General features: G+C 64.3%; 51 protein-coding genes (2 of these 51 running past the window's edge). 18 read left to right on the plus strand and 33 right to left on the minus strand.

Annotation, left to right across the window (positions count from 1 at the left end; translation table 11 throughout):
• From IVB24_RS29315 to IVB24_RS29340, 6 genes are all read right to left on the minus strand, one after another.
• Positions 1-782, minus strand: partial view of an outer membrane protein gene (locus IVB24_RS29315; protein ID WP_247769983.1) — the 5' portion only. The gene continues 85 nt to the left of window position 1, outside the view; the window shows 782 of its 867 coding nt (coding positions 1-782); its start codon is at positions 780-782; its stop codon lies beyond the left edge, outside the window.
• Between the two features lie 158 nt (positions 783-940).
• Positions 941-2,458, minus strand: coding sequence for a tripartite tricarboxylate transporter permease (locus IVB24_RS29320; RefSeq protein ID WP_094972565.1), 1,518 nt, complete (start codon positions 2,456-2,458; stop codon positions 941-943).
• 11 nt (positions 2,459-2,469) lie between these two features.
• A complete protein-coding gene (locus tag IVB24_RS29325; protein ID WP_094972566.1) occupies positions 2,470-3,012 on the minus strand; it encodes a tripartite tricarboxylate transporter TctB family protein in 543 nt (180 codons plus the stop codon).
• Between the two features lie 132 nt (positions 3,013-3,144).
• A complete protein-coding gene (locus IVB24_RS29330; RefSeq protein WP_162308655.1) occupies positions 3,145-4,119 on the minus strand; it encodes a tripartite tricarboxylate transporter substrate-binding protein in 975 nt (324 codons plus the stop codon).
• A gap of 155 nt (positions 4,120-4,274) precedes the next feature.
• Positions 4,275-5,072: an enoyl-CoA hydratase/isomerase family protein gene (locus IVB24_RS29335; RefSeq protein WP_094972568.1), complete on the minus strand. Its 798-nt coding sequence runs from the start codon at positions 5,070-5,072 to the stop codon at positions 4,275-4,277.
• A 60-nt stretch (positions 5,073-5,132) separates the two neighbouring features.
• Positions 5,133-6,332 carry an aminotransferase class V-fold PLP-dependent enzyme gene (locus IVB24_RS29340; protein ID WP_247769985.1) on the minus strand — a complete coding sequence of 400 codons (1,200 nt, stop codon included), beginning with the start codon at positions 6,330-6,332 and terminating at the stop codon, positions 5,133-5,135.
• 218 nt (positions 6,333-6,550) lie between these two features.
• Here IVB24_RS29340 and IVB24_RS29345 point away from each other — a divergent pair, with 218 nt between their 5' ends.
• Positions 6,551-9,559: an FAD-binding and (Fe-S)-binding domain-containing protein gene (locus IVB24_RS29345; protein WP_247769990.1), complete on the plus strand. Its 3,009-nt coding sequence runs from the start codon at positions 6,551-6,553 to the stop codon at positions 9,557-9,559.
• Positions 9,552-9,980 (plus strand): heme-binding protein, encoded by a 429-nt coding sequence (locus IVB24_RS29350; RefSeq protein WP_247769992.1) that lies wholly within the window; start codon positions 9,552-9,554, stop codon positions 9,978-9,980. Before IVB24_RS29345 ends, IVB24_RS29350 begins: the two co-directional genes overlap by 8 nt.
• A 176-nt stretch (positions 9,981-10,156) precedes the next feature.
• Here IVB24_RS29350 and IVB24_RS29355 read toward each other — a convergent pair whose 3' ends face one another.
• Entirely contained in the window at positions 10,157-10,939 is a 783-nt protein-coding gene (locus IVB24_RS29355; protein WP_247769994.1) for an enoyl-CoA hydratase/isomerase family protein, read from the minus strand.
• 168 nt (positions 10,940-11,107) lie between these two features.
• On the opposite strand from IVB24_RS29355, the gene IVB24_RS29360 reads away from it, so the two are divergent.
• On the plus strand, positions 11,108-12,478 hold the full coding sequence (locus IVB24_RS29360; RefSeq protein WP_247769996.1) for a caspase family protein: 1,371 nt from the start codon (positions 11,108-11,110) through the stop codon (positions 12,476-12,478).
• Here the strand turns inward: IVB24_RS29360 and IVB24_RS29365 are convergent.
• The 5 genes from IVB24_RS29365 to IVB24_RS29385 form a co-directional block, all read right to left on the minus strand.
• Complete coding sequence (locus tag IVB24_RS29365; protein ID WP_247769997.1) at positions 12,475-14,577, minus strand: molybdopterin oxidoreductase family protein; 2,103 nt, start codon at positions 14,575-14,577, stop codon at positions 12,475-12,477. The two genes, IVB24_RS29360 and IVB24_RS29365, sit on opposite strands and share 4 nt — an antisense overlap.
• 219 nt (positions 14,578-14,796) lie before the next feature.
• Positions 14,797-15,603: an SDR family oxidoreductase gene (locus IVB24_RS29370; RefSeq protein ID WP_247769999.1), complete on the minus strand. Its 807-nt coding sequence runs from the start codon at positions 15,601-15,603 to the stop codon at positions 14,797-14,799.
• 22 nt (positions 15,604-15,625) lie between these two features.
• Entirely contained in the window at positions 15,626-16,918 is a 1,293-nt protein-coding gene (locus IVB24_RS29375; RefSeq protein WP_140480588.1) for a TRAP transporter large permease, read from the minus strand.
• Positions 16,909-17,463, minus strand: coding sequence for a TRAP transporter small permease (locus IVB24_RS29380; RefSeq protein ID WP_247770001.1), 555 nt, complete (start codon positions 17,461-17,463; stop codon positions 16,909-16,911). Before IVB24_RS29380 ends, IVB24_RS29375 begins: the two co-directional genes overlap by 10 nt.
• A 65-nt stretch (positions 17,464-17,528) precedes the next feature.
• A complete protein-coding gene (locus IVB24_RS29385; RefSeq protein ID WP_140480589.1) occupies positions 17,529-18,500 on the minus strand; it encodes a TRAP transporter substrate-binding protein in 972 nt (323 codons plus the stop codon).
• A gap of 292 nt (positions 18,501-18,792) precedes the next feature.
• Between IVB24_RS29385 and IVB24_RS29390 the strand changes: the two genes are divergently transcribed.
• Positions 18,793-19,569, plus strand: a complete 777-nt coding sequence (locus IVB24_RS29390; protein ID WP_094972579.1) for a cyclase family protein — start codon at positions 18,793-18,795, stop codon at positions 19,567-19,569.
• Between the two features lie 10 nt (positions 19,570-19,579).
• On the opposite strand, the gene IVB24_RS29395 is transcribed toward IVB24_RS29390, so the two are convergent.
• The 3 genes from IVB24_RS29395 to IVB24_RS29400 all read right to left on the minus strand — a co-directional run bounded on the left by IVB24_RS29395 (position 19,580) and on the right by IVB24_RS29400 (position 21,506).
• Complete coding sequence (locus IVB24_RS29395) at positions 19,580-20,308, minus strand: Crp/Fnr family transcriptional regulator (RefSeq protein WP_094972580.1); 729 nt, start codon at positions 20,306-20,308, stop codon at positions 19,580-19,582.
• A 268-nt stretch (positions 20,309-20,576) separates the two neighbouring features.
• Complete coding sequence (locus IVB24_RS40090; protein WP_256471810.1) at positions 20,577-20,705, minus strand: hypothetical protein; 129 nt, start codon at positions 20,703-20,705, stop codon at positions 20,577-20,579.
• An 87-nt stretch (positions 20,706-20,792) separates the two neighbouring features.
• On the minus strand, positions 20,793-21,506 hold the full coding sequence (locus tag IVB24_RS29400; protein WP_094972581.1) for a helix-turn-helix domain-containing protein: 714 nt from the start codon (positions 21,504-21,506) through the stop codon (positions 20,793-20,795).
• Between the two features lie 154 nt (positions 21,507-21,660).
• Between IVB24_RS29400 and IVB24_RS29405 the strand changes: the two genes are divergently transcribed.
• On the plus strand, positions 21,661-21,978 hold the full coding sequence (locus IVB24_RS29405) for a cytochrome c (RefSeq protein WP_166475700.1): 318 nt from the start codon (positions 21,661-21,663) through the stop codon (positions 21,976-21,978).
• 6 nt (positions 21,979-21,984) lie between these two features.
• Here IVB24_RS29405 and IVB24_RS29410 read toward each other — a convergent pair whose 3' ends face one another.
• The 3 genes from IVB24_RS29410 to IVB24_RS29420 are packed head-to-tail and all read right to left on the minus strand — an operon-like array spanning position 21,985 to position 24,998.
• The gene (locus IVB24_RS29410; protein WP_094972583.1) at positions 21,985-23,088 is read right to left on the minus strand and encodes an MlaD family protein; all 1,104 of its coding nucleotides are present in this window, start codon (positions 23,086-23,088) and stop codon (positions 21,985-21,987) included.
• Between the two features lie 3 nt (positions 23,089-23,091).
• Positions 23,092-23,859 (minus strand): ABC transporter ATP-binding protein, encoded by a 768-nt coding sequence (locus tag IVB24_RS29415; protein ID WP_162308658.1) that lies wholly within the window; start codon positions 23,857-23,859, stop codon positions 23,092-23,094.
• A gap of 2 nt (positions 23,860-23,861) precedes the next feature.
• Positions 23,862-24,998 carry an ABC transporter permease gene (locus IVB24_RS29420; protein WP_247770004.1) on the minus strand — a complete coding sequence of 379 codons (1,137 nt, stop codon included), beginning with the start codon at positions 24,996-24,998 and terminating at the stop codon, positions 23,862-23,864.
• Positions 24,999-25,173: 175 nt separating this feature from the next.
• Here IVB24_RS29420 and IVB24_RS29425 point away from each other — a divergent pair, with 175 nt between their 5' ends.
• Together IVB24_RS29425 and IVB24_RS29430 are read left to right on the plus strand one after the other, a co-directional pair.
• A complete protein-coding gene (locus IVB24_RS29425) occupies positions 25,174-25,449 on the plus strand; it encodes a hypothetical protein (protein WP_094891398.1) in 276 nt (91 codons plus the stop codon).
• Complete coding sequence (locus IVB24_RS29430; protein WP_094972586.1) at positions 25,450-25,935, plus strand: hypothetical protein; 486 nt, start codon at positions 25,450-25,452, stop codon at positions 25,933-25,935.
• 12 nt (positions 25,936-25,947) lie between these two features.
• Here IVB24_RS29430 and IVB24_RS29435 read toward each other — a convergent pair whose 3' ends face one another.
• Positions 25,948-28,641, minus strand: a complete 2,694-nt coding sequence (locus tag IVB24_RS29435; RefSeq protein ID WP_247770007.1) for a bifunctional acetate--CoA ligase family protein/GNAT family N-acetyltransferase — start codon at positions 28,639-28,641, stop codon at positions 25,948-25,950.
• Between the two features lie 66 nt (positions 28,642-28,707).
• Positions 28,708-29,547 carry a universal stress protein gene (locus tag IVB24_RS29440; protein ID WP_140480595.1) on the minus strand — a complete coding sequence of 280 codons (840 nt, stop codon included), beginning with the start codon at positions 29,545-29,547 and terminating at the stop codon, positions 28,708-28,710.
• A 167-nt stretch (positions 29,548-29,714) separates the two neighbouring features.
• On the opposite strand from IVB24_RS29440, the gene IVB24_RS29445 reads away from it, so the two are divergent.
• Genes IVB24_RS29445 through IVB24_RS29455 form a run of 3 tightly spaced genes read left to right on the plus strand, consistent with a single transcriptional unit; the run spans position 29,715 to position 33,243 of the window.
• Positions 29,715-30,698 carry a zinc-dependent alcohol dehydrogenase family protein gene (locus IVB24_RS29445; protein ID WP_247770008.1) on the plus strand — a complete coding sequence of 328 codons (984 nt, stop codon included), beginning with the start codon at positions 29,715-29,717 and terminating at the stop codon, positions 30,696-30,698.
• Positions 30,699-30,722: 24 nt separating this feature from the next.
• A complete protein-coding gene (locus IVB24_RS29450; RefSeq protein ID WP_247770014.1) occupies positions 30,723-32,246 on the plus strand; it encodes a bifunctional aminoglycoside phosphotransferase/ATP-binding protein in 1,524 nt (507 codons plus the stop codon).
• 25 nt (positions 32,247-32,271) lie between these two features.
• Positions 32,272-33,243 carry a CHAD domain-containing protein gene (locus tag IVB24_RS29455; protein WP_247770016.1) on the plus strand — a complete coding sequence of 324 codons (972 nt, stop codon included), beginning with the start codon at positions 32,272-32,274 and terminating at the stop codon, positions 33,241-33,243.
• Here the strand turns inward: IVB24_RS29455 and IVB24_RS29460 are convergent.
• Positions 33,240-35,093, minus strand: coding sequence for an alpha/beta fold hydrolase (locus tag IVB24_RS29460; RefSeq protein ID WP_247770017.1), 1,854 nt, complete (start codon positions 35,091-35,093; stop codon positions 33,240-33,242). The two genes, IVB24_RS29455 and IVB24_RS29460, sit on opposite strands and share 4 nt — an antisense overlap.
• A gap of 203 nt (positions 35,094-35,296) precedes the next feature.
• On the opposite strand from IVB24_RS29460, the gene IVB24_RS29465 reads away from it, so the two are divergent.
• On the plus strand, positions 35,297-36,025 hold the full coding sequence (locus IVB24_RS29465) for a CBS domain-containing protein (RefSeq protein WP_094972593.1): 729 nt from the start codon (positions 35,297-35,299) through the stop codon (positions 36,023-36,025).
• Between the two features lie 25 nt (positions 36,026-36,050).
• Here IVB24_RS29465 and IVB24_RS29470 read toward each other — a convergent pair whose 3' ends face one another.
• The 3 genes from IVB24_RS29470 to IVB24_RS29480 all read right to left on the minus strand — a co-directional run bounded on the left by IVB24_RS29470 (position 36,051) and on the right by IVB24_RS29480 (position 38,878).
• On the minus strand, positions 36,051-36,515 hold the full coding sequence (locus IVB24_RS29470; RefSeq protein ID WP_247770019.1) for a RidA family protein: 465 nt from the start codon (positions 36,513-36,515) through the stop codon (positions 36,051-36,053).
• Between the two features lie 15 nt (positions 36,516-36,530).
• Positions 36,531-38,222 (minus strand): benzoate-CoA ligase family protein, encoded by a 1,692-nt coding sequence (locus IVB24_RS29475; protein WP_247770021.1) that lies wholly within the window; start codon positions 38,220-38,222, stop codon positions 36,531-36,533.
• Between the two features lie 137 nt (positions 38,223-38,359).
• On the minus strand, positions 38,360-38,878 hold the full coding sequence (locus IVB24_RS29480) for a MarR family transcriptional regulator (protein ID WP_162308659.1): 519 nt from the start codon (positions 38,876-38,878) through the stop codon (positions 38,360-38,362).
• A gap of 252 nt (positions 38,879-39,130) precedes the next feature.
• Between IVB24_RS29480 and IVB24_RS29485 the strand changes: the two genes are divergently transcribed.
• On the plus strand, positions 39,131-40,303 hold the full coding sequence (locus IVB24_RS29485) for an ABC transporter substrate-binding protein (RefSeq protein ID WP_247770023.1): 1,173 nt from the start codon (positions 39,131-39,133) through the stop codon (positions 40,301-40,303).
• 28 nt (positions 40,304-40,331) lie between these two features.
• Positions 40,332-40,787 carry a cupin domain-containing protein gene (locus tag IVB24_RS29490; protein ID WP_008555525.1) on the plus strand — a complete coding sequence of 152 codons (456 nt, stop codon included), beginning with the start codon at positions 40,332-40,334 and terminating at the stop codon, positions 40,785-40,787.
• A 7-nt stretch (positions 40,788-40,794) separates the two neighbouring features.
• On the opposite strand, the gene IVB24_RS29495 is transcribed toward IVB24_RS29490, so the two are convergent.
• From IVB24_RS29495 to IVB24_RS29510, 4 genes are all read right to left on the minus strand, one after another.
• Positions 40,795-42,045: a flavin-dependent oxidoreductase gene (locus tag IVB24_RS29495; protein WP_140480601.1), complete on the minus strand. Its 1,251-nt coding sequence runs from the start codon at positions 42,043-42,045 to the stop codon at positions 40,795-40,797.
• A gap of 55 nt (positions 42,046-42,100) precedes the next feature.
• Positions 42,101-44,452: a bifunctional salicylyl-CoA 5-hydroxylase/oxidoreductase gene (locus IVB24_RS29500; protein ID WP_247770030.1), complete on the minus strand. Its 2,352-nt coding sequence runs from the start codon at positions 44,450-44,452 to the stop codon at positions 42,101-42,103.
• A 100-nt stretch (positions 44,453-44,552) separates the two neighbouring features.
• The gene (locus IVB24_RS29505; protein ID WP_094972599.1) at positions 44,553-45,389 is read right to left on the minus strand and encodes an enoyl-CoA hydratase family protein; all 837 of its coding nucleotides are present in this window, start codon (positions 45,387-45,389) and stop codon (positions 44,553-44,555) included.
• A 43-nt stretch (positions 45,390-45,432) separates the two neighbouring features.
• Positions 45,433-46,194: an SDR family oxidoreductase gene (locus IVB24_RS29510; RefSeq protein WP_166475708.1), complete on the minus strand. Its 762-nt coding sequence runs from the start codon at positions 46,192-46,194 to the stop codon at positions 45,433-45,435.
• 193 nt (positions 46,195-46,387) lie between these two features.
• Between IVB24_RS29510 and IVB24_RS29515 the strand changes: the two genes are divergently transcribed.
• From IVB24_RS29515 to IVB24_RS29535, 5 genes are read left to right on the plus strand one after another with little or no spacing between them, the layout of a single operon-like run.
• On the plus strand, positions 46,388-47,203 hold the full coding sequence (locus IVB24_RS29515; protein ID WP_247770032.1) for an alpha/beta fold hydrolase: 816 nt from the start codon (positions 46,388-46,390) through the stop codon (positions 47,201-47,203).
• Between the two features lie 10 nt (positions 47,204-47,213).
• Positions 47,214-48,503, plus strand: a complete 1,290-nt coding sequence (locus IVB24_RS29520) for an acyl-CoA dehydrogenase (RefSeq protein ID WP_247770034.1) — start codon at positions 47,214-47,216, stop codon at positions 48,501-48,503.
• A gap of 2 nt (positions 48,504-48,505) precedes the next feature.
• Entirely contained in the window at positions 48,506-50,032 is a 1,527-nt protein-coding gene (locus tag IVB24_RS29525) for a long-chain fatty acid--CoA ligase (protein WP_247770036.1), read from the plus strand.
• Positions 50,029-51,117 carry an NAD/NADP-dependent octopine/nopaline dehydrogenase family protein gene (locus IVB24_RS29530; RefSeq protein ID WP_247770037.1) on the plus strand — a complete coding sequence of 363 codons (1,089 nt, stop codon included), beginning with the start codon at positions 50,029-50,031 and terminating at the stop codon, positions 51,115-51,117. The genes IVB24_RS29525 and IVB24_RS29530 overlap by 4 nt, the downstream gene beginning before the upstream one ends.
• 3 nt (positions 51,118-51,120) lie before the next feature.
• The gene (locus IVB24_RS29535; protein ID WP_247770039.1) at positions 51,121-52,113 is read left to right on the plus strand and encodes a 3-hydroxybutyryl-CoA dehydrogenase; all 993 of its coding nucleotides are present in this window, start codon (positions 51,121-51,123) and stop codon (positions 52,111-52,113) included.
• On the opposite strand, the gene IVB24_RS29540 is transcribed toward IVB24_RS29535, so the two are convergent.
• From IVB24_RS29540 to ilvD, 5 genes are all read right to left on the minus strand, one after another.
• Complete coding sequence (locus IVB24_RS29540) at positions 52,110-53,156, minus strand: peptidase M29 (protein WP_140480609.1); 1,047 nt, start codon at positions 53,154-53,156, stop codon at positions 52,110-52,112. The two genes, IVB24_RS29535 and IVB24_RS29540, sit on opposite strands and share 4 nt — an antisense overlap.
• 37 nt (positions 53,157-53,193) lie before the next feature.
• Positions 53,194-53,958: an ABC transporter permease subunit gene (locus tag IVB24_RS29545; RefSeq protein WP_247774189.1), complete on the minus strand. Its 765-nt coding sequence runs from the start codon at positions 53,956-53,958 to the stop codon at positions 53,194-53,196.
• A complete protein-coding gene (locus IVB24_RS29550) occupies positions 53,958-54,743 on the minus strand; it encodes an ABC transporter permease (protein ID WP_247770041.1) in 786 nt (261 codons plus the stop codon). The genes IVB24_RS29545 and IVB24_RS29550 overlap by 1 nt, the downstream gene beginning before the upstream one ends.
• Positions 54,740-55,585 (minus strand): ABC transporter ATP-binding protein, encoded by an 846-nt coding sequence (locus tag IVB24_RS29555; protein ID WP_166468644.1) that lies wholly within the window; start codon positions 55,583-55,585, stop codon positions 54,740-54,742. Before IVB24_RS29555 ends, IVB24_RS29550 begins: the two co-directional genes overlap by 4 nt.
• A 122-nt stretch (positions 55,586-55,707) precedes the next feature.
• A protein-coding gene (gene ilvD, locus IVB24_RS29560; RefSeq protein ID WP_247770044.1) for a dihydroxy-acid dehydratase crosses the window boundary here: on the minus strand, positions 55,708-57,261 show its 3' portion. Its footprint extends 141 nt past the window's final position; only the last 1,554 of its 1,695 coding nucleotides appear in the window; its start codon lies off the right edge, out of view; it ends in the stop codon at positions 55,708-55,710.

Here is a 57,261-nt window from a genome sequence, read left to right on the forward strand (position 1 = left end):
GCGTTGATCGTAGAGAGCGGCGCCAGCGTGAACGGACCGGAAGAGAAGCGACCGAGATCCATGTAGAGATATTCGAGCTTGGCGCTCCAGTTCTGGGTGATCTTGCCTTCGACACCAACACCGACGGTCCAGCCCGCACGCGTCGTCGAGTTCGTGCCGATCGAGGCAATCGCGACGCCAGCGGGGGTGAAGCCGGTCATGGTGCCGGTGGTCTTGATCTCACCGAAGGCCAGACCACCGGTGCCGTAGAACAGCACTTTAGGGGTCGCCAGGATGCCGACGCGACCACGAACCGTGCCGAACCACTGGAGGTGCTGATCGACCGTCAGGGTGGTGGAGGTTCCAAGGCCAGCCGGAGCGAACGTCAAACCGGGAAGGCAGGGGCCGCCAGCAATCGTGGTGATCAAGCAGGTCGATGTGGCGCTGCCGCGTTCGCCCGACCACTGCAAGTCGCCTTCGAGGCCATAGACCCAATTGGCGCTCTGCCAGTTATAGCCGGCCTGACCGCCGGCGACGCCGCCATTCATGTCAAACGATGCACCGGTGATGGAGCCGGCTGGAGGCGCAACCGGCACACCCGTTGCCGAATTGACGTAGGAGACGTCGGTCCGCGAGCGGCCCCAGCTGTAACCGGCATTGGCGCCGACGTACCAGCCGGTCCAGCTCCAGACCGGGTCCATCACCGGGGCTTTCACGTAAGGCCGCGCCGCGAGATCGGCAGCCAGTGCACCCGTCGCGAACAGCGACATCGCCGCTGCCATTCCAATCACGATCCGCTTCATGGACAACCCCTCCGCACGATTATGTGATTGGAAACATACGCTAGCTTTGGCCCAAAGGCTGTGCCGCGGCAGCAACATCCCGAAGCAATCGCGGCGTGTAGCAGCCCGGACTACAACGACATCGCCTGCGCATGTCATTGAAATAAAAATACTTATGCTTACGGCGACGTCGCCCTTGTCCGTTGCGTCCATCCGACGCGGGACAGCATGCCGTCGATCACCGGCCAGAACAGCAACACGATCGCCAGTGTCGTGATCGAGCCGACCAGACCGTTCGACCAGAACACCTTGAGGTCACCGCCGGAGCCGATCATCGAGAGGCGGAAGGCATCTTCGGCGCGATTGCCGAGCACGAGCGCGAGGGTGAACGGCGCCAGCGGAATGCCGATCTTCTTGAAGACGTAGCCGACGACGCCGAAACCGAGCATCAGCCAGATGTCGAACATCGCGTTCTGGATCGCATAGGCACCGATCGCGCAGGAGACCACGATCATCGGCGCCACTGCGGCGAACGGCACGCGCAGGATCGAGGCGAAGATCGGCACCGTCGTCAGCACCAGCACGAGGCCGACGACATTGCCGAGATACATCGAGGCGATCAGGCCCCAGACGAAGTCCTTGTGCTCGACGAACAGCAGCGGACCGGGATTGAGACCCCACACCATCAGGCCGCCGAGCAGGATCGCCGCGGTGCCGGAGCCGGGAATGCCGAGCGCCAGCATCGGCAGCAGCGCCGCGGTGCCGGAGGCATGCGCTGCGGTCTCGGGCGCAAACACGCCCTCGATGCGGCCCTTGCCGAAGCTCTCGGGATCCTTCGAGAAGCGCTTGGCGAGGTTGTAGCCCATGAAGGACGCCGCGATCGCGCCGCCCGGGGTGATGCCGAGCCAGCAGCCGATGAAGGAGGAGCGCAGCAGCGTCGCCCAGTATTTCGGCAGGTCCTTCCAGACGCCGAGCACGACGCGGAGCGAAATGCTTGCGGCGTGTCCGCGCAGCGCCAGCCGCTCCTCCATCGTCAGCAGGATCTCGCTGATGCCGAACAGGCCGATGACGGCGACCAGGAAGTTGATGCCGCGGAGCAGCTCGGCCGAGCCGAAGGTCATGCGCAGATTGCCCGACACCGTGTCCATGCCGATGCCGGCGAGCAGCAGCCCCAGCGACATCGAGATGACGGTCTTGTGCTTGGCCTCGCGGCCGAGGCCGACAAAGGAGCAGAAGGTGAGCAGATACACCGCGAAGAACTCGGGCGGGCCGAATTTAAGCGCAAAGGACGAGATCATCGGCGCGAGGAAGGTGATCAAGAGCACCGCGACCAGCGAGCCGATGAAGGACGACGTGAACGCCGCCGTCAGCGCCTCCGCCGCCCTGCCCTGCTGCGCCATCGGATAGCCGTCGAAAGTGGTCGCCACCGACCAGGCTTCGCCGGGAATGTTGAACAGGATCGAGGTGATCGCGCCACCGAACAGCGCGCCCCAATAGATGCAGGACAGCATCACGATCGCCGAGGTCGGATCCATCGTGAAGGTGAGCGGCAACAGGATCGCGACGCCGTTGGGACCGCCGAGGCCGGGCAGCACGCCGACGAAGATGCCGAGCACCAGCCCGACCATCATCAGCACCAGCGTCTTCCACGTCAGCAGGACGGCGAAGCCGTGAAGCAGGAGACCGAAAGCTTCCATCGCGAAACCGCCTAGCGGCCGAAGGCCGCTTCGAGCGGCCCTTTCGGCATGATGACGTCGAAGGCGACATCGAAGGTGACGAACATGATCGCAGTGAACAGGAAGGCGGTAAGCAGCGACTTCCACAGCGCGATCTTGCCGACGAGGCGCATGAAGCCTGAGATCAGCAGGAAGCTCGCGACATAAAGGCCGAGGAACTGCATCACCAGGCAGAACAGCAGCGTCGGCACGAACACCGCCAGCACGCGGCGGGCCTGTGCGCGCGTGACGAAGGTCTCGGACGCCGCACGCCGCGCCAGCAGCGCCACGATCAGGCCGTAGAGGCTGCCGCCGCCGAGGATGACCGAAAGATAGAACGGAAAATAACCGGGTTCGGGCCCGGTCGAATCCCAGGACGCACCGGTGCGCCAATTGTCGTAGCCGAGCGTGGCGGCCAGCGCGAGCAGCAGCAGACAGACGACAATCTCGACCGTGCCGGACGAGACGACGGAAGGCGAGTCGTCTTCAGGCGCGGTCGGATCGTCGACGACGATTTCCAGATCGGTTTGGGACATGCTCTGCCAAATCAAGTTGCGCCGTCATCATCCGCGGAAGCGGATGATCCAGTACGCCGTGCAGAAGCCGTATTCGAGTTCTGTGCAATACTGGATGCCCCGCCTCCGCGGGGCATGACGCGGAGGATGTGCTTACTTCGCGACGAAACCGGCCTCGGTCATCAGCGACTTGTTGACGGCATCATCCTCCTCGAGGAACTTCACCATGTCCTTGCCGGTGAGGAAGATCGGCTTCAGCGCCTGCTTTTCCATGTATTCCTTGTATTCCGCGGTCTGCGTCACCTTGTGGAACAGATCGACATAGAACGCCTGCTGCTCGGCTGTCACCTTGCCGGGCAGGAACATCGCGCGCAGCATCAGATATTGCACGTCAACGCCCTCCTCCTTGCAGGTCGGAATGTCGGCCCAGGACTGGGTGTCCGTCACCTTGGTGGTGTAGGAGATGCGCTCCTTGTCGAAAACGCAGAGTGGACGCACCTGGCCGGCGCGCCAGACTTCGAGGTTTTCGGATGGGTTGTTGACGTTGGCTTCGGTGTGGTTGCCGACCAGCTGGGTCGCGGCCTCGCCGCCGGATTTGTAGGGCAGATAGGAGAATTTTGCGCCGGTCTTCTGCTCGAGGAACACGGTCAGCACGTGATCCTCGCGCTTGGAGCCCGTGCCGCCCATCTTGAACGGCGAACTCGCCGCCTTCGCGGCCGCGACGAACTCCTTCACCGTCTTGGGGCCTGCGCTGTTGTCCCAGAGCACGAACTGGTCGAGCGCGACCACCGAAACCGGGGTCAGCTCACGCCAGTTGAACGGGATCTTGGCCGACAGCGGCAGCATGTAGATCAAGGAATAGGCGATCAACACCTTGTTCGGATCGCCCTCGCTGGATTTCATGTACATCAGCGCTTCCGCACCCGAGGCGCCGCCCTTGAGCGAGACGACGATCGGCTGCTTCATCAGATTGTTCTTCTGGATCGCGGCCTGCATCATCCGCGCCATCTGGTCGGAGGCGCCGCCCGCGCCCGCTGCCACCACGATCTCGACGGGCTTCGCCGGCTCCCAGCCGGCAAATGCCGGCGTGCTCAACAACAGCGCCGTCGCAGCGGCGACGGCTTTCACTGGAATTCGCACGAGTTTCGCCCCCTGATGTTTTTTGAGTTGTAGTGCGGAAGAATTCTATCCCTGCATTGTGCGGACTAAAGCTGACGAGTGCAAGCGGCCGGGCAATTGGGCGCATATGACTTTCGACGGACGACGTCGATAGCGCATGAGCCTCACTTGCCCTTCCAGACCGGCGTGCGCTTGTTGAGGAAGGCGTCCATGCCCTCGCGGAAATCTTCGCTCATATAGGCCTTCAGGATCAGGTCCTCGCCCTCTTCACGCGACAGCGTGCGGCGGATGCGGCGCACCGCTTCCTTGGTCGCTTCCAGCGTGAGCGGCGCGTGGCTGGCGACGAGCTTCGCCGTTTCGTCGGCGCGGCGCTGCAGCGTCTCGACGTCGGGCACGACCTCGTTGAGCAGGCCGAGCGCCAGCGCTTCCGGCGCCTCGACGAGGCGCGCCTTGAAGATCATGTCCTTGGTGCGGGCCGGTCCGACCAGCGCGACAACGCGGCTGATATTGGACATCGACAGGCAATTGCCGAGCGTGCGCGCGATCGGAAAGCCCATGCGTGTCGTCTCGGTGCCGATGCGCAGGTCGCAGCAGGCCGCGATGCCGGCGCCGCCGCCGGTGCAGGCGCCGGCGATGGCGGCGATCACGGGCACGCGGCACTGCTCGAGCGTGCCGAGCACGCGGTCGATGCGCGCCTCGTAGTCGAGTGCGTCCTGCGCGGTCTTGAAGGCGCGGAACTGCGAGATGTCGGTGCCGGAGGCGAACGCCTTGTCGCCGGCGCCGGTCAGGATCAGCGCCTTGATCGAGCGGTCTGCGTTGATCTCCTGGCAGATCTCCGCCATGCGATCATACATGGCGAAGGTCATGGCGTTGCGGGCCTGCGGGCGGTTGAAGGTGATCCGCGCGATGCCGTCCGTGACGGAGTAGAGCAGGTCTTCGTTGGCAGTCGTCGGTGCGTTCATCGCGCGCTCACTTCACTCTTGTTGATCTTGGGCCGGGCGGCCTTCACGCCACCGGAGCCTTTAAGCCACCTGGGCTTTGGTCATCGGCACCACGTCGCGCCCCTTCAGGACGTCCATGGCCGCCAATACGCCGCCGCTCCTGTGCGGGATCTTTGCAAGATCCAGGCCCATCTCGACGCCGGCGAGCGTGCCCATCAGCATCAGATCGTTGAAGTGGCCGATATGGCCGATGCGGAACACCTTGCCCTTGACCTTGTTCAGCCCGGTGCCGAGCGACATGTCGAAGTTTTCCAGTACGACCTTGCGGAAAGCGTCGGCGTCGTGGCCATCCGGCACGCGTATGCCGGTCAGCGCCGGCGAATGGGCGGCAGGATCGATGCACTGCGTCTCCAGGCCCCACACCTTGGCCGCCGCGCGCGTTGCCGCGCTGTGGCGCTTGTGGCGGGTCCAGACGTTCTCCAGCCCCTCCTCTTCCAGCATCTTGACCGCCTCGCGCAGGCCGTAGAGCAAATTGGTGGCGGGCGTATAGGGAAAGGTGCCGAGCTTGTTGAAGTTGATGACTTCCTGCCAGTCCCAGTAGGAGCGCATGCCGGGGTTGGCCTTGGCCACGGCCAGCGCCTTCTCCGAGACGGCGTTGAAGCCGAGGCCGGGCGGCAGCATCAGCCCCTTCTGCGAGCCGGCGACCGAGACGTCGATGCCCCAGGCGTCATGCTCGTATTCCATCGAGCCAAGGCCGGAGATGGTGTCGACCATCAGCAGCGCGGGATGCTTGACGCGGTCGAGCAGCTTGCGCACCTCCAGCGGCGGCGTCACGCAGCCGGTTGAGGTTTCGTTGTGCACGACACAGACCGCCTTGATCGCGTGCTGCTTGTCGGCGACGAGGCGCTTCTCGATCTCGGCGAGGTCGGCGCCGTGGCGCCAGTCGCTCGGGATGAAGTCGACGTCGAACCTGAACTTGTCGGCAATGCCGCGCCACAGCACGGCGAACTGGCCGGTCTCGCACATCAGGAGCTTGTCGCCCGGCGCGAACACGTTGACCATCGCCGCTTCCCAGGCGCCGGTGCCGGACGAGGGGAAGATGATCACGGGCTGCTTGGTACGGAACACCCGCTGCATCGAGGCCAGAACCGCAAAACCGAGCTCGGCGAACTCCGGACCGCGATGGTCCAGCGTCGGCATGTCCATCGCCCGCAGCACCCGGTCGGGCACGTTGGTCGGTCCTGGAATCTGTAGGAAATGCCTTCCACTGTGCACGGTCATCGGCGTCCTTCCCGGTCTTTGAGGCTTATCTTGGAAACGTGTCTTGGCTCGATCGTCGGTCGGCCCGAATTCAGGCTCCCGCGAGCCGCTCGCATATCATTATTCGCCGGGCTTGTCCCTCGCCCGGCGAGGTCCGTCAATGCACAGGAAGCAGGGCTCGCTTGCCAAGGGCCGTGACGGGAGGCAAGACGGTGCCGGCGAACAGGCGAAAGCGGACCATGGCGGCGGAAGTGGCTGGAAAATCACCGGAATCGGCTCAAAAGGACGGACTGGCGGCACGTCTGGCCCGGGAAATCACCGGCGACGTCCTGTTCGACCCCTTCAACCGCGGCCGCTACGCCACCGACGCCTCGTTCTACCAGATCGTGCCGGCAGGTGTGGTCGTCCCTAAGACCATGAACGAGGCCCTGCGGGCACTGGCGATTGCCCACGACGCAGGCCGCAAGGTCACTCCGCGCGGCGGCGGCACCTCGCAATGCGGCCAGACCGTCAATGACGGGATCGTGGTCGATCTGTCGAAGCACCTGAACCGCATCCTGTCGCTCGACGTCGAGGGCCGCACCTGCGTGGTCGAGCCCGGCATCGTGCTCGACGACCTCAACCGCCAGCTCAAGAAGCATGGCCTCTGGTTCCCGGTCGACGTCTCCACGGCTTCGCGCGCCACCATCGGCGGCATGGCCGGCAACAATTCCTGCGGCGGGCGCAGCCTGCGCTACGGCACGATGCGCGACAACACGCTGTCGATGGAGGCCGCGCTGGCGGACGGTACGCTGAGCCGTTACGGCGAGGTCGCACGCGATCTCTCCGGTCTCGACGCGAACGACAACGCACGCGCCCTGTTCCGCGACATGCTCGATCTCGGCGCTCGCGAAGCCGACGAGGTCGCCGCGCGATTTCCCAAGGTGCAGCGCCGCGTCGGCGGCTACAATCTCGATGCGCTGGTGCCGCGCAATGTGCGCAACAACATGGCGCATCTTCTGGTCGGCTCGGAGGGCACGCTGGCCTTCACCACCAAGGTCGAGCTGAAGCTGTGGCCTGTCATCCGCAACAAGGCGCTGGGCGTCTGCCATTTCGGCAGTTTCTACGAAGCCATGGACGCGGCCCAGCACCTCGTCAAGCTCAAGCCGATCGCCGTCGAGCTGGTCGACCGCACCATGCTCGCGCTCGGGCGCGACATCGCGATGTTCAAGCCGATCATCAATGCTGCCATCAGGGGCGATCCGGACGCCGTGCTGGTGGTCGAGTTCGCCGAAGAGGACCAGGCGGACAACCTCCTGCGCCTGAAGCAGCTCGGCGAATTGATGGGCGATCTCGGCTTCGGCTGGAATAACGACAAGCGCAAATGGGGTGGCGTGGTCGAGATCACCGAGCCTGCGCTGCAGGGCGGCATCGCAGATTTCCGCGCGGCCGGCCTCAACGTCATGATGTCGATGAAGCAGGAGGGCAAGCCGGTCTCCTTCGTCGAGGACTGCGCCGTGCCGCTGCCGCACCTCGCCGACTATACCCAGCGGCTGAACGAAGTCTTCGCCAAGCACGGCACCAGCGGCACGATGTACGCGCATGCCTCCGAGGGCTGCCTTCACGTGCGACCCGTGCTGAACCTCAAGCTGGACAAGGACGTCAAGGCGATGCGCGCCATCGCCGAAGAGGCCTTCGCGCTGGTGCGCGAATACAAGGGCTCGCATTCCGGCGAGCATGGCGACGGCCTGGTACGCTCCGAATTCCACGAGACCATGTTCGGCGAGCGTCTCGTTGCCGACTTCCGCGAGGTGAAGCAACGCTTCGATCCCGATGGCACGCTCAATCCCGGCAAGATCGTCGATGCGCCCAGGATGGACGACCGCTCGCTATTCCGCTTCAAGCCAGACTATCGCGTCGGCGAGCTCGAGACGAAGCTCGACTGGTCCGCCTGGCCCGGCGCCGGCGGCGGCTTCCAGGGCGCGGTCGAGATGTGCAACAACAACGGCGCCTGCCGCAAGCTCGAGGGCGGCGTGATGTGCCCGTCCTATCGCGCCACGCGCAACGAGAAGGACGTCACGCGAGGACGCGCGAATAGCTTGCGGCTCGCGATCTCCGGCCAGCTCGGCCCCGGCGCGCTGTCGTCCGACGAGATGATGGAGACGCTCAAGCTCTGCGTCTCCTGCAAGGCCTGCCGCCACGAGTGCCCTGTTGGCGTCGACATGGCGAAGATGAAGATCGAAGTGCTGGCCGCGCGCGCCGCCTCGCATGGCCTGACACTGCGCGACCGCCTCGTCGGTTATCTCCCGCGCTATGCTGGTCTCGCATCGCGGCTGGCGCCGCTCGCCAATCTGCGCAACCGCAGCCCGCTGTTGCGAAAGCTGCTCGAACGCTTTGCCGGCATTAGCGCGCGCCGCGCCCTGCCCGCCTTCCGCAGCGACGTGTTTGCGCCGGCGGCTGAGGTGGTTGGACCTGTTGATGGCCGCGAGGTCGTGCTCTTCGCCGACACCTTCAATCGCATCTATGAGCGCGAGAACCTCGAGGCCGCGCTGCGCGTACTCGCGGCCGGCGGCTATCGCGTGCATCTGCCGAAGGCGGTGAGCGGCAACCGCCCGCTTTGCTGCGGCCGCACCTTCCTCTCCGCCGGACTCGTCGATGAGGCCAGGGTCGAGCTCGATCGTCTCGTGGCCGCCTTTGCGCCCTTTGCAGCGCGTGGCGTGCCGATCGTCGGCCTCGAGCCGAGCTGCCTGCTGACGCTGCGCGACGAGCTCGCTTCGCTCCGCAAGGACGACGACGCCAAGGCGGTCGGCGCGCACGCGCTGACCTTCGAGGAATTCCTGGTGCGCGAGGCCGAGGCCGGAAGGCTGCAACTGCCGCTCGGCACCATCGCCGACAAGGCCGTCGTCCACGGCCATTGCCATCAAAAATCCTTCGGCGCCTTCAAGCCGGTCGAGCAGGTGCTGCGGCTGGTCCCGGGACTTGCAGTCGAGACCATCGAGTCGAGCTGCTGCGGCATGGCGGGCGCCTTCGGCTATGGCGCGGATACCTATGATGCCTCGATCGAGATGGCCGAGCTGTCGCTGCTGCCCGCCGTGCGGCGCGCGGACGCCACGACGCTGGTCGTTGCCGACGGCACCTCCTGCCGGCACCAGATCCAGGACGGCACGCAGCGCGAGGCGCTTCACGTCGCGCGCGTGCTGGCGATGAGCCTCGATCGCACCGAAACCAACTTCACCTCAACTGCTGCAAAGGAAACCAGCCATGGCTGATCTCACCCTCGACACCGCCCGCAAGATCCTCGACGCCGCCTTCGCGAAGGCCGGCGAACTCAAGCTCAAGCCACTGGTCGTCACCATCCTCGACGCGCGCGGCGTGCTCAAGCTCGCCGCGGCGCAGGACGGCACCAGCCTGATGCGCGGCGAGATCGCGCACGGCAAGGCCTATGGCGCCCTCGCGATGGGCATGGGCTCGCGTGCGCTGTTCCAGCGCGCCCAGGAGCAGGCCTATTTCATCGACGCCGTGAACACCATCGCCAAGGGCGCGCTGGTGCCGGTCCCCGGCGGCGTGCTGATCATGGAGGGCACGACCCTGCTCGGCGCCGTCGGCGTCTCCGGCGACACCTCCGACAATGACGAGGCCTGCGCGGTGGCCGGTATCCAGGCTGCCGGGCTGAAAGCCAACGCGGGGTAGTACGTCATTCCGGGGCGCGCCACTTGGCGCGAGCCCGGATTCCATTTCTCCGCGTGGCTTCCTGCACGATGGATTCCGGGCTCGCGCTACGCGCGCCCCGGAATGACGACGGAGGAATGCGGCTACATTCTCTTTGAAAGTCGAACTGAGCTGGTAACTACAGTCTCGTGCCCCGTCTACCTCCCCGTCCAGACCGGCTTCCTCTTCTCCCCGAAGGCCTTCAGCCCTTCCTTCGCATCCTCGGTCATCGCGAGCAGCGCGATCTGGCTTTCGGTGTAGGCGATGCTCTCGTCGAACGACATCGAGGCAATGGCGCGCATGGCGTATTTGCCGCGACGGATCGCGGTCGGGGATTTGTCGACGATGCGGCCGATCAGCCAGTCGACCTTGGCATCCAGCTCGGCCGTGGGCACGACGTAGTTGAGCAGGCCGGCGCCCTGCGCCGTCTTGGCATCGAACGGCTCGCCGGTGAGCGCCCATTCGTTGACGAGGCGCGGCGGCGCTATGGACTGCAGCAGGCTCAGCACCTGCATCGGAAACACGCCGACCTTCACTTCCGGAAGGCCGAACACGACGTGATCGGCCGCAACCGCCATGTCGGTCATGCAGAGCAGGCCCATGCCGCCGGCCATGCAGACGCCGCCGACCCGCGCAATCGCAGGTTTGGTGGCGTTCTGTGACAAACGTAACAGATCGGCATAGTCGACATTTGGTTTGGAATGATCCATTGCGAAAGCCGCGCCGGAATTCTGCAGATCGGCGCCCGCGCAGAACGCCTTGTCGCCCGCGCCCGTCAGCACGATGACGCGGACGTCCTTGTCGTCATGCGCGTCGCGATAGCCTTTGGTGATGCCGGCGATGACCTCGCCGTTCAGTGCATTGCGTTTCTCCGGCCGGTTGATGGTGACCCAGAACGCCTGCCCGCGCTTCTCGGTGACGACTGCAGTGGTGTCGGTCATGGTACGCTCGCTTCCTTGCCATCCGTTTTGCTGCCATTTGCGGCAGGACGGGCGGAGCGTGCAAGGCCAATCTGCAGCGCGGTGTCACCATAGCGTGTGGGCGCAAATTCGCGTGGCGATTGAATTACGGGTGACGGCCGCTATCCTGACTGGAGATTTTGATCACCGATGAGCCATTTCATGCGCGCCGCGATGATGTTGTTGCTGACAGGCCTGCTCGTGCTGGGCGCAAGCCGCGCGGCCGATGCTGCGAAACTGGCGCTGGTGATCGGCAACGCCAGATATCCCGACAACGAATTCGTGCTGAACGACGTCGCCAACGACACTCAGGACGTCACCGAAGAACTGAAGCGCGACGGCTTTGTCGTCGACCGCCAGAGCAATCTCACGGCCGACGCCATGCGGCAGGTGCTGGATCGCTTCTATGCCCGCATCGAGCGCGGCGCGGTGGCACTGATCTTCTTCGACGGTTTTGCCATCCAGTCCAACCGGCAGACCTATTTGCTGCCGGTCGACGCGCAGATCTGGACCGAGCCGGATGTGGCGCGCGACGGCTTCAGCCTCGACAGCATCCTCGCCGAGATGAACACGCGCGGCGCAGCGATCAAGATCGCGCTGATCGACGCCTCGCGCCGCAACCCGTTCGAGCGGCGCTTCCGCCGCTATTCGGCCGGCCTTGCGCCGGCGATCGCGCCGAGCAATTCGCTCGTGCTCTACTCCGCCGCGCTCGGCGCGGTCGCGGCGAGCGGCAAGACCGAGCACGGCCTGTTCGTCGCCGAGCTGCTGCGCGAGATGCGCGCGCCGAACATCAGCGCCGAGCAGGCCCTGACCAACACCAAGAACGGCGTCGTCGCCGCCACCAAGCGCGAGCAGGTGCCGTGGCTGTCGTCCTCGCTGACCACGGAATTCTCGTTCGCAGGCCCGGTGACGCAGCCGCCCGACAACAAGGGCGACGCGACGCCGGCGAAACCCCAGCCGCACAAACCGGCTTGCGAGACGCCGCAGGCAGAGCCGCCTCCGAGCGCCGGCGATCTCGCCAGGGATTCCGTCATCGCCGATCTCAGCCGCAAAATCGCGGCGAACGCCAATGACATCGTCTCGCGCTACAAGCGCGGCCAAGTCTATGCGATCAAGCGCGCGCACGCGCTCGCCATGCAGGATTTCGACGCGGTGATCCGCAGGAATCCCAGGGATGCGCAGGCGCTGAACAACCGCTGCTGGACGCGCGCTGCGACCGGCGACCTGCAGGGCGCGCTGACCGACTGCAATCTGGCGCTGCAGATCGATCCCGGCTTGAGCGATGCGCTCGACAGCCGCGGTCTCGTCAATCTCAAGCTCGGGCGCAACGCGGAAGCGATCAAGGACTACACCGACGCGATCCAGCGCAATCCGCGCTCCTCGTCTTCGCTGTTCGGCCGTGGCATCGCCACCCGCAAGAGCGGCGGCGACGGTGCCACCGACATCGCGTCGGCAAAGTCGATGAACCCTGATATCGCGAAGGAGTTCGCAGGCTACGGTGTCTCGGAGTGCGTGCCTTAAACGGCGAGCGCCTTTTTGATCCAGACCTTGTTGTCGTGGAACGCGGCGCCGCCGATCGGCGCGACGGTTTCGGCTCCGGTCAGCATGTTGATGCCGCGGCCGCCGATGTGGTTTTTGTTGGGATGAACGGACTCCGCGATCAGCACGCCGCGCCGCACGCCATCGAACAAGGTCGCCACCAGCGTGGTCTCGCCCCGGGTATTGCCGAGCGTCACCGCATCGCCGTCGGCGATGTCGAGCGCGGCCGCATCCAGCGGATGGATCATCACGCTCGCCTTGCCCTCGCGCGCCTGTGAGGACGGGGTTTCGTTGAAGGTGGTGTTGAGGAAGCTGCGCGAGGGGCTGGTCGCGAGCCGGAACGGATGGGCCTGATCGGCCTGCTCGATCACAGCCCAATGGTCCGGCAACTCGGGCATGTTGTCGACATCGCCCATGGTCACGCCGAACGGCGGATGCGCCCAGTCGGCCTTGAAGTGGAACTTGCCGTCGGCATGGGCAAAGCCGTCGAGATAATGCGAGGTACGAAAATCCGGTTGCAGGTCGCGCCAGAGGTCGGCCTCGAGGCCGGCGATGTCGCCGTGATTGCTGAGCTTCAGCGTCGCGTCGATCAATTCGCGCGGCGTCATCTCGAAACCCGGATGCCTCGCGCCAAGGCGCGGCGCCAGCGCCTGCAACACCTGATGATTGGAGCGGCATTCGCCGGGCGGGTCGATCAGCTTCGGCCCGACCGAGATGTGCTGGTGGCCGCCGCCGTAATAGAGATCGTCGTGCTCCATGAACATGGTCGCCGGCAGCACGATGTCCGCCATCTGCGCCGTCTCGGTCATGAACTGCTCGTGCACCGCGACGAACAGATCCTCGCGCGCAAAACCCTGCCGGACCAGCGCCTGCTCCGGCGCCACCGTCATCGGATTGGTGTTCTGGATCAGCATCGCCTTGACCGGGCCTTTGCCATGCAGGGCCTCGGCATCGCCGGTGAGGATACGGCCGATCTGGGATTGGTCGAGCGCGCGGATGCTCGGGTCGATCGCGTCGTGACCTTCGATGATAGATTCGTTGAAGTGCCACAGCGCGTAATTGTTGAAGAAGGCGCCGCCGCCTTCATACTGCCAGGCGCCGGTCACCGCGGGAATGCAATTGGCCGCGTGCATCTGCGTGGCGCCATTGCGGCTCCGCGTAAAGCCGTAGCCGAAGCGGAAGAAGGTGCGCTTGGTCTCGCCGACCGCCTTGGCAAAGGCCTCGATCTCGGAAGCCGGTACGCCGCAAATAGCGGACGCCCATTCCGGCGTGCGCGTCGTCAGATGCGCCTCGAGCTCAGCGGGGCAGTCGGTGTACTTGTCCATGTAGGCGCGGTCGGCATAGCCGTCACGGAACAGGACGTGCATGACGCCGCAGGCGAAGGCGCCGTCGGTGCCGGGCCGCAGGATGATCTTGATGTCGGCCTGCTTCATGGTGTCGTTATCGTAGATATCGATCGCCGCGATTTTCGCGCCGCGCTCCTTGCGGGCGCGGGAGGCGTGCGTCATCACGTTGACCTGGGTGTTGACGGGATTGGTGCCCCAGATCACGACGAGGTCGGACAGCGCCATCTCGCGCGGATCGGCGCCGGCGATCTTGCCGGTGCCGATCGCGAACCCGATGCGCGCGACATTGGCGCAGATCGTCTGATAGAAGCGCGAATACTTCTTCACATGCGTGAGGCGGTTGAGGCCGTCGCGCATCACGAGGCCCATGGTGCCGGCATAGTAATAGGGCCAGATCGATTCCGCGCCGAATTCGCGCTCGGCCTGATTGAAGCGATGCCCGATCTCGTCCAGCGCCTCGTCCCAGGAGATCCGCGCGAATTGCCGGGAGCCCTTCGCACCCGTTCGGCGCATCGGAAATGTGACCCGTTCGGGATGATGGATGCGCTCGGCGTAGCGGGCGACCTTGGCGCAGACCACGCCGGCCGTATAGGTCTGCTTTTTCGAACCTCGGACACGGCCGATGCTGCGGCCTTCGACCACCTCGACATCGAGGGCACAGGCCGATGGGCAATCATGCGGACAGGTCGAATGGCGGATTTCGATCTTGCTTTCGATCTTGGCGTGCTGGTTCATGTCCCAGTTCGTAACACCAAAATACCGGCCAGCCGAGCGCATTTATCCGGCACGGCCCATGCGATTTGCACAAGCCGTGCCCGCTGGAACCCGCTGCCGCACCTGCGAAAAGCGGTCCCACCACACCGAAAGGGCGCTGCCTTGAGCGCGTGGTTGACCGGCGCGGACGGGGGCGAGCTGCGCCGGCGCGCGGGCTTTATCGGTGCGGTGCCAAGGGCCTCATTTATGCAGCTGGGTGAGACCGGTCGGCGGACCGTCGACGGCGGTCCAGCCGCCGTCGACGAACAGCGTGCTGCCGCTGACATAGCTCGCGGCGTCCGAGGCGAGATAGGCCACGGCGGTCGCGACCTCGTCGGCGCTGCTCCAGCGGTTGAACACGGTGTGGCCGGCGTAGAGATTGTAAATGTCGGGCCGCTGCTTGAACGGACCGGTCAGCGCGGTCTCGGCGATGCTCGGCGCGATCGCGTTGACGCGCACGCCGGCGTGGCCGACCTCGGAGGCAAAGCCCTTCACCAGCAGGCCGATTGCCGCCTTGGTGGAGCCGTAGACGCCGAGGCCCGGCTCGATGGTGACCGCGCGCACCGACGAGCAGGCGATGATGCTGCCGCCCTTTTGCGCGACCATGATGCGGCCGAACGCCTGGAAGAACCACACCGTGCCCTTGACGTTGAGGTTGAGGACGCGGTCGAGATCCTCCTCGGTGTAGTCGAGGATGGTCTTGCGGATGTTGAGCCCGGGCGTCGTCACGGCGATGTCGAGCCGGGGAAATTTCTGCATCACCGTTTTGGCCAGCGCACTGACGTCCGCAGCGCTCGCGGCGTCACAGCCGGCTGCTTCCGCCCAGCCACCCTTGTCGCGAATGCCGGCGGCGGTTGCCTCCGCGGCGTCAAGCGCGCGATCGGCGCAGACGATTCGGGCCCCGAGCCCAGCCAGCGCCTCGGCCGACGATTTGCCGATGCCCGATGCGGCGCCGAGCACCACGGCCGTCTTGCCGGTGAGATCAAAGAGCTTGCGATAGTCAGTCACTGATGGCTTCTCCTGTAGCTTGCTAGCCCTTGTAACCCATCAGCAGGCGCGGCAGCCACAGCGAGAATGCGGGGACGTAAGTCACGAACATCAGGGCTGCGATCAGCGCGGTGTAGAACGGCAGGATGGTGCGCATCACCGCGCCCACCGAGATTCCGCCGATGGCGCAGCCTACGAACTGGGTGGTTCCGACCGGCGGGGTGTTGAGCCCGAGGGCACAGTTGATCAGCATCAGCATGCCGAACTGCACCGGATCCATGCCCGCCTTCATCGCGATCGGCAGGAAGATCGGCGTGCAGATCAGGATCGTCGCCGCCATGTCCATGAAGGTGCCGAGCACGAACAGGATGACGTTGATGAGCAGGAAGATGACCCAAGGCTGCGTCGAGACCTTGCCCATCAAGTTGCCGGCGAGATCAGCCACCTCGTAGAGCCCCATCAGATACTGGAACATGGTGGAGACGCCGATCAACAGCAGCACCACGCCCGTCGTCTTCACCGCCTTGGCGGCGGCACGCAGGAAGTTGCTCCAGGTCATGGTGCGGTAGATGAAGAACGTCAGCAGCATCGTATAGGTGACCGCGACGGCTGCGGATTCAGTTGCCGTGAAGACCCCGGACAGGATGCCCGTCAGGATGATGCCGACGATCAGAAGGCCGGGCAGCGCCGCCGCAAGCGAGCGGAAAACCTCGGCCCAGCCCGGAAACTTGCCGGCCGGATAGCCTCGCTTCACCGCCACGCCGTAAGCGGCGACCAGCATGCACGCCATCAGCACGATCGCCGGCAAAAGGCCGGCGGCGATCAGCGCGCCGATCGAGACCTTGCCGCCGGCGGCCAGGGCATAAATGATCATGTTGTGGCTGGTCGGCATCAGGGCGCCCACCAGCGAGGCATGGGTTGTGACGTTGACGGCGTAGTCGGTGTCGAACCCCTCCTTTTTCATCATCGGGATCATCACCGCGCCCATCGCCGACACGTCGGCCACGGGCGAGCCGGAGACGCCGCCGAACAGCGTGCAGGCGACCACGTTCGACATGCCGAGCCCGCCGCGGATGTGCCCGACGAGATTCTTGGCGAGCTGCACGATCTTGTCGGCGACCCCGCCATGCAGCATCAACTCACCGCTGAAGACGAAGAACGGGATGGCAAGGAACGAGAAGATGTTCATCCCCGACATCATCTGCTGGAAGATGACGGCGACCGGCAGGCCTTCGTAGAAGATGGTGCAGATCGCCGAGAGGCCGATCGCGAAGGCGACGGGGACGCCGAGGATCAGAAAGCCGAAGAAGGAAGCTCCGAGAATGATCAGTTCCATGAGGGAACAACCTCTTCGCCGCGCAGCACAGCAATGATGTGCTCGATTGAAAAGGAGACGATCAGGACGCCGGAGGCGATCAACGGGACGTAGCGGACGACCTCGGGAAGGCCGAGATTGGGGATCTTCACGGTCCCGACGGATGCGCCGAGAATCCAGCCGTTATAGGCCATCGCGACGCCAAACGCGGCCACCAGGACGTGAATGATGAGCTCGATTTTCTCTCGCGCACGATCCGGCAGCATCACCAGCAGGCTGTCCATTCCGATGTGTCCGGCATCGCGCACGCCGACGGCGGCGCCGATCAGCGTGACATACAGGATGAGAACCAGCGCAAGGTTCTCCGTCCAGGTCGGGCTCGAATTGAGCACGTACCGGCCGAACACCTGGTAGAATACGACGGTGACGATGAGGAGCAGTCCGCTCACGGACAGATACATGCCCGCACGCGCGACGACGGCATTGACGCTTGACAGCAAGCCGGTCGCCGGCCGTGCGGCGGCGACCGCCCCCTGCTCGTGGTCTGCGACGTGTGGATCTGTCATTCCCGCGACTCCTTGCGAGCGGCCCGGTGCCGCCTCCGTGGCAACGCCGGACCGACGCCGTGGTCCTACTTCGTGTCCTGGATACGCTTGACGAGGCCCTGCAGCTTCTCGTCGCCGGCGAACTTCTGGTACACCGGCTTCATCGCGTCGACGAACTCCTGCTTGTTGGCGATCGTGACGACCTGAACGCCGGCGGCCTCGACCGTCTTGCGGGACGCCTGCTCGCGCTCGTCCCAGAGCTTGCGCATGACCGGCACCGACTCCTTGGCCGCTTTGCGGATGATGGCCTGATCCTCCTTGCTCAGCGTGTCCCAGACCTTCTTGGACATCACCAGAACTTCGGGCGCCAGGGAGTGCTCGGTGATGTTGTAGAACTTGGCGGCCTCGAAATGGCGCGACGACTCATAGGAGGGCCAGTTGTTCTCGGCGGCATCCACTAGGCCGGTCTTGAGCGCGGTATAGACCTCGCCATACGGCATCGGCGTCGGGTTGGCGCCGAGGCTCTGGATCATGCCGACCCACAAATCGGACTGCTGGACGCGAATCTTGAGGCCCTTCAGGTCCGCGAGCGACTTTACCGGCGCCTTGACGGTGTAAATGGACCGGGCCCCGCTATCGTAATAGGCAAGCCCGACCAATCCAGCGGGCTCCATGGCCGCCAGGATCTCATCGCCGATCGGCCCGTCGAGGACAGTGCGCATGTGCTGTGTGTCCCGGAAGACGAACGGCAGGCACAATGCAATGGTTTCCGGCACGAAATTATTGAGCGGCGACGCGTTGATCCGCATCATGTCGAGTGCGCCGATCTTGAGTTGCTCGATGGTGTCCTTTTCGGAGCCCAGGGCTCCGTTCGGAAACACCTTTACGCCGAGCTTGCCGCCGCTCGCCGTCGCGAGCTGCTTGCCCATGAACTTGACGGCCTCGACGGTCGGATAATCTGCGGGATGGATGTCGGCGGAGCGGAAGTCGCGTGCGGTCGCCAGTGGCGCTGAGAGCACCAATGCAACGGCTGCGATGATACCGGTGAGTGTCTTCATCTGGGCTTCCTCCTGGTTGATTATGTCGTTGTCGGCAGGCTGCAGGCCGCCTTGGGTCGCCCCCCCTTCAGGTGTGAAGTTAAGCGCCAATGTCGTCCCTAGGGCGCGTGGCATTCCATGTCCAAGCCAAATCCGGCATTGATCGATGCAGCAGTTGCATCGATCAATCTGGCGCAATTCGCGCCATTGCGGAAGACGGCGGGACGGCTTGCGTCGCCAGTACATGACTTGACGCGACCAAGAGAGGCCCCTCAAGATGTCCGAAACAGCGGACTATCTCGAAGGAATACCCATGCCGCGGAAGCTGATCGATATCTCGGTCCCGCTCAGAAACGACGTGACGGCCGATCCGCCCGGCAATCACCCGACCATCCAGTACATCGATCACCAGCAGGGCCTGCCGCGCATGCTGCAGTTTTTCGACGGCCTCGAGGCGGAGGATTTGCCTGACGGACAGGGCTGGGCCGTCGAGCAGGTTTCGCTGTCGACCCATAACGGCACGCATCTCGATGCACCCTGGCACTTCCATCCGACCATGAACCGCGGCGAGCGGTCATGGACGATCGACGAGGTGCCGCTGGAATGGTGCCTCCAGCCCGGCGTGAAGCTCGACTTCCGGCATCTGCCCGACGGCTACGTGGCAAGCGCCGACGACATCGAGAAGGAGCTGAAGCGCATCGGGCACACGCTGTCGCCGCTGGAGATCGTGGTCGTCAACACCAGCGCCGGCGCCAAATTCGGTCAGGCCGACTACGTCAATTCCGGCTGCGGCATGGGCTATGAGGCCACCATGTATCTGCTCGAACGCGGCGTGCGGCTGACCGGCACCGACGGCTGGAGCTGGGACGCGCCGTTCTTCTACACCGCGAAGAAATACGCCGAAACAAAAGACGCCGGCCTGATCTGGGAGGGGCACAAGGCGGGACGGCACATCGGCTATTGCCATCTGGAGAAGCTGCACAATCTCGACCAGCTGCCCTCGACCGGCTTCACCGTCTCATGCTTTCCGGTGAAGGTCGAACGCGCCTCGGCGGGCTGGACCCGAGCGGTCGCCATCATCGACAGTTAGGCAGACGCCGTCACCCGCCGTCTAGGCCGCTCTCGGCGAGTTCGCGCAGCGCGTCGGTATCGAGCACGACGATGGCGCCGTGTTCGAGGCGAACCCAGTTGCGGCCGGCCCAGGCGCGCAATTGCTTGTTGATGCTCTCGCGCGTCATCCCCACCATCTCGCTGATCTCCTGCTGCGTGATGGCGAGCGTGCCGCTGCCGGAGTCGAACTTGCGCTCCTCGGTGAGGCCGAGCAGTGCGCTCGCCAGCCGGCCCGGCAGATTCTGGAGGATGACCTGCTCGACCTGCTGGCTGGTCCAGCGCAGACGCGCGCAGAGCAGCTCGATGAATTTCATCGCCAGCGCCGGCTGGCTCTTCACGAACGGCAGGAAGTCCCGGCGATCGATGATGTAGAGTTCGCAATTGGTGTTGGCGGTCGCATCGGCCGACCGGGGAGCGCCGTCGAGCACCGCGATCTCGCCGAAGATCTCGCCGGGACCGATCAGGTTGAGAATCGCGTTCCGCCCATCGGGCGACGAGGAGGAAATCTTCACTGTCCCCGTGATCACCGCGAACAGGTTGTTGCCGGGATCGCCCTTGGCAGCGATCGTCGCGCCGCGCTTCACGGTGGTGTGCTTGGCGTAGCGGCAGAGCTGATCAAGCGCTTCCGGCTCCAGATCCGCGAAGATCGGGTGCTTGCGCAGGACCGATAGTTTGTTGCCCGCCGACTGTCGGGGATCGCCGGTCTTGTCCTGAGGCACGCCGCGGGGCTCCTAAGACTACGAGGCACTGGGGTTCCTGCGTAGTCAACGTTATCAGGCTTTTCAACCGGAAAGCACACACGCGATTTGTGGCAAATGCCGTGAAAACGACGCGGTCACGCTGAAATCTTGCATCCGAAGGATGCGTCGATGTGCTGGATCGATGCAGAGTTGCAGTCAACGCAAGCGCAATTGCGTTGAGGCGCTGGCCAACAACGAATGCGGCCGGACCAAGCGTTGGGCCAAACTGACCAGGGGCGCGGAAATTTCAGCGCTTGGAATCCGGATCGAGCCGGCGTGAGCTGGTTTGCCGGTCAGCCCAAGCCAAGGAAGCAGCAAATACGACGAAGATCGCGACGACGATAACAGTCACCAGCAGCGCGTCAGCAGGCATCATCCCCTCCCGGAAGTTTTGGGCATTATTTGCCGCAGCTGGCCGGCGTCATTGATCGAGATCAAAAACGTAAGGAGGCCGAACGAAATATCAGGCTGCGGCCATCGCCTCGGCACGGGCAGGATCCAGCAGGCTGATGCCGCCGTGAATGATCTCGATCACGCCCTGACGCTCCAGCTTGGTGAAGGTGCGGCTGACGGTTTCGATGGTCAGGCCGAGATAGTCGGCGATGTCCTGACGGCTCATCGGAAGCGGAACCGTGTCGGACAACCCCTTGAGCGTGACCAGCCGCTCGCGCCAGCCGAGCAGAAAGGTCGCAACCTTCTCGTCGGCCGAGCGGCGGCCGAGCAGGACCATGTGATCGCGGGCCTGGCTCAGTTCACGGATGGCCAGTTCGTTGATCCGCTTGAGCAATTGCGGCCGGTCTTCGATGAAACGGCCGAAGGGCGCTTTGGCGAACTGACACACGGTCACGACGCCGATCGCATCGGCCGAAAAATTGTGCCGACCGGAGATGTTCATCCCCAGGAAATCGCCGGGCAAGGCAAAACCGACGATCTGCCGCCGGCCATCGGGCAGCAGCTTGTACAGCCGCATGACGCCCTCGAGGACGTTGTAGAACGAGGTCGTGATGTCCTCCTCGGAGAAGACGGTCTCGCCGGAGTCGAAATGAACGCGGCGTCCGAGATGCTCGAATTCCCTGAGTTCGGCCGTATTCAGCGACGAACAAACCGCCGCTCCGCGTACGGCACAATCGCTGCAAAAATGCCCGTTCGGCTCAATCGTGACCACGGAAGGCTTCATCCACCGCTCCCAGCGTCGGCCAGCTCCGCCCCCCGGCCGAGTCCACCTCGCGGGTGCATTTTACTGCACTGCGCCAAAGCCAATTGACAGAGATCAAATTTGAGTGGCATCCCCGTCATATTCTGCTTCCAAAGTTCGACGGGATCACCTTTCCATGCTGCAAAGCGCCTTACGTCACGGCCTGATTGGGCTGCTTCTGATGACGCCTGCGCTGGCGGCTCCGACTGCCGAGCAGCGTGGCAAGGCCTTTGCGCGGGCCAATTGCGCAATTTGTCACGCGATCGACCGCGTCTCGCGTAGCCCGCGGGAGGGCGCGCCGCCGCTGCGCAATCTGCACCGGCGTTATCCGATCGAGACCCTTGGTGAGGCCCTGGCCGAAGGTATCTACACCGGCCACGCCGACATGCCGGCCTTCGAGCTCAGTCCGGACCAGATCCACGATCTTCTGTCCTACCTGAAGACGCTGGAATAAACGGCGTCACACCGCCTGCACGGTCCACCCGATCAGCTCCTTGGCGATGCGGGCAAAGGCCGCATCGAAGGCGGCGACCGCGGCGGCCGGCTCGACCTTGTCGAGCTTTTCGCTGCTCTCGACCAGTCGCGATGCCACCACCTTGCCGTTCTTGTCGACGATCCGCGCCGACAGTCCGATCTCGACCCGTGGCTCGCCCTCCGTGGCGATCCGGAAGCTGCGGATGTCGATCAGAAGCTGGTAATCCGCCTGACCGAGATCGCTCGTGCGCAGCGGAGCGTGGGCGATGTCGTAGTTTTCGAAGCTGTCGATCAGGCGCGCCTGCACCAATTTTGGAATGCTGTCGGCCCAGAGGAAGTCGGCAAAGCCCGGCCGGTCCCCGACCGGCGCGAACAGCATGCGCTGGGTCTGCAGCATTGCGACCGCGCTCGGCTCGGGAATGGCGAGTGACGCCGAGAGAGTCTTGCCGGCCGGCCCGAGGCTCTGCGGCGTGTGCAGGTCGTAGGTGATCTTCTGCGCGGGAGCGCCGCCGCCGGTCATTTTCTCCAGGCCCGCCAGAATGCCGTCGAGCTTGCCGGTGTTGCGCGCGAGACCGTCGGAGAACGTCTTGAAATTCGCGATGGTGTCCTTCAGCGGGCCGGAATTGTCCTGGAGCACCGTGTCGACCCGCCGCAACGCATCGCGCGCCGCCTGCGTCATGCTCTGGCCGGCGCCGGCCTCCGCGATCAAGGTCAAGGGCTCGCCGGTTTTGGCGACGATCACGCCGCCCTCCAACGTCACCACCGGCACGCCGGTCAGGCCCTGGAATTCAAGACCGACCTTGGTGTCGGAACGCACCGGCGTCGCGGTCGCAACCGAGATCGTCGCATTGACGAAACGCGGGTTATCAGGCGCGAGCCCGAGCTGGGTCACCTCGCCGACACGGATGCCGTTGAACAGCACGCCCGCGCCGACCAGCAGGCCTGGGACCGAACCCTGGAATTGCACATGATAGTTCGTGCGCGGCCCGATGCCGCCGGTGTTGTTCAACCAATAGACGAAGCCGAACACCGCGAGGATCGCGGCCAGCACGAAACTGCCGATCAGCACGTAGGGAGCGCGGGTTTCCATGTCTCATCTCATCTCGTGTTGCAGCATCTGCGAGCGCTTGCCGTGGAAATAGGCGCGCACCCAAGGATGCTCGGATTGCAGCAGTTCGCGCATCGGGCCGATCGCCACGATCTTGCCGTCGGCGAGTGCGGCAACGCGGTCGCAGACCGTGGTCAGGCTCGCAAGGTCGTGGGTCACCATGAACACCGTCAGCCCCAACGTCCTTTGCAGCGTCTTGATCAGCACGTCGAAATCGCCGGCGGCGATCGGATCCAGGCCGGAGGTCGGCTCGTCCAGGAACAGGATCGGCGGATCGAGCGCGAGCGCCCGCGCCAGGGCCACGCGCTTGGTCATGCCGCCGGACAGCTCCGCCGGGTATTTGTCGGCGTCCTGGGCGCGCAAGCCCACCATTTCGAGCTTGGCGATCGCAATCTCGTCCATCAGCTCCTGCGACAGTACGAGGTTTTCGCGCAACGGAAACTGGACGTTCTGGCGGACCGTCAGCGAGGAGAACAGCGCGCCCTGCTGGAATAAAATACCCCATGTCGTGGCGGCCCCGCGGCCGTGGCCACCGGTGGGCTGCCCCATGACTTCGATGGTCCCGCTTTGGCGCGGGATGAGGCCGATGATGGTGCGCATCAGCACCGACTTCCCGCCGCCGGACGCGCCCACCAACCCGAGGATCTCGCCGCGGCGAACATCGAGCGAGAGATGGTCAAGCACGGTCTGGCGGCCGAAGCCGACCACGAGGTCACGGACGCGGATCGCGAACTGGTCCTGCGATACGTCCATCGTCACATTCCGATCGAGGCAAAGAAGATCGCGAACAGGCCGTCGAGCACGATCACCAGGAAGATCGACTTCACCACCGACGTCGTAGTCTGCCGCCCGAGCGATTCCGCGCTACCCTTGACGCGCAGCCCCTCGCTGCAGGCCACGATCCCGATCACCAGCGCCATGAACGGCGCCTTCAGGATGCCCACCTCGAAATGGGTGACGGAGATGGCCTCGTGCAGCCGTGCGATGTAGATCGCCGGCCCCATGTCGCCGTAGAACTGCGCGACGAGACCGCCACCATAAAGCGCGGCAATCGATCCGATGAAGGTGAGGATCGGCAGCGCAATGACCAGGGCAGCAACGCGCGGCAGGATCAGGACGTCAACGGGATCGAGCCCCATGGTCGAGAGCGCGTCGATCTCCTCGCGCATCTTCATCGAGCCGAGTTCGGCGGTGTAGGCGCTTCCCGACCGGCCCGCGACCATAATGGCGACGATCAGCACGCCGAGCTCACGCAGCACCAGGATGCCGACCATGTCGACGGTGTAGGACTCTGCGCCGAATCTGCGGAAGTGGAAGAAGCCCTGCTGCGCGATGATGGCGCCGATCAGGAAAGTGATCAGCGCGACGATGGGGATCGCCTGCCACCCGATGCGATAGAGCTGATAGATCAGCGAGGTCAGCCGCAGCGAACGCGGCCGGCGCAGCGCGCCGATCACGGCCATGAACAATGCGCCGAGCATCTGCAGGAAGATCGTGATGTCTTCCCGCGCACCGGCCGTTGCCTTGCCGAGGTCGCCCAGCCTCGCCAGCACCGGATTGGGCGCGGCGACCGGGATCGGTGTGTGGCGATTGACCTGGCGCACCTCGTCGAGCAGCCCGCTGAAATGATCGGCGACGCCGACGAATTCGGCCGACCTGCCCGATGTTGCGGCCCTGCGCGACAGTTTTTCCAGGACCCAGGCACCGAGCGTGTCGAGCGCGCTGACGCCCGACATATCCAGGGTGACGACGCGCGAGCGATCGAGGTCCGCACCGACCGACCGGGACAATGTCTCGAGCGTGACCACGTTCGCGGCGGTCCAGGGCCCTTCGGGGCGCAAGTTCAGCGCGTCGCCGGACGGCGTCGCGAGCAACAGCGGTTCGTGGTTCACGCTTCCACCTCGTCGGGACAATCGGTCCCCATTCAGACGGCATTTCTAGGCCAGCATATGGCGGCCGGCTTGACCTGTCTCAAGACCCCGATCGCGACCGCAGCTTGAGGCAAATCAAGCACGATTGCACGGCCGGGCCCTAGGCTTGCTTCCATTCAACGGGGATATCAAGTCCATGTTCGACAGTGACAGGATGAGCGAAGAATTGCGAGCGCTGAAGGTCGATGTCACACGCTTGCTGAGCACCGCGGGCGAGGAGATGTTCGAGAGCTCGAAGGACCGCGCCGAGGCGCTCGCCGATCAGATCAGGGCCGCGCTGACCGAACTCGGCGAGACCGTGGACGAAGAGCAGGCGCAGCTTCAGGGCATCATTGCGGACCGTCCGATCACGTCGCTCGCCTCCGCCTTCGCGCTCGGCGTCGTTGTGGGCTTCATGCTGAGGAGACACTAGGTGAATACCGAGAATGTGGTCAAACATCTGCGCGCGTTGTGGCGCACCGACAGGATCATCGCGGACATCAGGCTGCGCCATCTGCTTGTCGGCCTCGGCTTGCGTGCCTTTGCGGCGTTGATCGCGGCGTTCGGGCTTCTGATGCTGGAGCTGTCTGCCTATTTCGCGCTGGTACAGATCTGGAGTGCGATTGCCGCGGCCGCCATCCTCGGCGCCGTCAATTTCGCCATCGCAGCCGCTCTCTTCGCGATCGCCGGCCGCGCTCCGTCAGGCCGCGACATCGAGCTTGCCAACGAAATCCACGACTCCTCCATCGAAGCTCTTCAGCTCGAGGCGCGCGCGTTCCAGGCCCAGGTATCGGGCGCGGTGCATCATCCGCTCAGCACGATCGTGCCGGTGCTGGTGCCGTTGATCGCGATCATCATCAGGAATCTGCGGACGTCGGCGGGTAAATCCGCCGCAACGCCGACCGAAGCCGAATCCTGAGGCGCGGAGCGCTCAGAGCTTCAGCTTCACGTCGCAGATGTCGGGTTCGGCCGGATCCGGCTTCACTTCAAAGCCGAGTTGCCGGCACATTTCGAGCATCACGGTGTTCTCCTTGAGAACGTCGCCCGAGATGACTTTTAGCCCCTCCGACTTGGCATAGTTGATGATGAGCTGCATGAGCGCCCAGCCGAGTCCCCTGCCCTTGAGATCGGACCGCAGCAGGATCGCGTATTCGCCGCTCTCGTAGATCGAATCCGAGTGGAGCCGGACCACACCGACCATTTCGCCGGTGGCCTCGTCGAAGGCGATGAAGGCCATCGCCCGCGCATAGTCGAGCTGGGTCAGGCGCGCGATGAACTCGTGGGTAAACTCCTTCATCGGCGCGAAGAAGCGCAGGCGAAGGTCGTGCGGGGTGACGTGACGCAGGAATTCGTGGATGGTCGGCTCGTCCTCGGGGCGCATCGGGCGAACGAAGATGCGCCAGTCGTCCTTGAGCTTGATGCGGCGCTCCCATTGTGACGGATAGGCGCGAACGGCGAAATTGGCCGGGCCCGAGCCCACGAACTTCCGTTGCGGCGGCCCGACCGCGACCCGGGCATCGACCGCGGTCACGCCGGTCTCGTCCGCCAGCAGCGGATTGATGTCGAATTCGCGGATCTCGGGAATATCGGCCGCCATCTGCGCCAGCTTGACCAATACCATGGCGACGGCGTCTTGCTTGACCGCCGGCACGTCACGATAAGCCTTCAGCAGCCGCGACACGCGCGTGCGGTCGATCAGGTCGCGAGCGAGCTGCAAATCCAGCGGCGGCAGCGCCAGCGCCTTGTCGTTGATGATCTCCACCGCCGTGCCGCCCCGGCCGAACACGACGACGGTGCCGAAAGTGGGATCGTCGGCGAGGCCCAGGATCAGCTCGCGCGCTTTTGCCTTGACGACCATCGCCTGGACGATGACCCCGCCGATACGCGCCTCCGGACGCAGCTTCTTCGCCCGCGCGAGAATGTTCGCCGCAGCCCCTCGCACGGCTTCCGGCGTGGTCAGGTTGAGAACGACGCCACCGACATCGGATTTGTGAGTGATGTCCCGCGACATGATCTTCAGCACGACGGTGCCACCCTGTGCGAAGATCTCCTTTGCATAGCCTACCGCCTGTTCGACGTCGGTTGCCGCATAGGTCGGCACCATCGCGATGTCGTAGGCTTCGAGCAGGTTTTTGATCTCGACAGGCTCGAGCCACTCACGACCGTCCGCGATCGCGGCGGTGATGATCTGCCTCGCACCCCGGGCATCCGGAACGAACGTGTCGGGCATCGCAGGAGGAACCTGGCTCAGCTCCTCCACCACTTCGCGGTGCCGGACCAGATGCATGAAGCCACGCACGGCATCGTCCTCGGTCGGATAGTTCGGTACACCGGCGCTGGAAAGGGCCTGAATGATGCCCTGATCGGCTCCGACCCAGGCCGCCAATACGGGCTTGGCCCAGCTGCGGTGCTCCTTCCGATACTTGCCGACGAGCTCCGTCACGGTCGTGGCAATCTCGGCGGCCGAGGCGATCGCCGTTTGCACGTTGAGGACCAGGACCGCGTCATTGTCGCGGTCGGCCAGCAGCACCTCCAGCGCCGCCGCATAGCGCGAGGCGTCGGCATCGCCCACGATGTCGACGGGATTTGCACCGGACCAGGTCGGCGGCAGAACCGCATCGAGCTTCTCGCGCGCCTCGGCCGAGATGGTTGCCGGAATTCCGCCGAGTTCGACCAATCGATCGACGGCGAGCACGCCGATGCCGCCACCGTTGGTCAGAATGGCGAGACGCTTTCCCGCCGGCGATTCGACGCGGCCAAGTGTCTCGGCACAATCGAACAGCTCACGCAGGTCGGAGACCCGCAGCACACCCGCGCGGCGGAACGCCGCGTCATAGACCGCGTCGGCGCCGGCGAGCGCGCCGGTATGCGTGGCGGCCGCCTTTGCGCCCTGCGCCATGCGGCCGGACTTCACCACGACGACAGGCTTCACGCGCGCGGCGGCACGCGCCGCCGACATGAACTTGCGCGCGTCCTTGATGGATTCGATGTAGAGCAGGATCGCGCGGGTCTTGTGATCCATCGCGAAATAGTCGAGCAGATCGGCGATATCGACGTCGATCTGATCGCCGATCGAGACGATCCCGGAAAAGCCGACGCCGCGCGGCGCCGCCCAGTCGACCATGCCGGCAGCGATCGCGCCCGATTGCGAGATCAGCGCGAGGCTGCCCGCCTCCGGCATGTGCGCGGCAAAGCTGGCATTCAGGTTGACCCCGGGCATCATGATGCCGAGGCAGTTCGGCCCGATCAGCCGCATGCCGTATTTGCGGGCGGCTGCGATTGCAGTCTCGTGCAGAGATCCCGGTCCGTGGCCGAGCCCGGCCGAAACGATCAGCGCGCCCGCCGATCCACGACGCCCAGCCTGGTCGATGATGTCAGGAATCTCGCGCGCCGGCGCGGTGATGACCACGAGCTCGGGCACGAAGTCCAAGCCGTCCAGGCTTTTCACCGCGGCGACGCCGCCGATTTCGGCATGGCGTGGATTGACGAGGCCGAACTGCCCCTTGAACCCGGCCTTGTGAATGTTCTCCAGAACGGCGCGTCCGACGGAGACCGGACGGGCGCTCGCGCCGACGAGTGCAACTGAACGCGGCGCCAGCAGATGGTTGAGACGATAAGTGGACATGAAAGCAAATGCGCCGGGTCAGCGGCGGTTCCGATGGTTGACGATGAGGCCGGGAAGATGGCGAGCCTAGTGCGAGATCATAACCCAGCACGGTGGCTGGCCAATGACGGTCTTTGTCACACCGCCCCACACGATCTCGTTCAGGCGTGAATGATGGTAGGCGCCCATCACGATCGCATCCATGCCATGGGAATTCGCCCAACTTCCCAGGACCTTGCCGATCGAACTGCCGTTGCCGGTCACCGCTTCGGAGGAGGCATAGACCCCGTGTTCTCTCAGATGGTCGACGAGAGCCGAGCCGGATTGAACGACCGCGTCAGCCTTGTCCTCTGCCACCGTCACCACGCGGACCGAGGTGGCAGCCTGAAGAATCGGCATCGCGTCGCCGACCGCACGCGCCGCGCGGGCAGAATGATCCCAAGCGATCATGACGTTCTCGAATTCCGGCCGCAACTGCTCCGCATGCTGCTCCGGGCAGAGCAGCAGCGGCCGCCCGGATTCGAACAGGAAGGTTTCGATGATGTGCTCCGTTCGGCTGTCGTGCGGCTTCACGGGGAACAGCGTGAGATCGCTGAAACGGGCATGCTCGGCCAGGATCGCCGCGATCTGGTCCGCCGGCACCTTGCCCGTTCGGCTCTGGGCGCGGATGTTGGCGCGCGAAGCCGCATTGGTGAAGGCATTGAGGAGCTGCTGGGTGTCGTTCACCTCACTGGAACTGCCGGCCTCCGTGGAATCGCCGTCATAGGGCAGCATCACCTTCGGCCGTTCGAAAACGTCTTGCTCGAGCGCGAGCGCCGTGATCCTGGCGCCGAGATCGGCGGCGACGGCCACACATTTCTCGATCGCAACCAAGGCTGGTCCGCGCGGCTGGCCGACAAGCGGCAAAAAGACATCCTTGATGGGCATCGGGATTCTCCTCGGTCGCCACAATAAGCCGGCTTTCGTCGAGACCCTTGATCCTCGTCAAGCCAAGGGAACTCGGTCCGATCGGGATGGAAACGGGCGTTGACCGACGTCAAGGATTGGCCGTCCAGCTATTCTATGAATAATAAGCGTTCGCCCCGGAGAGACTGATGCGCGCGATGGTGTTGCCGGCCCCGCGAACGCGGCTCCAGATGGAGGAGCGGCCTGACCCGATACCCGGCGAGGGTCAGCTCCGGGTGAAGGTCAGCGCATGCGGCGTATGCCGGACCGATCTTCATCTCGTCGATGCCGAGCTGCCCGATATTCGCTATCCGATCGTGCCCGGCCACGAGATCGTCGGTCGGGTCGATCTCGTGGGTCCGAATGTCACCACGCATGCGCCCGGTGATCGCGTCGGCGTTCCCTGGCTCGGTTTCACTTGCGGGCATTGTCGCTTCTGCCGTGAGGGTATGGAAAACCTGTGTGACGCACCGCTGTTCACCGGCTACACGCGCGACGGCGGCTACGCGACCCACACCATCGCCGACGCACGCTATGCCTTTCCCCTCGGTGAGGAGGGCGACGACGTGGAGATTGCTCCTCTGCTGTGTGCAGGGCTGATCGGCTGGCGCTCGCTAGTCCTGGCCGGCCCTGCCGAACGGCTCGGCCTTTATGGTTTCGGCGCAGCTGGCCACATCGTTGCGCAAGTCGCGGTTTGGCAAGGGCGATCTGTTTACGCATTCACGCGACGCGGCGACGCTGCTGCCCAAGACCTTGCCCGTCGCCTCGGCGCCGTCTGGGCGGGAGCATCGGACGAGGTGCCCGACGAACCGCTCGACGCGGCCATCATCTACGCACCGGCAGGCGAGCTTGTCCCGGCCGCGCTGCGCGCCGTCCGCAAAGGCGGCCGCGTCGTATGCGCCGGCATCCACATGACCGACATTCCAAGCTTTCCATATGATCTGCTCTGGCAGGAACGGCAGTTGCTCTCGGTCGCCAATCTGACCCGGCAGGATGGCCTCGATTTTCTCAGGATCGCTCCGCAAGCCGGCGTGCGCGCCGAGACGACGGCATTTCCGCTTCATCGGGCCAACGAGGTCCTGAACATGCTGCGAGCCGGCCAGATTCTCGGCGCGGCCGTGCTGACGCCCTGATGGTGCATTCGAATGTCCGTTCCCATGAAAGATGAAATGGCGACCCAGGAGCGGATCTTCCGGACGCTGGCCCGTCATCCCGACGTGACGCGGATCGACACGCATGGAGCCTCGGTCTTTCTCGACGGCAAGCGCGCGTTGAAGATCAAGCGCGCCGTCCGGTTTCCCTTCCTCGATTATTCGACGCTCGAGAAACGCAAGAGGGCGTGCGAGGAGGAGATCAGGATCAACCGGCCGCTGGCGCCGCAGATCTATCATCGCGTCGTGGCGATCACGGAAGAACCGGATGGCTCGGTGGAGGTCGACGGTCCCGGCCGGCCGATCGAGTATGCGGTGGACATGTCGCGCTTCGACGAAAACATGACGCTGGATCACCTGGCAAAGGCGGGCCCGCTGGATGCGAAGCTCGCTTCGGCTGCCGCGGACGCGATTGCGGCCTCCCACGGCGCAGCGACACGCGCCGACGGCGAAGCGTGGGTCGCCTCCATCCCCGCCCTGATCGACGGCAACAGTCACGGTCTGCGGGCCGGCGGCCATTTCAATGCGGGAGACATCGAAAAGCTCGGCAAAGCCTCCCACGAGGCATTCTTGCGCCTCCGTCCCCTGCTCGCAGAGCGCAGCGGTCAGGGCTTCGTGCGCCGCTGCCATGGCGATCTGCATCTCGCGAACATCGTCCTGATCGACGACCGGCCGGTGCTGTTCGACGCCATCGAATTCGATGCGCAGATGGCGACCGTCGACGTGCTCTACGATCTCGCATTCACGCTGATGGACCTGTTGCACCACGATCAGCCAGGTGCGGCCAACATCGTCCTGAACCGCTATCTCGCCGGGACGCCGGCCGACAATCTCGATGCGCTCTCGGCCCTGCCGCTTTTCATGTCCATCCGCGCAGCGATCCGCGCCCAGGTGGCCCTGGCGCGGCTGAAGCCGGCGCATCCCGATGACCCCGGCATCCTTGGCGAGGCAAGACGTTATTTTGAGCTCGCGAGGACGCTGATCCATCCTGCCGCACCGCGCCTGATTGCGGTCGGCGGCCTGTCGGGCACCGGCAAGACGGTTCTGGCACAAGCGCTCGCACCCGTCGTCGCACCGCCCCCGGGGGCCGTCGTGCTGCGCAGCGACCTCGTTCGCAAGCAGATGTTCGGGGTCGAGGACACGCACCGCCTGCCGACGTCCGCCTACACGCCGGAGCAAGCGGCGCGTGTCTACGATACGCTGGCTCAGCACACCCGGCGGGTGCTGGCGCAGGGCCATTCGGCGATCATCGACGGCGTATTCGCCCGCGAGGACGAACGGGACGCGATCGCCGTACTGGCGCGGGAGCGCAATGTGCCGCTGAACGGCCTGTTTCTGGTTGCGGACCTCGCGACCCGGCAGATGCGGATCGGAAGCCGCCGGGGAGACGCATCCGACGCCACGCAGGAGGTTGCTGCGCAGCAAGAGCACTATACTATCGGCCGCGTCGGCTGGGCGACCATCGATGCATCCGGGACTCGAGAGCAGACGCTCGAGAACTGCCGGGACGCGATCGCTGAAAGCAAATAAGGCAACCGGATTGGCGCGAGCAAAGATGGCGCGACCCACCACGACCCCGACGGCCGCTCGCACCACGCCGGCGGCGCGGCGCAATGCCTTGCCCGGCCGCCTCAGCCCCGGAATGGCCTGCGATACCGCGTTCCGCATCATCGCGCGCCGCCACCTCGATGCCGTGCTCGCTCAGCATGACGGCACCTGCGGCGGCGATCCCGACGCGCTGCACCAGATCCGGATCGCGTTGACGCATCTGCGAACCGCCATCCGCTTCTTCTCGCCGATGGTCGACGACGCCCTGCGCCCGAAGGTCTGGGCCGAACTGAAATGGCTGAACGGCCAGCTCGGCATGGTCAGGGATCTCGACGTGGCAATCGAACGGATCGTCGCCGAGAGCGGCGACGAGCTCGCGGTCGTCGCCGAGCTTCAGCATTGGGACGAAAAGCGCTCCGAGAGCCACCGCCTGCTGGCTCGTGCGCTGCAATCCCCGCGGTATCGCCGCCTTGTCGAGCAGACCGCGATCTGGATCGAGAGCGGCCCCTGGTCGACCCGGCGCAGCAAGGAAGCCATTCGATTGCGCCGCTGCACGCTCGCCGACCACGCGACGGCACGGCTGACCGAGTGGGAGACGACGCTGCTCAAGAAGGCGCGAAAACTCCACAAGCTCGACGTCGAGAAACGACATAAGCTGCGGATTCTCAACAAGCGGCTGACCTATTCGATCGAGTCGCTCCAGGACCTGTTCGCCGAGGAATCGCTGACGAAACAGAAATCCATCCTCAAGAAATTGCGCAAGGCGCAACGGTCGCTCGGACAATTGAACGACGATGCACGGGGACGAGCGCTGGCGGCCTCGTTGAATGGCGCCGGCCACGATGCCGGCAATCGCTTCCGCAGCCGCAAGCGGGAGAAAAAGCTGTTGCGTAAAGCGGCAACGGCCTACCGCAAACTGAACAAGGCCAAGCCCTTCCGCTCCTCGGACCTCGCACCGAGTTCGGAGCCGGAGGCTTAGGTGTGGACGTAGTCCCCCGGCGCATCAGGCAGGTCGGCAGCGTCTCCAAGTCCGATCGACGGCGGATCGCAGGGCGCACCGGAGCGCACTGCCAGCCATTTGGCCCATTCCGGCCACCACGACCCTTCGACGCGCGGAGCCAGCTTCAGCCATTCATCCGCACCGACATAGGGCGCGTCCTCGGCCTTGCTCAGCACCTGATAGCTATGGCCGGGCTCGTCGGGAGGCGCGACGACGCCGGCATTGTGACCGCCGCTGGTCAACAGGAACGTCACGTCGGCATCGACCTGATAGTGGATCTTGTAGACGGATCGCCATGGCGCGACGTGATCGGCCAGCGTGCCGACCACGAACATCGGGGCATGAATATCGGATAGCGAAACGCTCCGGCCGCCGACCTGATAGCGCCCCCCGGCCAGATCGTTGTCGAGGAACAGCTTCCGCAGATATTCCGAATGCATGCGATAAGGCAGCCGCGTGGCATCGGCATTCCAGGCCATGAGATCGTTCAGTGGCGCGCCCTCGCCCATGAGATAGTCGTGTGACAGCCGCGACCAGATCAGCTCGTTGGAGCGCAGCAGCTGGAAGGCGCCGGCCATCTGCGTCGTGTCGAGATAGCCACGCTGCCACATCATGTCTTCGAGAAAGGCGACCTGGCTCTCGTTGATGAAAAGCGTCAGCTCTCCGGCCTCGGTGAAGTCAGTCTGGGCGGCAAGGAGAGTAACGGTGCCAAAGCGGTTGTCACCGTCGCGCTCCATCGCAGCGGCTGCGATCGACAGCAATGTGCCTCCCAGACAATAGCCGAGCGCGTGGGTCTTCCGCCCCGGCACGATCAGACCGATCATGTCGAGCGCCGCCATGACCCCCAGCCTGCGATAGTCGTCGAAGGCGAGATCGCGATCCCTCTCATCCGGGTTGCGCCAGGAGATCGCGAACACGGTGAAGCCTTGACCGGTCAGATATTTGACCAGCGAGTTCTGTGGCGAGAGATCGAGGATGTAGTACTTCATGATCCAGGCCGGCACGATCAGGATCGGCTCGGGCCGCACCTGCGCGGTGGTCGGATGGTACTGTATCAGCTCGATCAGCTCGTTGCGGTAGACGACCTTGCCGGGCGATGCCGCCACCGTCTTGCCGACCACGAACTGCCCGTCGTCCGCCAGCTTCGAGCCGGAGAGCAGGCGCATCAGGTCGCTGCACCAGTTTTTCCAGCCGAAGACAAAATTCTCTCCGCCACTCTGGAACGCCTTCTCCAGCACCTTCGGATTGGTCGCCGCGAAATTCGAAGGCGCCAGCATGTCGAGCGTCTGGCGCATCGAGAACTCGACGATGGCTTCGTTTGCGTGCGAAACCCCGCGCACGCCAGTCGCGGCATCGCGCCACCAGCTCTCTGTGAGCAGAAATGCCTGCGCCAGCAGATTGAACGGCGCGGTCTCCCATTGTGGTCCGCTGAAACGGCGATCCCGCCCCTGCGGCTGAATCACGGACCACGGCTTTTGGCCCGGTGACGTCGCGTGCACAGCGGCTTCCGCCAGCCTGCCGGTGTCGCGCAGGACGTTACGCGACATTTCCATCTGGCGCTGCGGCGCCGCAGCGAGGTGCGAACTCCAGTCGAGCCAGGCCAGCGACAAGGCCAGTGGCGAAATCCCGCCCGTGAACCGCGCCAGCATCGCGTGAAACGCGCGGTCGAAAGGATATGGATCGGATGTTGGCAGAGGATCGGCGGCAGCCGGCACCCCAGCAGGCCCTTCGGAGCTCACGGTCGAGACCGCGCGACCCGCCACAGGATTGACGGGGAGGGTCTGCGCCGCCGGCTCTTCAGTCCGGGGAATTATCTGGACGACGCTCATGGCTCAATCTTCCTGTCGGCTGTTCTAGTTCGACAGGATATGGCCAAGCTTCGCATCGGGGTTGAGCTGCATCAAATCCGGCCGCAGATCACGTTTGCGGAATCGGGATGGGCGGGCTTCGTCCGATTGACCTGGGTCAAACTGCACCTCGATACCTGAGCTAGTTTCGCGCATCGATATTCAACAGGCCAGCGGAGACTGCCATGCGCGCCCACCAGATCATGACCCGGTCGGTCATTTCGGTTACCCCCGACACCAGTATCGTCGAGGCGGCAAACATCATGCTGAAACGGCATGTCAGTGGTCTCACGGTGGTCGACGATACCGGCAAGCTGGTCGGCGTCGTTTCCGAAGGAGATTTCATTCGCCGCAGCGAAATCGGCACCGGGCGCAAGCGCGGACGCTGGCTGCGGTTCATTCTCGGTCCGGGCAAGTCGGCCAGCGATTTCGTCCACGAGCACGGCCGCAAGGTCGCGGAGGTGATGACCGCCTCGGTCGTGACCATCACGGAGGACACCGCGCTCGCCGAGATCGTCGATCTCATGGAGCGAAACAACGTGAAGCGGCTGCCGGTGGTGCGCGGCGACAAGGTGGTCGGGATCGTGTCGCGCGCCAATCTGCTGCAGGCGGTGGCAGGGCTCGCCCGCGAAGTGCGTGATCCGACGGCGGACGACGACCATATTCGCAGCCGCATCATCGATACCATGGAGAAGAACGACTGGTGCCCGTTCGGGCTGAACGTCATCGTCCGCGACGGCATCGTTCACCTCAGCGGCGTCATCACCGAAGAGCGCACGCGGCAGGCCGCCATGGTCGCCGCGGAGAACGTCGAGGGCGTGAAGAAGGTGCACGACCATCTGTGCTGGGTCGACACCATGTCGGGCATCTATCTGAACTCGCCCGAGGACGACGATCTCGCCAAAGCGAGCTGACAAGGCCAGCTGGAGCCAGTGCGATTCAGCGTGGAATGATGGCGGTGGCCTCGATCTCGACGCGCGCCGCCCTCTCGACCAGGCGCACCACCTGCACCAGCGCCATCGCCGGATAGTGCGCGCCGAAGATGGTACGGTAGATCTTGCCGAGCTCTTTCAGATTGGACAGGTACTCGTCCATGTCGACGACGTACCAGGTCAACCGCACGAGATGCTCGGGCCGCGCGCCGGCCTCAGCCAGGATCGCGGCGATGTTGCTCAGGGTCTGGTCCACCTGCGCGACAAAGCCGTCGGCAAGATGCTCCTCGGCATCCCAGCCGATCACCCCGCCGGTGACGACGATGAGCCCCTCAGCGGCCATGCCATTGGCATAGCCCTTCGGCATCGGCCACCCCGACGGCTGGAGCACCTGCACCCGCGAACGAGTGTCATCCTCGGCTGCTGTCGGCAGCACTGCGAGCTGCGGGCCTTTCGGCGTCGTCACGGACAATTCGTCATCCTTCTCTTATTCCGCCGCGACGCCTGAGGACGTCGCCGCGGCCTGCGCCAGTTGCCGCAGGGCAAAGCGCTTCAGTTTTCCGGTCTCGGTCTTCGGCAGTTGCGTCACGAACTCGATCGCCCGCGGATATTTGTAGGGCGCGATCTCACGTTTGACATGCTCCTGCAGCTCGGCCATCAGTTGTGCATCCGCCGTCACGCCGGGCGCCGCAATGACATAGGCCTTTACGATCATGCCGCGCGCTTCGTCGGGTGCGCCGACCACGCCGCACTCGGCGACCGCCGGATGCGTGAGCAGCGCCGCCTCGACATCGGTGCCCGCGATATTGTAGCCGGCCGATACGATCATGTCGTCGGAGCGGGACTGGTACCAGAAGTAGCCATCGCCATCCATCAGATAGGTGTCGCCGGTGATGTTCCAACCGTTCTGGACGTATTTGCGCTGTCGCTCGTCGGCGAGATAGCGGCATCCGGTCGGCCCGCGCACCGCAAGCTTCCCCATCGTTCCCGGCGGCAAATCATGGCCGTTATCGTCGACGATCTTGGCCTCATAGCCCGGCACGGGCTTGCCCGTCGCACCGGGGCGGATCTCCTCCTCGGTCGCACTGATGAAGATGTGCAGCAGCTCGGTCGAGCCTATGCCGTCCATCAGCTTGATGCCGGTGGCCTTGAGCCAGGCATCGAATGTCGGCTTGGGCAGGGTCTCGCCGGCGGAGACGCACTTTCGAAGCGAGGAGATGTCGCGCCCCGAAAGCTTGCCGATCATCGCGCGGTATGCCGTCGGCGCTGTGAAACAGACCGTGGTCTTGTATTGCTCGATCGCCGTCAGGATTTCGTCCGGCGTCGTCTTCTCCAGCACGACAAAGGAGGCACCGATATGCATCGGAAACAGCACGCCGCCGAAGCCGAAGGTGAAGGCAAGCGGTGCCGAGCCGACGAAACGGTCGTTCTGCTCGGCACGCAGGATGTTGCGCGCATAACCGTCACACACAGCGAGCATGTCGCGGTGGAAATGCATGGTGCCCTTGGGATCGCCTGTCGTGCCCGACGTGAAGGCGATCAGGCAGATGTCGTCGGCGGCCGTATCGACGGCCCTGAACTCCGGGCTCGCATCGGCGATCAGCGCCTCGAGCGCGTCGGCGGCGCCATTGCCCCAATAGACCACGTGCTTGAGACCGGGGGCCGCGGCTCTTGCCTTCTCCATTTCCTCGGCGAGCTTGCCGTCGCACAGCGCCAGCGTGATCTGCGCCTTCTGGATCGGATAGGACAACTCCTTGGCGCGCAGCAGCGGCATCGTCGCCACCACGATGCCGCCGGCCTTGATCACTGCGAGATAGGTCGCAACCATCATCGGATTGTTGGCCGAGCGCAGCAGCACGCGACCGCCGGGAACAAGCCCGAGCTTGCCGACCAGCACGTTGGCAATGCGATTCACCAGCGCTTGCAACTCGCGATAGGTGTAGCTGACGGCGGGGCTGATGACGCAGGGTGCCTCGCCATGTCCCTGCTCGACCCAGCGATCGAGGAAATAACTGACGCAATTCAATCGCGGCGGATAGTTCAGCTCCGGCCGCGTGAAGATGAACTCGGGCCACAGCTCGCGTGGCGGCAGATGCTGCCGCGCAAAAATATCGACATGGGCCGTCGCGGCGTTGCCGTCATGCGAGCCCGTCACTTGAACCTTGGCGGCGTTGGCCATCGCACGCTCCTTTCAGCATGGATTGCACCCGGCAGCACGATCTGGAAAACATTTTAGGCTTAAAACAATTCGACGCAATAGCGGATTTTGGGCATCCCATGCTTTTTCCAGCGGCAGAAGGGATTGGGGCGCCGTTCTTACGTCCGGCGGCGCGCGGCCGATTTCTGCGCCGACGCCTTGGTCTTGGCGAGCAGCCGCATCAATTCGCGCACGTCCTTCGGCGAGAGGTCGACGAACAGATCGGCGATCCAGGTCTCGTGCTCCGCGGCCATCTTGCGGAACTCGGCGCGACCGAGTTTCGTGAGGCGGATCACCTGGACTCGGCGATCCGTCTCCGAGGTCCGACGGTCGAGATGGCCGGACTCCACGAGGCGCTCGACGAGACCGGTGACGTTGCCGTTCGACACCATCATCCGCTTGGAGACATCGGACAGCGTCATGCCGTCGGGCGCCTTGTCGAGCTGCGCCATCAGATCGAAGCGGGGCAGCGTGACGTCGAACCGCTGCCGCAGCCGGCCGCGGACCTCGCCTTCGATGAGCGTCGTGCAGGTCAGGAGGCGCAACCACAGCCGAAGCTCGTCGGCGTGGTCCTCCGGCGTTTCGACGGCCTTGGTCTCGGAATCGAGCATCGCGGTGCAGTCACTCTCGGCGGGCATTGGCGCCGGCACGGATTCCCCAACGTTTTGAGCTTCAAATAAATTGGAGCCGGCCGCAAGTCCAAAGCTGCAACAATCGATCGCACGCCAATTTCTTTAGGCTTCAAGTAATTGGCGCGCTGCTTGCTTGCGCCGCTACGCGCGGGATGGCGACACATTGAGCTCTGCTTGCCGCGGCCGCCATCATCGGCATAAGCTTGGATCAGAGTACGCGGCTTGCTACGCAAGCCCTGATGTCACGGGGGACAGATCATGAGAATGCAATCGACCTTGGCCGCAGCCTTGCTGCTCGGCACCGCAATGACCCCTGCACTGGCCCAGGAGAAGATCAAGCTCGGCATGATCGTGACCCTGTCGGGACCGGCCGCAGCGCTTGGTCAGCAGGTTCGCGACGGCTTTGCGCTCGCGGTCAAGGACCTCGGCAGCAAGATGGGCGGCCGCGACGTCGAGGTCGTCGTGGTCGATGACGAACTGAAGCCGGACGCAGCGGTGACCAAGGTCAAGGGACTGCTCGAGCGCGACAAGGTCGACTTCGTGATCGGCCCGATCTTCTCCAACATCCTGCAGGCGATCCACCGGCCCGTGACGGAATCGAAGACCTTCCTGATCAGCCCCAACGCGGGCCCCTCGACCTTTGCCGGCAAGGACTGCAACCCGTTCTTCTATGTGACCTCGTATCAAAATGATCAGGTGCACGAGATCCTCGGCAAGGTCGCGCAGGATCGCGGCTACAAGCGCATGTACCTGATGGTGCCGAACTATCAGGCCGGCAAGGACTCGGTGGCGGGCTTCAAGCTCGACTACAAGGGCGAGATCGTCGAGGAATCCTACATGCCGCTGAACACGCTGGACTTCCAGCCGGAGCTGTCCAAGATCTCCTCGCAGAAACCCGATGCGCTCTTCACGTTCATGCCGGGCGGCCTCGGCGTCAACCTCGTCAAGCAGTACCGGCAGGCCGGCCTCGCCGACAGCATTCCGGTGCTCTCGGCGTTCACGGTGGATGAATCGACCTTGCCAGCGCAGCAGGACGCGGCCGTCGGCATGTTTGGCGGCGCCAACTGGGCGCCCAATCTCGACAATTCCCAGAACAAGAAGTTCGTCGCGTCCTACGAGGCCGCCTATAACGTCGTGCCCGGCACCTACGCCTTCCAAGCCTACGACGCCGCGATGCTAATCGACAGTGCAATCAAGGCCGTGAAGGGCGATCTGTCGAACAAGGATGCTGTGGGGGCCGCGCTGAAGAAGGCTGATTTCACCTCGCTGCGCGGCGCCTTCAAGTTCAACACCAACGGCTATCCGATCCAGAATTTTTATCTGACCAAGGTCGCCAAGCGTCCGGACGGCAAGTTCCAGACCGAGATCGTCCAGAAGGTGTTCGAGAATTACGGCGACCGCTACGCCAAGGACTGCAAGGCGGCGAACTAAAGCCGCGACGGGTTACGGGAGGACTTCAATGAGCAGCGAAATCACCGGCATCACACGAGCCAATGAGGGCATCCAGGGCATTTCCTGGAACATCCTGGGCCAGACCTATGTGCCGAAGAGCAAGACCGAGCACAGTTTCTCCTGGCACGCGACCTTGCCCCCGGGCACGTTCGTGCCGCCGCACATTCATCCCGACCAGGACGAGTATCTCTATATGCTGGAGGGCAAGCTCGACTTCATGCTCGGCAATTCGGAGTCGCAGGCGACCGCGGGCGACCTTATCCGGCTCGGCATGGGCGTGCCGCACGGCATCTTCAACAAGTCGGAGCAGACCGCAAAAGTGCTATTCTGGGTCTCCCCGACCAAAAAGCTGTTCGACCTGTTCTGGGGCCTTCACAATATGAAGGAACAGAAGCCGGAAGACGTGGTGGCGATGGCGGCCGAGTTCAACATCCACTTCCTGCCGCCGCCTCCCGGCGGCTAGCCGCGCGTTAGCCACGCACCGCTGCAAGCCCCGGCACGGCGGCGAAACCGGCCTTGGTGGCGTAGCCGCGCACGATGGCCTCGCGCTGGGAATAGCTGAGCACGTTGTCGACATTGTCGAAGCCGTCGGGTGCAAGCTGCTCGACGGCGTCGATGACGCCCTCGGGACCGCCGCGCCGGTTGGAGCGGACGATATCGGCCGTCATCGGCAGGCGCTTCTTCTCGTATTCGAGCAGCGCCTGGCGTGGATGCTCGGCGCGCACCAGCGCATCAGCAAGGCAGCGCGCATCGAGGATCGCCTGTGACGCGCCATTGGACCCAACCGGATACATGGGATGCGCGGCGTCGCCGAGCAGTGTGACGCGTCCGGACGACCAGTACGGCAAGGGATCGCGGTCGCAGGTCGGATATTCGTAGAATTCGGGCGTCGCCGAGATCAGGCTCTTCACGTCGACATAGGGCACGGAGAAGCGGGCGACATGCGGCATCAGCTCCTCGCGGCGACCCGGCCGCGACCAGTCTTCCTTGCGCGGTGGCGGCGCATTGCCCTCGCCTACCTTCACCAGCACGGCCCAATTGGTCAGGCGGCTCGCCGGGCTCGATCCCTCCGCGATCGGATAGATCACCACCTTGGCATTGAGGCCACCGGCCACGATCATCGATTTACCGGTGAGGAACAACGGCCAGTCGCGCGCACCGCGCCACAACATCAGGCCGTTCCAGCACGGCGGCCCCTCGTTCGGGAACAGCGTGTCGCGGACGCGGGAATGGATGCCATCGGCGCCGATCAGGATGTCGCCGCGCGCAGTGTGGACATGCGCGCCGGCCCGGTCGAAGAAATAGGCTGTGACCCCGCCCTCGTCCTGCGTGAACGCACCAAGCCGGCAGCCGGTGTGGATCGCCTCATGCCCGAGCCGCTCCTCCACGGCGCGATGGATGACGCCCTGAAGCCGGCCGCGATGAATCGAGAATTGCGGCACGTCGTGACCGGCGTCGATGCCGCGGGCTTCGCGCCAGACCTCCTGGCCGTGACGGTTGAGGTAATAGAGCTGATCGGTTCGAACAGCGACGTCGTCGAGCTTCTGGAGCAGGCCAAGGCCGGCAAGCTCGCGCATGGCATGCGGCAGCGTGTTGATGCCGACACCGAGCTCCCGAATGGTGTCCGCCTGCTCGAAGATCTCGCAGTCGAGGCCGCGTGACCGCAGCATCAACGCCGTGGTGAGACCACCGATACCGCCACCGACGATAATCGCCTTCATCGCCCTTACTCCACTCGAAACACTTGAGGCAATGAGGTTAACGTCGCACGGGCGGTTACTCCGCCGCAAGCGGCTTTGTCGCCTCCGCCTTGAGCTCGGCCCGTGTCTTGGGCTTAGCCTTAATGCGTAGCTCCTCGAGATCCTGACGGTCGCGGACGCTGTTGCGGAAAATCTGATCCATTCCGGGCAGATATTGCGGCGGGCAGAACGCGTCCGTTGCCCCGTACCAGGCCGCCGCCTTCATGGTGAAGAAGGGATCGACCAGATGTGGCCGGCCAAGGGCGACGAGGTCTGCCCGGCCAGCGGCCAGAATGGTGTTGGCCTGGTCGGCCGTCGTGATGTTGCCGACGCACATCGTGGCCACGCGGGCCTCGTTGCGGACCTGGTCCGAGAACGGCGTCTGGAACATGCGCCCGTAGATCGGCTGCGCATCGCGAACGGTCTGCCCGGTCGAGACGTCGACCAGATCGACGCCAGCCTCGGCGAAGGCGCGCGCAATCGCCACTGCATCGTCGCCGGTGATGCCGCCGTCAGCCCAGTCGGTCGCGGAAATGCGTACCGACATCGGCTTGTGCGGCGGCCACGCCAATCGCAGCGCTTCGAAGATCTCGAGCGGGAAACGCAGACGGTTTTCGAGCGACCCGCCATACTCGTCCGTACGGGTGTTCGTCAGCGGCGAGATGAAGCTCGCAAGCAGATAGCCATGGGCACAATGCAGCTCGAGCATGTCGAAACCGCAGCGTTCGCCGCGCTCGGCCGCCGCGATGAAAGACTCCCTCACCGCATTCATGCCGGCGCGATCGAGCTCGCGCGGCACCTGACTGTCGGGAAAATAGGGCAGCGGCGACGCCGAGACGACATCCCAGCCACCCGCATCCAGCGGACGATCCATACCATCCCACATCAGCCTGGTCGCGCCTTTGCGACCGGCGTGCCCGAGCTGGAGGCAGATCCTTGCAGCCGAGTTGCCGTGTACGAAATCCACGATGCGCCGCCAGGCGGCCTCCTGCTCGTCATTCCACAAACCGGCGCAGCCCGGCGTGATGCGGGCATCACGGCTGACGCAGGTCATCTCCGTGAAAATCAGGCCGGCACCGCCGATCGCACGCGATCCGTAATGCACCAGATGGAAATCAGTCGGCACGCCCTCCTTCGCCGAGTACATGCACATCGGCGACATCACCGCGCGATTTGCGACCTCCATCTCCCGCAGTCGGAACGGCTGGAACAGCGGCACCACCGGCTTTGAGATATCGACGTCAAAGCCGCTGTCGCGAACCTGCTTGGCAAACGACTTCTCGACTTCCGCAACGAAATCCGGCGCGCGGAGCTTCAGATTGTCATAGGTGATTGCCTTCGAGCGTGTCATCACGCCGAAGGCAAACTGCACGGGATCGAAATCCCAGAAGCGGTCGACATGCTCGAACCAGACCAGCGAGACGTCGGCAGCGTGCTGCGTCTTCTCGACTTCTTCACGGCGGCCGTGCTCATAGAGATCGAGCGCTGCCTCGGTGCTCGGCGCATTCTGCATCGCCTCGGCCAGGGCAATCGCGTCTTCCATCGCGAGCTTGGTGCCGGAGCCGATCGAAAAATGCGCGCTCGCCTTGGCATCGCCGAGCAGCACCATGTTGTCCTTGACCCAGCGCTTGCTGCGGATCATCGGGAAATTGCGCCACATCGAACGGTTGGTAAGCAGCTTGTGTCCACCGAGGAACCAGCCGAAAATCTCGGCCATTCGCACAGCGGATTGCGTCTCGTCCAGACCCGTCAGGCCGGCCCGCTCGAACGTCTCCGGATCGGTCTCGAAGATCCAGGTCGAGTGTCCGGCTTCATACTGATAGGCGTGGGCGATGAACGGCCCCCACTCGGTCTCCTGGAAGATGAAGGTGAAGGCATCGAGCGGCCTGGTCGAGCCCATCCAGGCGAACTTGTTGGAACGGAGGTCGACCTCGAGCTGAAAGTGATCCACGTATTTCTCGCGGAAGCGGCTGTTGATGCCGTCGGCGATCAACACGAGATCGGCATCTGCGAACCGGGATTCGTCGTCGATGTCCACCTCGAAGTGCAGGACGACGCCAAGCTCCCGGGCCCGCTCCTGGAGGATCAGGAGCAACTTGCTTCGGGAGCATCCGCAAAAGCCGTTACCGCCGACCCGGTGGACGGTGCCGCGGAAATGCACGGCGATGTCGTCCCAGTACGCGAACTCCTGGGTGATGCGACGATAGCTCGGCAGATCGTGTTTTTCGAAATTGTCCAGCGTGGCATCCGAGAACACCACGCCGAAGCCGAAGGTGTCGTCGGCCCGATTGCGCTCATACACCGTGATGTCGGCGCCCGGGCGCTGCTTCTTGAGCAGGATCGCAGCGTAGAGACCCGCAGGTCCGCCACCGATGATCGCGACTTTCATGGGAGCCTCGCCAAGTTCACCCGGCCACAAAACTATTTTAAGCCTAAAATAATTTCGCGCAAGTCCCCGTTGCTGGCCCGGCGTCGGACAAAGACGCCGTCTAGTCGCCCCTGAATACCGGCTTGACCTTGTTGGCGAAGGCCTCGAAGGCGCGCTCGAAATCGGTCGTGGTCATGCACAGGGCCTGGGCAACGGCTTCCGCCTCGATCGCCTCCTCCACCGACATGGCCCATTCCATCGCCAGCATCCGCTTGGTCATGGTGTTGGCGAAGGTCGGCCCTTCCGCGATCTGCTTTGCCAGCAGTTGCGCCTGGGGTAGCACCTGCTCCGGCGTGACGATGCGGCTGAAAAAGCCCCAGCGTTCGCCTTCCTCCGCGGTCATGAACCGGCCGGTGTAGAGCAACTCGGAGGCGCGGGACTGTCCGATGATCCGCGGCAGGATCGCGCAGGCGCCCATGTCGCAGCCAGCCAGCCCCACCTTGTTGAACAGGAACGCCACCTTGGTCCCGCTCGCCGCGAGGCGCATGTCGGATGCCATCGCGACGATCGCACCGGCCCCGGCACAGATGCCCTCGACCGCGGCTATGATCGGCTGCGGGCACGCGCGCATCGCCTTGACGAGATCGCCCGTCATCCGGGTGAAGGCCGTGAGCCCCTTGGTGTCCATCTTCACCAGCGGGCCGATGATCTCGAACACGTCGCCACCGGACGAGAAATTGCCGCCGGCGCCGGTGACGACGATGGATTTGACCTCGTCGTCGAACGCGCAAGCGCGGAAGAGATCGGTCAACTCCCGATAGCTTTCGAACGTCAGCGGATTCTTTCGCTCCGGCCGGTTGAGCGTGACCGTCGCGACACCGTCGACCACCGCCAGCAGGAAGTGCTGCGGCGAATAGTCCGCGAGCGGAATGGTGACGGGATTTGCTGGCCTGCTCATGCGATCTCCTTGGCTTCCTTGTTCCGCGCCTGCGCCATGCACGCTAGACCTCGCCCCCGGCCACGGCAATCGCCTGCCCGGTGATCGCGCCGGCACCCTCGCCGCACAACCAGAGAACTGCGTCTGCCACTTCCTGAGGCGTGATCAGGCGCCCTTGCGGATTGTGCTTGGCGAGCTCTGCGATTGCCTGTTCGCGGCTACGCCCTGTCTTGTTCATGATGTTCTCGATGCTGCCAGCGACGAGATCGGTGTCGGTGAAGCCGGGACACACCGCGTTCACGGTGACGTTGCTTCCGGCCATCTCGAGGGCAAGGGAACGCACCAGGCCGATCACGGCGTGCTTGGCCGCGCTGTACGCGCTGACGTAGGCATAGCCTTTCAGGCCCGCGGTCGAGGCGACCGCGACGATACGGCCATAGGGACGATCCTTCATGCCCGGCAGCACAGCACGGATGGCGTGGACCACGCCCATGAAGTTGACATCCATCATGCGCGCAAAAAGGGCGGCGTCCGACTTCGCGAATGGCGCGGATTCGGCGCTGCCTGCATTGGCAATGAGGATATCAATCGGCTGCCGCGCGCTCGCCTCGGCAATGGCGGCCTTCAACGACGCTTCGTCCGAAACATCGGCGACGGCCGCGAAATGCGCGGCGCCGGAATCGACCGCCTCTGCGAGAGTCGCCGCATTCCGGCCAAGCACGGTTACGGTGGCGCCGGCACTGACGAGAGATGCCGCGATCGCGCGACCGATGCCGCGACCGCCACCTGTCACCAGCGCGTGCGGCGAGTGCGGCAATCCGGACATGCGCTGGCTCCCTGAGATCTCGTGATCGTTCTTCCGATATATTTTAACCTTCAAATTTTTGCAACGAAAGCGGCGATCGCCGCCGCGAACGTCACCCGAGAGCGCGGCCCGAAAATTGCTTTAAGTATAAAATTATCACTTCCCATCCCCCACAGGCCTGTTAGCATCAAAGGGCCAATCCAAAGGATGTCGCGTGTCGCAGCCTGCGCCAAAGATAACAAAGGACGGACGCTTCGCCTATGAAGCCGCGGGCAATCCGAACGCGACACCTCTGATCTTCCTGCATGGCATCGGTGGCGCAGCGCGGGCCTGGCGGCGGCAACTCGCCACGTTCAGCGACCGCTTCCGCACAGTCGCATGGGATATGCCGGGCTACGGCAGATCGGCGCCGCTCGCCAGCGTCAGCATCGCTGCCCTGGCGGAGGCGCTCCAGCAATTCATCGAACAACTCGGCGCAGCCAGACCCATCCTGGTCGGTCACTCGATCGGCGGCATGATCGTGCAAAAGTGGCTGGTGCGGTCTCCAGAGCTGGCACAGGCCGTCGTGCTGGCGCAAACCAGTCCGGCCTTCGGCAAGGCTGACGGCGACTGGCAAAAATCGTTCATCGCGGCGCGGCTCGGGCCGCTCGATCGCGGCGAGACGATGAAGTCGCTGGCGCCTTCACTGGTGAAGGAGCTCGTCGGCGACGATCCCGATCCGAACGGGATGGAACTTGCACGCGAATGCATGGGAAGCGTGCCGGAGGCAAGCTATCGCGCCATGATGCTGGCTCTCATCGGCTTCGATCAGCGCAGCACGCTCGGGAATATTTCCGTCCCTACGTTACTGCTGTCGGGATCCAGGGACAACAATGCGCCCGCGCCCATGATGGCGAAGACGGCAACGTACATTCCTGGGGCTGAATATGTCGAGCTCGCCGGCGTCGGCCATCTCGCCAACCTTGAACGCCCCGACGCCTTCGACGAAGCCCTTGGCAAGTTCCTGAACTCTCTCGCGACCAAAGCGTAAGGTGACTGCAATGACCATGCAAGTCAGCAAGACTATCGGCACGACTGACAAGGTCGCGCTGGACGCTCCGATCTTCGATCCCGTTGCATTCCGCTTGAGCGACGAGCAGGCCGGCATCATCACACGGGCAAGGGAGATCGGCCAGAGCGTGTTCGCCGGTCGCGCCGCCACTTACGATCGCGAAGCGACCTTTCCGATCGAGAATTATCGCGACCTGCACCGGGTCGGCCTGCTCGGCATCGCTGTCCCCAGGAAACACGGCGGGCTCGGCGCGAACTACCAGACCTATGCGCTGGCGGCCGCCGAGATCGGCCGCTATTGCGGCGCGACCGCGCTGACCTGGAACATGCACGTGTGCTCGACCCTGTGGTCGGGCCCGCTCGCCGACGATCTCGACATGGACGCCGAGACCCGCGCGGAGCACGAGCGGCGTCGTGCGGTCCACTACAAGCGCATCGTCGATGACGGCGCGATCTATTCGCAGCCTTTCTCGGAGGGTGGTGCGGCCGCCGCCGGCGGCGTCGCGTTCGGCACGGAAGCAAAACCCGTGGAAGGCGGCTGGATCGTCAACGGCAAGAAAATCTTTGCATCGCTCTCCGGTCATGCCGACTATTACGGCGTGCTCTGCACCGAGATCGAGGAAGGCGAGAAGGCGTCGCGCCGCAATACGCTTTATCTCGCCATCTCGGCCAAATCCGAAGGCGTCTCGGTCGTCGGCGACTGGGACCCGCTCGGCATGCGCGGCACGGTTTCACGCACGTTGCTGTTCAAGGATGTGTTCGTGCCGGACGATTCTGCGCTGATGCCCCGCGGCGTCTATTTCCAGGCCGCGATGCGCTGGCCGCACATGTTCCTGACGTTGTCGCCGACCTATATGGGCCTGGCGCAAGCCGCCTATGACTTCACCGTACGTTATTTGCGCGGCGAAGTGCCGGGAATGCCGCCGGTCAAGCGTCGGATGTATCCGACTAAGCAGATCGCGGTCGCGCAGATGCAGATCAAGCTGGAGCAGATCAAGGCGATCTGGTTCCAGGCCGTCACCGAGGCCTGCGCCAATCCGAGCAAGGAACAGGTGCTGCGCGCCTATGCCGCGCAATATTCGGTGATGGAGGGCGCCAACGAGCTCGCCGCGCTCGCGATCCGCACCTGCGGCGGCCAGGCCATGCTTCGCTCGCTGCCGCTGGAGCGGATCTACCGCGACAGCCGCTGCGGCTCGCTGATGCTGCCCTGGACTGCCGAATTGTGCCTCGACCGGATCGGACGCGAGGCGCTGTACGAGACCGGCGAGACGGACGACTGACGGTGGACCTCTGCAGTCTGATCGATCGCAACGCGGCGTTTTCGCCAGACAAGACGGCCATTGCCTTCGAGGACGAGCGGCTCAGCTACGCCGCGTTCGCCGCACGCATCGAACGCACCGCGACGGCATTGAAGCAGGAGCTCGGCGTCGGCCGCGGCGACCGCGTCGCCATCCTCAGCCTGAATCGGCCGGACTATCTGGTCCTGCTCTACGCATGCGCACGGCTGGGTGCGATGCTCGTGCCGCTGAACTGGAGGCTCGCGGTCGCCGAGCAACTCTTCATCCTCACCGATGCGGGCGCCAAGGTGCTGGTGCTCGAGCAGGCGTTCGAGGGCGTTCTCCCCGAGCTAGCGCCGGGGACATCCGTTGTCGGCCTCGGCTTCACGCCGCCTCATGGCACGACATTCGAAGGCCTGCTGGCGCGCAGCGACGGCAGCAGCCGAAATCCACACACCGATCTCTCCTGCCCGCTTCTGATCGTCTACACATCGGGGACAACAGGGCGGCCGAAAGGCGCGGTGCTGCGCCAGGAGGCGCTATTCTGGAACGGCGTCATGAGCCAGCACATGCATAACATGACGTCCGACGACCACGTGCTGACCGTGCTGCCATTTTTCCACGTCGGCGGCCTCAACATTCAGACCACGCCGGCATTGCAGCTGGGCGCCACCGTCACGGTCCACGCGCGCTTCACGCCGGAGACCGCGCTTGCCGCCATCGAACAGGAACGGCCGACGCTCACGGTCATGGTGCCTGCGATCATCCAGGCCGTGAGCGAGCATCCTGCCTGGGCGGCGGCCGATCTCTCGTCACTCAAGGCCGTCGCGACAGGCTCGACTATCGTGCCGCCGCATCTGATCGAGCGTTTTGTCGCGCGCGATGTCCCGGTGCTTCAGGTCTACGGCTCGACGGAAACCTGCCCGATCGCCGTCTACACGCGACTCGGCGGCGATCTCTCGCGCGTGGGATCGACCGGCCTCGCCGGCCTGTGCTGCGAAGCGAAGGTGCTCGGTCATTCCGGCAATGAGGTGCCAGCGGGCACACCGGGCGAGATCGCGGTGCGCGGGCCCAACGTGTTCTTCGAATATTGGAGCAACGAGGCCGCAACCCGCGACGCGTTGCACGACGGCTGGTATCGCACCGGCGATATCGGCCTGTGCGATGCCGACGGCTATTTCTGGGTCCGCGACCGCAAGAAGAACATGATCATTTCAGGCGGGGAAAACGTCTACCCGGCAGAGGTCGAGCGCGTCCTGCTCGAACATCCCGACGTCAGCGAATGCGCCGTGATCGGCCGGCCGGACCCGCGGTGGGACGAGGTGCCGATCGCCTATGTGATCCCCCGATCCGGCTGCCGGCTCGAAGCGGACGAACTCAAAACGCACATCCAGGCGCAACTCGCCCGCTACAAGGTGCCGCGCGACATCGTCTTCGTCGCCGACCTGCCGCGCACAGCGCTGGGCAAGGTCCAGCATTTCCTGCTGAAGCAGCTTGATGCGCAGTCCCGCGCGCAAGGAGAAGCATCTTGAAGATTGCAGTTCTGGGTGGGGGAAACGGCTCTTTCGCGGCCGCGGGCGATTTTGCGCTGTCGGGGCATGAGGTGCGGCTCTGGCGCCGCGATGCCGGTCAGGTCACGGCGCATCGCGCTGCCGGCTCGCGCATCCTGGTGAGGGATCACAACGGCCGCCACGACGTGAAGCTCGCGCTGGTCACGACCGATATCGCCGAGGCCGTCAACGGCACGGAGCTGATCTTGTGCCCCGCTCCTGCCTTCGCGCAGACCGATATCGCTCGCCTGCTCGCCCCGCATCTGCGGGACGGTCAGGTCGTATTCCTGCCGCCGGCGACATTCGGCTCGATGATCTTCGCGCAAGCTGCGCGGGACGCCGGCAACCAGGCCAAGGCAAGCTTTGCCGAAACCGGCACGCTGCCGTGGCTGACCCGCAAGCACGGACCGTTCGAGGTCGCGATCACCATCCGCGCCAAACGGCTTCCGGTCGGGGTGTTCCCGCTCGACCACGCACCGCACGCACTTGACGTGATCGGACGCGCTTTCCCCGACGCGATCGAGCCGTGCGGAGACGCGCTGTCCGGGGCGTTGATGAATGCCGGTCCGATCATTCATCCACCGCTGATCGTGATGAATGCAGGTCCAATCGAGCACTTCGAGCGCTGGGACATTCACAAGGAAGGCACGCAGGCCGCGATCCGCCGTGTGACCGACGCACTTGACGCCGAGCGGATCGCCGTGCGCGAAGCGCTCGGTTACCGCGCACCGCATTTCCCGCTTGCTCATCACTATGCAAGAGAAGGCGAGATCTGGATGTATGGCCGCGGCTCGCATGACCGGCTAACGGACTCAGGCGACTGGCGCGAGCGGATCGTGCTGACGGAGCACCGTTACATGCGTGAGGACCTCCGCCTGGGGTTGTCGCTGCTGGTGTCGGTCGCCGGCCTGGCTGGCGTGGCCACGCCGCTGGCCAAAGCGTTCCTGTCGATCGGCGGCGCGATTTGCGGCGAGGATTTTGCGCAAGGTGGCCGAACGCTCGAGACGCTGGGGCTCGACAATCTCAGCAAGGCCGAATTGCAGACGGTGCTTCGCAATGGATTCTGATCGATGACCAATCGCGCCAATATCGTCTGTCTGGGGGCTGGCCGCATGGGGCGCGGCATCGCCGTCGCGTTCGCCTACGCTGGGCACAAGGTTACGATGATCGACGTCAAGGCGCGCTCCGCGGAGGAGTTCGCCAAGCTGGAGGCGGACGCGCTGGGCGAAGTCGGCAAGACCTTTGCCAGCCTGTCGAAGCTGGGATTGCTGACCGAAGCGGATGTTGACCCGCTCGTCGCGCGCGTCTCGGTGGTGCCCGCCAGCCAGAGCGGGGCAGCGCTCTCCAGGGCCGGTATGGTCTTCGAGGGCGTTCCCGAGGTCGTCGAACTCAAGCGGGAGGTGCTCGGGGCGGCTTCAAAGCAGGTCGGTCCGGATACAATCATCGCCTCGACGACATCTACCATCCTCGTCGACGATCTATCCGGCGCGATCGTGAACCCCCGACGCTTTCTCAACGTGCACTGGCTCAACCCGGCCTATCTGATCCCGCTGGTCGAGGTTTCGCCCGGCCGAGCCACCGACCCCGCCATCGTCGAGGACGTCAAGACGCTGCTCGAAGGCATCGGCAAGGTGCCCGTGGTCTGCGCCGCCACACCCGGCTTCATCGTTCCACGCATCCAGGCGCTGGCGATGAACGAGGCCGCGCGCATGGTCGAGGAAGGCGTCGCCAGTCCCGAGGAGATCGACAAAGCGATCCGCTATGGCTTCGGCTTCCGCTATGCCGTGCTCGGACTGCTCGAGTTCATCGACTGGGGTGGTGGCGACATCTTGTACTATGCCAGCCGCTATCTCGAAGGCGCGCTCGGCAGCGACCGCTATCGCGCGCCGGACGTCATCTCACGCAACATGCATGAAGGCCGGATCGGCTTGCGCACGGGCGCCGGCTTTCTCGACTATTCGGGCATGGACGTCGATGCCTATCGCGTAAAACGGCTTCAGGCCATGGTGGACCTGCTGCGCCACTTCGACCTGGCTCGCCCACCCGTGCTCGACCGCAATTAGCCGAAGACGTCCTGCAACACGCCTTCGCGAACGACCGCGACGCCATCGAGCTCGATGGTCGTTCCCATCATCGGCAGGTCGAAATGCCCCGCCGTGTAGCGGCCAGCGAATTCGTTGGCGCCGGTCGAGAACAGGAAATTGCCGGAGACGGCTCGGATCTCCGTCCCATTGGTGTCGCGCTGGTCGTACATCGAAAGCGCTTCATAGCGCGCGCCGGGGTTCATGCCGAAGCCGACATGCGAGACGGCATAGGCCTCGCGATCGCCCCAGGCGGCGAGATAGGCGCGCATCATCGCGACATCTGTGCCCTCGCCTTCCAGCTCGACGACATAGTCGTCCTTCAGCGTCATCTTCACGGCTGACGTCAGGTAGCGCTTGAAGGTGAGATTGATGTCGCCCGGCGCCATCACCAGCGTGCCGTTGATTGTCCCGCTCTTGGGAAAGCTGACGACGATGCCACCCGGCCAGTGCGCCAACGTGCCGGGCTTGTCGGTCCAGCCCCACACACCCACCGTGGACGCGCCGACCATATCGACATCGAGCGCCGTGCCGGCCTTCGAGGTCACCCGCATCCGCTTGGTCCCACGCAGCATCTTGGCCGCCGCCCGAACGCGCTTCTCGAGCGCTGTATCCGGCACCATCCGCTCCAGCGCCTCGGGATGTTCGTTGGAGATCACCAGGATCCGCGCGCCGGCCTTGAGGATCTCCGGCGTCTCCACCGCGTGCATCAAGCCCTCGATGGTGCAGTCCACCACGAAACCAGCCTGCTGAAGCGCACTGATGACCGGGCCAAGCTTCTGGATCGCCTCGCTCGCCCCCGTCGAGCGAACCGGAACGATATGCCGGTTCCGCGGTGTCGGCATTACCACGTGAAACGGCCGCGCGCCCATGCGCAGCAGCGCGAGCTCCGCCAGATGCACGTTCAGCGCACGCGACTGGGTTTCGGAGAGGATCGCCGCGGTATCGCCGGACTTGACGGCGCAGCGTTCAAAGATCTCGCAAAATGCGTCGATCCATTTTGCCTCAATGCGATCAGCCAGCATGGTTCACTCCCGGTCTTCCGGTTTCTTCTTGGTCAGTTCAGGCCTCGGGAAAGCCCCGCAGCAAGTATGAGCGCAGCGCCCCGAGCAGGCCATTCAGGATCAGGCCCAGCAGCGAGATCGTGATCAGAGGCACGAACATGTCGACGGCTTGAAAAGTCCGCGCCGCGGTCACGAGCGCATGCCCCAATCCGTCCGTCGACGTGATCATCTCGGCCAGAAACACCACGATGCAGGAAATGACAAGCCCGATCCGGCAGCCAGTCAGGATCGACGGCATCGCCGCCGGCAGCACCACCTTGAAGAGGATTTCGTAGCGTGGCGTTCCCGCTGCCATCGCCGACCAGATCAGCTTTTGTTCGACGGTCGAGGCACCATAATAGGTCGAGAGCAGAATGGGAAAGAGTGCGTCCGCAGCCACCAATGTGATCTTCGACCCGTGGCCGAAGCCGAGCAAAAGCAGGAGTGCCGGATAGAGCGCAACCTTGGGCAGCGGGGCCAATACGCGGACGATCGGCCAAACCACGGCATTGATCGCCGGATTTGCGGCGGCGGCAATGCCGATGCTGACACCCAGAACGACCGCAATCGCGAACCCTGCAAACAGCCTGATCAGGGTTGCCGCGATCTCCTGCTGAAACGTCCACGTCACGAGCTGCTGGAGCAGCCGGCTGAAGACGAAGCCCGGCGGCGGCAGCAAGACCGCGGGCGCGAAGCCGAATGACACCAGGCCTTGCCACAAGGCGATGACCAGCGCGATCGGGGCAATCCCAAGAAGGACGTTGGCGGAGAGAAGGCGCGGCATCACGAGAAGCTCAGCGGCATGTCGAACTGAGGTTCGGACCAACGCACGAGTCTGGCACGAACCTTCTCAAATATCGCGTCGAGGCAGATTCCCATCGCCCCCACGATGATGATCATCGCAAAGACGGTGTCGTACTGGCCCATGTCCAGCGCATTGAACAGAATGTTGCCGGCGCCGGACTGGCGGGCGATCATCTCACTGGTGATCATCGTGATCAGCGCCAGCACCAGCCCCGTGCGGCAGCCGGTCAGGATCTCCGGCAACGCTGCGGGCAACACGATCCGGACCAGGCGTTGTGCGGGCGAAAGCCCCATCGCAGCACCCGACCACAGCATCTTCTCTTCAACAGCCTTGGCGCCCTCGAAGCTGTGATAGATCACGGGGAGGCTGACGCCCAGGAAGATCACCAATGTCTTGGTAACATCGCCGACGCCCAGCCAAAGCATGATGATCGGCATCAAGGCGGCCTTCGGCACCGGATAAATCACCATCAGAAGCGGATTGAAAAAGGCCGCGACGCCCCGGCTGCGTCCCATTAACAGGCCCAGCGGAATCGAAACCAGCACCGCCACACCGAACCCGAGCGCCATCCGGCGAAGCGACGCGAGGATGTTGATCAGGGATTCCCTGTCGCCGAGAATATCCGGAATTGCCCGGATCGCCTCAGTTGCCGTCGGGAAACTGTCGTTCTTGAGCGCTAGGGATGCAATCTGCCACACTGCCAGCAACCCGATGCAGGCCAGTACCGGGGCGACCCGTCTGAGCAAGGCGGCCGGCGACATCACGAGGCAGGCCCGACTTCGTCGCTTTCATCGAACATGCGCTCGATATCGACGACGTATTTCTGATAGCGCGGGTCGAGCAACAGCTCGTTGCGGCGACGCGGCCGTGGTAGATCAATGTCGATAACCTCGCGGATGCGGCCGGGTGATTTCGACATCATCACGATTTTATCCGAGAGAAAGACGGCTTCGTCCACCGAGTGGGTGACGAACAGCACCGTCTTGCGGTCGCGCTCCCAGATGTTGAGAAGGTCGTTCTGCAGGCGCGTCCTCGTGTGCGCGTCGAGCGCGCCGAACGGCTCGTCCATCAATAGCACTTCGGGATGGTAGGCAAGAGTCCGCGCCAGCGCCACGCGTTGCTTCATACCGCCCGACAATTCCTTGGGGTAGAAGTTCTCGTAGCCCTTGAGGCCAACCATCTCGATCAAGGCCCGGCTCTGCGCTTCCGCCTCGGCGGCGCGCACGCCCTGCTGACGCGGGCCGTACATCACATTGCCCAGCACGGTCTTCCAGGGGAAAAGCGCAAACTCCTGGAACACCGGTCCGCGATCCGGACCGGGCCCCGTGATCGCATGTCCCTTGATCTTCGCCGAGCCGCTGGTTGGGCTGACGAAACCGCCGACGATATAAAGCAGTGTCGACTTGCCACAGCCGGACGGCCCAAGGATGGAAACGAAGGCGCCCTCCTCGATCGTCAGCGAGATGTCCGAAAGCGCCACATGATTCTTGCGCGCCGAAGTCTGAAAGACCTGCGAGACGCGATCGATCTCGATAATCGCAGAAGCCGGCTCTGGTGATGTCACCGGTCTCACCCATTTGCTCGATCTCGCAGGCACTACCGTCATCCCGTCTCTCGCCTCACTCGCGCGAACATTGCCGCCGAACCTGCTGAACGTCCTCCGTCAGCCGCTTGAGCTTAGCAAGAAGCCTGCCAGACAGGCGGCCGTTTTCGCACCCGTGCGGTGCGTCATTCGAACCACGGCCATTCTGCCGGGCCTTCATGCGTCACGGCTCCGCCCGGCGCCTGCCCGACCAGTCGCGCATACTTGGCAAGCGCACCCGCACGGTGGCGCGGTGGACGCTGCTTCCAATCTCGTCGCCGCGCGGCGAGCTCCTGCTCATCGAGCAGGACGTCCATCCGCCGGTTTCCGGCATCGATCCGAATCCTGTCACCATCGCGAACGAGCGCGAGCGGACCGCCGACAAATGCCTCGGGAGCCACGTAGCCGATGCACATGCCACGGGTCGCGCCGGAGAACCGGCCGTCGGTGATCAGCGCCACCTTTTCGCCCATACCCTGTCCGTAGATCAGCGCGGTAACGCCGAGCATCTCACGCATGCCGGGGCCACCGACCGGCCCTTCATTGCGGATCACGAGAACCTCGCCCGCCTTGTAGCTACGGTCACGAACCGCTTTGACGCAAGCCTCCTCATCCTCGAAAACGCGCGCCACGCCTTCGAAGAACTGACTCTTCAAACCTGCGACCTTGATCACCGCACCGTCAGGACAGAGATTTCCCTTCAGCACCGCCACGCCGCCGTCAGGCATGATCGGCGCGCGGGCTGCATACACAACTTCTCCATCGGGTGCGCGGGCCCCGCCATATTCTTCGGCAAGTGTGCGGCCGGTGATGGACAGGCAACCGCCGTCGATATGCCCGCTCTGGATCAGCTCACGGATCACGACCGCCGCACCACCGATGTCGTAGACGTCCTTCGCGGTGTACTTGCCCCCGGGCCGCAGATTCCCGATCAGCGGCGTCCTGGCAAAGACCTCGCCCACATCGTCGATCGTGAATGCGATGCCGGCCTCGTTTGCGATGGCCGGCAGATGTAGCGCGGCGTTGGTCGAGCCCCCCGTCGCCGCCACGATCGCCGCGCCATTCTCGAGGGACTTCCGCGTCACGATGTCGCGAGGCAATGGTCCGCCGCGGGCCAGCATCTCCATGATCAGGCGTCCAGCGCGTCGCGATATCTGCGCACGCTCGGCATAGACACCGGGCACCATCGACACGTTGGGAATCGTCAACCCCATCGCCTCGGAGACCATTCCCATGGTGTTGGCGGTGAACTGGCCGGCACACGCGCCGATCGTCGGCAAGCAGGCACGCTCGATCCGCTCGAGCGTGGCGCCGTCGATCTCACCAGTCATGAAGCTGCCGACAGCCTCATAGGAATCGAGCACCGTCAGCGTGCGCCCATCCACGCGGCCCGGCAGCGAGCTGCCGCCGTAGATGAAGATGGAGGGCACATTGCAGCGAACCATGCCCATCATCACGCCAGGCAACGTCTTGTCGCATCCGCCGTATCCGATCAGCGCATCGTAGGCCAGACCGTGGACGACCGCCTCGATCGAGTCGGCGATCAGTTCACGCGAAAACAACGAGAACTTCATTCCCTCATGGTTCATGCTGATGCCGTCAGAAACCGACACGGTCGAAAATTCACGCGGCGTGCCGCCGGCCTCCTCGATACCCGTCTTGGCCGCGGCCACCTGAAAATCGTGAGTCATGTTACAGGG

The sequence above is a fragment of the Bradyrhizobium sp. 192 genome, assembly GCF_023100965.1.
Lineage (GTDB): Bacteria > Pseudomonadota > Alphaproteobacteria > Rhizobiales > Xanthobacteraceae > Bradyrhizobium > Bradyrhizobium symbiodeficiens.

What these genes read in the sequence shown, in the direction of transcription:
- IVB24_RS29320 (WP_094972565.1), bottom strand. Translation starts at nt 2,458, where the DNA reads ATGGAAGCTTTCGGTCTCCTGCTTCACGGCTTCGCCGTCCTGCTGACG.
- IVB24_RS29325 (WP_094972566.1), bottom strand. Translation starts at nt 3,012, where the DNA reads ATGTCCCAAACCGATCTGGAAATCGTCGTCGACGATCCGACCGCGCCT.
- IVB24_RS29335 (WP_094972568.1), bottom strand. Translation starts at nt 5,072, where the DNA reads ATGAACGCACCGACGACTGCCAACGAAGACCTGCTCTACTCCGTCACG.
- IVB24_RS29340 (WP_247769985.1), bottom strand. Translation starts at nt 6,332, where the DNA reads ATGACCGTGCACAGTGGAAGGCATTTCCTACAGATTCCAGGACCGACC.
- IVB24_RS29345 (WP_247769990.1), top strand. Translation starts at nt 6,551, where the DNA reads ATGGCGGCGGAAGTGGCTGGAAAATCACCGGAATCGGCTCAAAAGGAC.
- IVB24_RS29350 (WP_247769992.1), top strand. Translation starts at nt 9,552, where the DNA reads ATGGCTGATCTCACCCTCGACACCGCCCGCAAGATCCTCGACGCCGCC.
- IVB24_RS29355 (WP_247769994.1), bottom strand. Translation starts at nt 10,939, where the DNA reads ATGACCGACACCACTGCAGTCGTCACCGAGAAGCGCGGGCAGGCGTTC.
- IVB24_RS29360 (WP_247769996.1), top strand. Translation starts at nt 11,108, where the DNA reads ATGAGCCATTTCATGCGCGCCGCGATGATGTTGTTGCTGACAGGCCTG.
- IVB24_RS29365 (WP_247769997.1), bottom strand. Translation starts at nt 14,577, where the DNA reads ATGAACCAGCACGCCAAGATCGAAAGCAAGATCGAAATCCGCCATTCG.
- IVB24_RS29375 (WP_140480588.1), bottom strand. Translation starts at nt 16,918, where the DNA reads ATGGAACTGATCATTCTCGGAGCTTCCTTCTTCGGCTTTCTGATCCTC.
- IVB24_RS29380 (WP_247770001.1), bottom strand. Translation starts at nt 17,463, where the DNA reads ATGACAGATCCACACGTCGCAGACCACGAGCAGGGGGCGGTCGCCGCC.
- IVB24_RS29385 (WP_140480589.1), bottom strand. Translation starts at nt 18,500, where the DNA reads ATGAAGACACTCACCGGTATCATCGCAGCCGTTGCATTGGTGCTCTCA.
- IVB24_RS29390 (WP_094972579.1), top strand. Translation starts at nt 18,793, where the DNA reads ATGCCGCGGAAGCTGATCGATATCTCGGTCCCGCTCAGAAACGACGTG.
- IVB24_RS40090 (WP_256471810.1), bottom strand. Translation starts at nt 20,705, where the DNA reads ATGATGCCTGCTGACGCGCTGCTGGTGACTGTTATCGTCGTCGCGATC.
- IVB24_RS29400 (WP_094972581.1), bottom strand. Translation starts at nt 21,506, where the DNA reads ATGAAGCCTTCCGTGGTCACGATTGAGCCGAACGGGCATTTTTGCAGC.
- IVB24_RS29405 (WP_166475700.1), top strand. Translation starts at nt 21,661, where the DNA reads ATGCTGCAAAGCGCCTTACGTCACGGCCTGATTGGGCTGCTTCTGATG.
- IVB24_RS29410 (WP_094972583.1), bottom strand. Translation starts at nt 23,088, where the DNA reads ATGGAAACCCGCGCTCCCTACGTGCTGATCGGCAGTTTCGTGCTGGCC.
- IVB24_RS29415 (WP_162308658.1), bottom strand. Translation starts at nt 23,859, where the DNA reads ATGGACGTATCGCAGGACCAGTTCGCGATCCGCGTCCGTGACCTCGTG.
- IVB24_RS29425 (WP_094891398.1), top strand. Translation starts at nt 25,174, where the DNA reads ATGTTCGACAGTGACAGGATGAGCGAAGAATTGCGAGCGCTGAAGGTC.
- IVB24_RS29435 (WP_247770007.1), bottom strand. Translation starts at nt 28,641, where the DNA reads ATGTCCACTTATCGTCTCAACCATCTGCTGGCGCCGCGTTCAGTTGCA.
- IVB24_RS29440 (WP_140480595.1), bottom strand. Translation starts at nt 29,547, where the DNA reads ATGCCCATCAAGGATGTCTTTTTGCCGCTTGTCGGCCAGCCGCGCGGA.
- IVB24_RS29445 (WP_247770008.1), top strand. Translation starts at nt 29,715, where the DNA reads ATGCGCGCGATGGTGTTGCCGGCCCCGCGAACGCGGCTCCAGATGGAG.
- IVB24_RS29450 (WP_247770014.1), top strand. Translation starts at nt 30,723, where the DNA reads ATGAAAGATGAAATGGCGACCCAGGAGCGGATCTTCCGGACGCTGGCC.
- IVB24_RS29455 (WP_247770016.1), top strand. Translation starts at nt 32,272, where the DNA reads ATGGCGCGACCCACCACGACCCCGACGGCCGCTCGCACCACGCCGGCG.
- IVB24_RS29460 (WP_247770017.1), bottom strand. Translation starts at nt 35,093, where the DNA reads ATGAGCGTCGTCCAGATAATTCCCCGGACTGAAGAGCCGGCGGCGCAG.
- IVB24_RS29465 (WP_094972593.1), top strand. Translation starts at nt 35,297, where the DNA reads ATGCGCGCCCACCAGATCATGACCCGGTCGGTCATTTCGGTTACCCCC.
- IVB24_RS29475 (WP_247770021.1), bottom strand. Translation starts at nt 38,222, where the DNA reads ATGGCCAACGCCGCCAAGGTTCAAGTGACGGGCTCGCATGACGGCAAC.
- IVB24_RS29480 (WP_162308659.1), bottom strand. Translation starts at nt 38,878, where the DNA reads ATGCCCGCCGAGAGTGACTGCACCGCGATGCTCGATTCCGAGACCAAG.
- IVB24_RS29485 (WP_247770023.1), top strand. Translation starts at nt 39,131, where the DNA reads ATGAGAATGCAATCGACCTTGGCCGCAGCCTTGCTGCTCGGCACCGCA.
- IVB24_RS29490 (WP_008555525.1), top strand. Translation starts at nt 40,332, where the DNA reads ATGAGCAGCGAAATCACCGGCATCACACGAGCCAATGAGGGCATCCAG.
- IVB24_RS29495 (WP_140480601.1), bottom strand. Translation starts at nt 42,045, where the DNA reads ATGAAGGCGATTATCGTCGGTGGCGGTATCGGTGGTCTCACCACGGCG.
- IVB24_RS29500 (WP_247770030.1), bottom strand. Translation starts at nt 44,452, where the DNA reads ATGAAAGTCGCGATCATCGGTGGCGGACCTGCGGGTCTCTACGCTGCG.
- IVB24_RS29505 (WP_094972599.1), bottom strand. Translation starts at nt 45,389, where the DNA reads ATGAGCAGGCCAGCAAATCCCGTCACCATTCCGCTCGCGGACTATTCG.
- IVB24_RS29510 (WP_166475708.1), bottom strand. Translation starts at nt 46,194, where the DNA reads ATGTCCGGATTGCCGCACTCGCCGCACGCGCTGGTGACAGGTGGCGGT.
- IVB24_RS29520 (WP_247770034.1), top strand. Translation starts at nt 47,214, where the DNA reads ATGACCATGCAAGTCAGCAAGACTATCGGCACGACTGACAAGGTCGCG.
- IVB24_RS29535 (WP_247770039.1), top strand. Translation starts at nt 51,121, where the DNA reads ATGACCAATCGCGCCAATATCGTCTGTCTGGGGGCTGGCCGCATGGGG.
- IVB24_RS29540 (WP_140480609.1), bottom strand. Translation starts at nt 53,156, where the DNA reads ATGCTGGCTGATCGCATTGAGGCAAAATGGATCGACGCATTTTGCGAG.
- IVB24_RS29545 (WP_247774189.1), bottom strand. Translation starts at nt 53,958, where the DNA reads ATGCCGCGCCTTCTCTCCGCCAACGTCCTTCTTGGGATTGCCCCGATC.
- IVB24_RS29555 (WP_166468644.1), bottom strand. Translation starts at nt 55,585, where the DNA reads ATGACGGTAGTGCCTGCGAGATCGAGCAAATGGGTGAGACCGGTGACA.